This is a genomic window from Caulobacter sp. CCNWLW153, assembly GCF_036889365.1.
Lineage (GTDB): Bacteria > Pseudomonadota > Alphaproteobacteria > Caulobacterales > Caulobacteraceae > Caulobacter > Caulobacter radicis.
Map to the genome: position 1 here is coordinate 1 of NZ_JBAKFV010000026.1, position 41,177 is coordinate 41,177.

The 41,177-nt window shown below is 69.7% G+C and carries 35 protein-coding genes, 2 tRNA genes and 1 pseudogene; 21 read left to right on the plus strand and 17 right to left on the minus strand.

Annotation, left to right across the window (positions count from 1 at the left end):
* From V6S85_RS25675 to V6S85_RS25735, 13 genes are all read left to right on the plus strand, one after another.
* Positions 1 to 143, plus strand: a 143-nt coding sequence (locus tag V6S85_RS25675; RefSeq protein WP_334350723.1) for a hypothetical protein, incomplete at its 5' end; no start/stop codon positions are given.
* A 183-nt stretch (positions 144 to 326) separates the two neighbouring features.
* The gene (locus V6S85_RS25680; RefSeq protein ID WP_334350699.1) at positions 327 to 797 is read left to right on the plus strand and encodes a glucuronosyltransferase; all 471 of its coding nucleotides are present in this window, start codon (positions 327 to 329) and stop codon (positions 795 to 797) included.
* Positions 794 to 1,276, plus strand: coding sequence for a glycosyltransferase (locus tag V6S85_RS25685; protein ID WP_165828747.1), 483 nt, complete (start codon positions 794 to 796; stop codon positions 1,274 to 1,276). Before V6S85_RS25680 ends, V6S85_RS25685 begins: the two co-directional genes overlap by 4 nt.
* The gene (locus V6S85_RS25690; protein WP_334350700.1) at positions 1,273 to 2,442 is read left to right on the plus strand and encodes a glycosyltransferase; all 1,170 of its coding nucleotides are present in this window, start codon (positions 1,273 to 1,275) and stop codon (positions 2,440 to 2,442) included. The genes V6S85_RS25685 and V6S85_RS25690 overlap by 4 nt, the downstream gene beginning before the upstream one ends.
* On the plus strand, positions 2,439 to 2,966 hold the full coding sequence (locus V6S85_RS25695) for an acyltransferase (RefSeq protein WP_116565863.1): 528 nt from the start codon (positions 2,439 to 2,441) through the stop codon (positions 2,964 to 2,966). Before V6S85_RS25690 ends, V6S85_RS25695 begins: the two co-directional genes overlap by 4 nt.
* Complete coding sequence (locus V6S85_RS25700) at positions 2,963 to 3,877, plus strand: polysaccharide pyruvyl transferase family protein (protein ID WP_116565861.1); 915 nt, start codon at positions 2,963 to 2,965, stop codon at positions 3,875 to 3,877. The genes V6S85_RS25695 and V6S85_RS25700 overlap by 4 nt, the downstream gene beginning before the upstream one ends.
* A 10-nt stretch (positions 3,878 to 3,887) precedes the next feature.
* Positions 3,888 to 4,826 (plus strand): glycosyltransferase, encoded by a 939-nt coding sequence (locus V6S85_RS25705; RefSeq protein WP_334350701.1) that lies wholly within the window; start codon positions 3,888 to 3,890, stop codon positions 4,824 to 4,826.
* The gene (locus V6S85_RS25710; protein WP_116565857.1) at positions 4,823 to 6,373 is read left to right on the plus strand and encodes a lipopolysaccharide biosynthesis protein; all 1,551 of its coding nucleotides are present in this window, start codon (positions 4,823 to 4,825) and stop codon (positions 6,371 to 6,373) included. The genes V6S85_RS25705 and V6S85_RS25710 overlap by 4 nt, the downstream gene beginning before the upstream one ends.
* A 3-nt stretch (positions 6,374 to 6,376) precedes the next feature.
* Complete coding sequence (locus tag V6S85_RS25715; protein ID WP_334350702.1) at positions 6,377 to 7,303, plus strand: glycosyltransferase family 2 protein; 927 nt, start codon at positions 6,377 to 6,379, stop codon at positions 7,301 to 7,303.
* Between the two features lie 2 nt (positions 7,304 to 7,305).
* Positions 7,306 to 8,286, plus strand: a complete 981-nt coding sequence (locus V6S85_RS25720) for a glycosyltransferase family 2 protein (protein ID WP_334350703.1) — start codon at positions 7,306 to 7,308, stop codon at positions 8,284 to 8,286.
* 33 nt (positions 8,287 to 8,319) lie between these two features.
* The gene (locus V6S85_RS25725) at positions 8,320 to 9,669 is read left to right on the plus strand and encodes an O-antigen ligase family protein (RefSeq protein ID WP_334350704.1); all 1,350 of its coding nucleotides are present in this window, start codon (positions 8,320 to 8,322) and stop codon (positions 9,667 to 9,669) included.
* The gene (locus V6S85_RS25730; RefSeq protein WP_334350705.1) at positions 9,666 to 10,838 is read left to right on the plus strand and encodes an acyltransferase family protein; all 1,173 of its coding nucleotides are present in this window, start codon (positions 9,666 to 9,668) and stop codon (positions 10,836 to 10,838) included. The genes V6S85_RS25725 and V6S85_RS25730 overlap by 4 nt, the downstream gene beginning before the upstream one ends.
* A gap of 104 nt (positions 10,839 to 10,942) precedes the next feature.
* On the plus strand, positions 10,943 to 13,342 hold the full coding sequence (locus V6S85_RS25735; RefSeq protein ID WP_334350706.1) for a hypothetical protein: 2,400 nt from the start codon (positions 10,943 to 10,945) through the stop codon (positions 13,340 to 13,342).
* Between the two features lie 37 nt (positions 13,343 to 13,379).
* Here V6S85_RS25735 and V6S85_RS25740 read toward each other — a convergent pair.
* From V6S85_RS25740 to V6S85_RS25760, 5 genes and pseudogenes are all read right to left on the minus strand, one after another.
* Positions 13,380 to 13,453 (minus strand) — tRNA-Cys (locus V6S85_RS25740).
* 92 nt (positions 13,454 to 13,545) lie between these two features.
* Entirely contained in the window at positions 13,546 to 14,700 is a 1,155-nt protein-coding gene (locus tag V6S85_RS25745) for an MFS transporter (RefSeq protein ID WP_334350707.1), read from the minus strand.
* A complete protein-coding gene (locus tag V6S85_RS25750) occupies positions 14,697 to 16,964 on the minus strand; it encodes a TonB-dependent receptor (protein ID WP_334350708.1) in 2,268 nt (755 codons plus the stop codon). The genes V6S85_RS25745 and V6S85_RS25750 overlap by 4 nt, the downstream gene beginning before the upstream one ends.
* Before the next feature lie 83 nt (positions 16,965 to 17,047).
* Positions 17,048 to 17,716 (minus strand): phosphatase PAP2 family protein, encoded by a 669-nt coding sequence (locus V6S85_RS25755; RefSeq protein ID WP_334350724.1) that lies wholly within the window; start codon positions 17,714 to 17,716, stop codon positions 17,048 to 17,050.
* A 9-nt stretch (positions 17,717 to 17,725) separates the two neighbouring features.
* A pseudogene (locus V6S85_RS25760) lies at positions 17,726 to 18,787 on the minus strand (phosphatidylinositol-specific phospholipase C1-like protein); the annotation flags it as partial.
* 249 nt (positions 18,788 to 19,036) lie between these two features.
* Here V6S85_RS25760 and V6S85_RS25765 point away from each other — a divergent pair.
* The 3 genes from V6S85_RS25765 to V6S85_RS25775 all read left to right on the plus strand — a co-directional run bounded on the left by V6S85_RS25765 (position 19,037) and on the right by V6S85_RS25775 (position 23,552).
* Positions 19,037 to 21,790: a TonB-dependent receptor gene (locus V6S85_RS25765; RefSeq protein ID WP_334350709.1), complete on the plus strand. Its 2,754-nt coding sequence runs from the start codon at positions 19,037 to 19,039 to the stop codon at positions 21,788 to 21,790.
* A gap of 131 nt (positions 21,791 to 21,921) precedes the next feature.
* Entirely contained in the window at positions 21,922 to 22,509 is a 588-nt protein-coding gene (locus tag V6S85_RS25770) for a TetR/AcrR family transcriptional regulator (protein ID WP_334350710.1), read from the plus strand.
* Positions 22,510 to 22,535: 26 nt separating this feature from the next.
* Positions 22,536 to 23,552: an NAD-dependent epimerase/dehydratase family protein gene (locus V6S85_RS25775; RefSeq protein ID WP_334350711.1), complete on the plus strand. Its 1,017-nt coding sequence runs from the start codon at positions 22,536 to 22,538 to the stop codon at positions 23,550 to 23,552.
* A 133-nt stretch (positions 23,553 to 23,685) separates the two neighbouring features.
* On the opposite strand, the gene V6S85_RS25785 is transcribed toward V6S85_RS25775, so the two are convergent.
* The 10 genes from V6S85_RS25785 to V6S85_RS25830 all read right to left on the minus strand — a co-directional run bounded on the left by V6S85_RS25785 (position 23,686) and on the right by V6S85_RS25830 (position 34,550).
* Positions 23,686 to 25,044 (minus strand): DUF1501 domain-containing protein, encoded by a 1,359-nt coding sequence (locus V6S85_RS25785; protein WP_116565837.1) that lies wholly within the window; start codon positions 25,042 to 25,044, stop codon positions 23,686 to 23,688.
* A 3-nt stretch (positions 25,045 to 25,047) separates the two neighbouring features.
* A complete protein-coding gene (locus V6S85_RS25790) occupies positions 25,048 to 26,757 on the minus strand; it encodes a DUF1800 domain-containing protein (RefSeq protein ID WP_334350712.1) in 1,710 nt (569 codons plus the stop codon).
* A gap of 74 nt (positions 26,758 to 26,831) precedes the next feature.
* Entirely contained in the window at positions 26,832 to 27,812 is a 981-nt protein-coding gene (gene virB11, locus V6S85_RS25795; protein WP_334350713.1) for a P-type DNA transfer ATPase VirB11, read from the minus strand.
* Entirely contained in the window at positions 27,809 to 28,933 is a 1,125-nt protein-coding gene (locus V6S85_RS25800) for a TrbI/VirB10 family protein (protein WP_334350714.1), read from the minus strand. Before V6S85_RS25800 ends, virB11 begins: the two co-directional genes overlap by 4 nt.
* On the minus strand, positions 28,930 to 29,700 hold the full coding sequence (locus V6S85_RS25805) for a TrbG/VirB9 family P-type conjugative transfer protein (protein WP_334350715.1): 771 nt from the start codon (positions 29,698 to 29,700) through the stop codon (positions 28,930 to 28,932). Before V6S85_RS25805 ends, V6S85_RS25800 begins: the two co-directional genes overlap by 4 nt.
* A gap of 29 nt (positions 29,701 to 29,729) precedes the next feature.
* Positions 29,730 to 30,944 (minus strand): type IV secretion system protein, encoded by a 1,215-nt coding sequence (locus V6S85_RS25810; protein ID WP_334350716.1) that lies wholly within the window; start codon positions 30,942 to 30,944, stop codon positions 29,730 to 29,732.
* Entirely contained in the window at positions 30,941 to 33,292 is a 2,352-nt protein-coding gene (locus V6S85_RS25815) for a VirB4 family type IV secretion/conjugal transfer ATPase (RefSeq protein ID WP_243410498.1), read from the minus strand. Before V6S85_RS25815 ends, V6S85_RS25810 begins: the two co-directional genes overlap by 4 nt.
* On the minus strand, positions 33,289 to 33,576 hold the full coding sequence (locus V6S85_RS25820) for a type IV secretion system protein VirB3 (protein ID WP_058350403.1): 288 nt from the start codon (positions 33,574 to 33,576) through the stop codon (positions 33,289 to 33,291). The genes V6S85_RS25815 and V6S85_RS25820 overlap by 4 nt, the downstream gene beginning before the upstream one ends.
* Positions 33,577 to 33,582: 6 nt before the next feature.
* Complete coding sequence (locus V6S85_RS25825) at positions 33,583 to 33,900, minus strand: TrbC/VirB2 family protein (protein WP_116565824.1); 318 nt, start codon at positions 33,898 to 33,900, stop codon at positions 33,583 to 33,585.
* Complete coding sequence (locus V6S85_RS25830) at positions 33,900 to 34,550, minus strand: lytic transglycosylase domain-containing protein (protein ID WP_334350717.1); 651 nt, start codon at positions 34,548 to 34,550, stop codon at positions 33,900 to 33,902. Before V6S85_RS25830 ends, V6S85_RS25825 begins: the two co-directional genes overlap by 1 nt.
* Positions 34,551 to 34,846: 296 nt before the next feature.
* Between V6S85_RS25830 and V6S85_RS25835 the strand changes: the two genes are divergently transcribed.
* The gene (locus V6S85_RS25835) at positions 34,847 to 35,281 is read left to right on the plus strand and encodes a VOC family protein (RefSeq protein WP_334350718.1); all 435 of its coding nucleotides are present in this window, start codon (positions 34,847 to 34,849) and stop codon (positions 35,279 to 35,281) included.
* Positions 35,282 to 35,366: 85 nt separating this feature from the next.
* Here the strand turns inward: V6S85_RS25835 and V6S85_RS25840 are convergent.
* A tRNA-Thr gene (locus V6S85_RS25840) sits at positions 35,367 to 35,441 on the minus strand.
* A 352-nt stretch (positions 35,442 to 35,793) separates the two neighbouring features.
* Between V6S85_RS25840 and murA the strand changes: the two genes are divergently transcribed.
* The 4 genes from murA (at position 35,794) to V6S85_RS25860 (ending at position 40,760) form a co-directional block, all read left to right on the plus strand.
* Positions 35,794 to 37,083, plus strand: coding sequence for a UDP-N-acetylglucosamine 1-carboxyvinyltransferase (gene murA, locus V6S85_RS25845; RefSeq protein WP_101714849.1), 1,290 nt, complete (start codon positions 35,794 to 35,796; stop codon positions 37,081 to 37,083).
* 3 nt (positions 37,084 to 37,086) lie between these two features.
* Positions 37,087 to 37,527 (plus strand): DUF2948 family protein, encoded by a 441-nt coding sequence (locus tag V6S85_RS25850; RefSeq protein ID WP_334350719.1) that lies wholly within the window; start codon positions 37,087 to 37,089, stop codon positions 37,525 to 37,527.
* Positions 37,528 to 37,683: 156 nt separating this feature from the next.
* Positions 37,684 to 38,799 (plus strand): hypothetical protein, encoded by a 1,116-nt coding sequence (locus V6S85_RS25855; protein ID WP_334350720.1) that lies wholly within the window; start codon positions 37,684 to 37,686, stop codon positions 38,797 to 38,799.
* 50 nt (positions 38,800 to 38,849) lie between these two features.
* Positions 38,850 to 40,760 (plus strand): M1 family metallopeptidase, encoded by a 1,911-nt coding sequence (locus V6S85_RS25860; protein ID WP_334350721.1) that lies wholly within the window; start codon positions 38,850 to 38,852, stop codon positions 40,758 to 40,760.
* Between the two features lie 186 nt (positions 40,761 to 40,946).
* On the opposite strand, the gene V6S85_RS25865 is transcribed toward V6S85_RS25860, so the two are convergent.
* A partial coding sequence (locus tag V6S85_RS25865; protein WP_334350722.1) for a cation:dicarboxylate symporter family transporter occupies positions 40,947 to 41,177 on the minus strand: 231 nt, incomplete at its 5' end.

Below are 41,177 nucleotides of genomic sequence, written 5' to 3' on the forward strand. Positions count from 1 at the left end.
TCGACCTGCGCAACGTCTACAAGCCCCACGAAATGGTCCGCCACGGCTTCACCTACGCCTCGGTGGGGCGCGGGGCGCCGGCCGATGGCGGCGACGCGGGTCTCAAGACTGGCGAGCGCCAGATGGACGCCGTCCCGAACTAGGCGGGAAGGTCCGAGCGCCCCGCCGTCCAGCGACGGCGGGGCCGGGCCGGCGATCCAGAAAAAATCCCAGGGGGAAACGCATCCGGAGCGCGGCGATGGCGGTGAACGCCGCCGGTCGCGCGCGCCTGGGCTGTCTGCCTGGACGAAATGCGACGTCGCGAACTGCACAATGGATCTGAAGTCATGACGGCACAGCGTAGCGTCAAAAAGCCCAAGGTTCTGGCGGTCTGCTCCAGTGGCGGCCACTGGGAGCAGATGATGATGATCCGTGACGCCTTCAAAGGCGCCGATCCGGTCTTCGTCACGACTTTGCCCGGTTTGGCTGAGAAGTCGGGCGTCGAGAAAGCCTATGTCGTGCCGGACTGTAACCGGGACAATATTGGGGCCAACCTTCGCTGCATGAGGGATCTGCTTTCGATCATCAGGGCCGAACGGCCCAATGTGATCATCTCGACCGGCGCCGCGCCGGGCCTGCTGGCGATCGTCATCGGCCGTTTCTTCGGCGCCCGGGGCGTCTGGGTGGACAGCATCGCCAACTCCGAGCGGTTGTCGATGAGCGGCAAGATGGCCGGCTACGTCGCCAACCTCTGGATCACCCAGTGGAGCCAGCTGGCCAGCGCCAAGGGCCCGAAATACTACGGGAGCGTCCTGTGATCCTGCTGACCGTCGGCACCCAGCTGCCCTTCGACCGCCTCGTCGACATCGTCGACCGCGTCGCGCCCGACACCGGCGAGGAGGTGTTCGGCCAGATCGGCAAGAGCACGCTGTCGCCGCGCAACTTCACCTTCCAGGAAAACCTGCCGCCGCGCGACTTCGAGAGCAAGATCACCTCGGCGCGTGTACTGGTCTCGCACGCGGGCATCGGCTCGATCCTGACCGCCCGCAAGTACAACAAGCCGATCATCCTGTTCCCGCGCCTGGCCGCGCACAACGAGCACCGCAATGACCACCAGCTGGCCACCTGCGCACAGCTGAAGACCCAGGCCGGCATCTACGTGGCCACGGACGAAGGCGAGCTGCGGGCGCTGCTGCTGGACAAGGGCCTGGTCTCGGGCTCGGAGGATCCGGGCGCGGCGGTCAAGCGTCGGCAGCTGACCGACGCCATCGGCGCCTTCATCGGCGGCGGCGCGTGACGACCGCCCCCGACGATCGCCAGAAGGTGCTCTACTACGTGGAGCGCTACCTGCCGCCGTCGCAGGCCTTCGTGGCCCAGCAGGCGCGAGCCCTGGCGCGCTACCAGCCGGCGATCCTGGCCGGCAGCACCATGGCCAACCTGGATCGCGAGATCATCGGCTTTCCCGTGCACGACATCCGCGCCTCGCCGGCCATGCGGGCGGGCGAGTTGGCGCTCAAGACCGTGCGCCTGCCGGCGCCGGCGCTGTTCCCGGCCGTGCGACAGGCCGACCTCGTCCACGCCCATTTCGGCAAGAACGGCTACGTGATCGGCCCGCTGGCGGCCGGCAAGCCGCTGGTCACCACCTTCCACGGCTTCGACGCCACCTTCGCCGGCAAGGCGCAGGACGTCGACGGCTTCAACCAGGTGCGGTTCTTCGCCAAGGGCCGCGAGCAGATGGCCAGGGGCGGCGGCTGGCAGATCGCGGTGTCCGACTTCATCCAGGACCGCCTGCTGGCCCTGGGTTTTCCGCAGTCACGGATCTTCCGTCACTACATCGGCGTCGACACCAGCCTGTTCTCGGCCCCGACCCGGCCGCGCCGCAAGGGCCTGGTGGTCTCGGTCGCCCGCTTCGTGGAGTACAAGGGCCACAAGCTGATGATCGAGGCGCTGGAGCGGGTGGCCAAGGCCGGCACGCCCGTCGAGTTCATCATGATCGGCGAGGGCCCGCTGCGTGACGAGATCGAGGCCCTGGCCCGCCGTTCGCTGCCCAAGGTCGAGGTGCGCGAAAAGCAGACCCAGGCCCAGATCCGCGACCTGCTGTCGGAGGCCGAACTCTATCTTCACGGCGCGGTGACCCTGGCCAACGGCCACGCCGAGGCCTTCGGCATCGCCAACCTGGAAGCCCAGGCCATGGGCGCGCCGGTCGTCGCCTTCCGCTCGGGCGGGGTGGGCGAGGCGGTGGAGGAGGGGGCGACCGGGTTCCTGGCCGCCGAGCGCGACGTGGCGACCATGGCCGAGCACATCGGCCGTCTGCTGAACGACCAGCCGCTGTGGAACGCCTTCAGCGAACGCGCGCCGAAGATGGTGGCCGAGCGCTTCGACATCCGCCGCCAGACCGCGCTGCTGGAAGACTATTACGACAGCGTCCTCGACGCCCATAAGAAGGGGGAGGCGCGTCGATGACCCAGCCTGTGCCGCAGACCAAGCCCAAGGGCGTGAAGCCCAAGTGGAGCCTGAACGTGTTCCGGCCGCTGCGGGACGCGATCATCAATGTCCGGCGGGCCTACTACAACAAGGTCTGGGGGATGCACATCCACCCGACCGCGTCGTTCTCGCTGAGCGCCAAGTTCGACCGCACCAACCCCAAGGGCGTGCATGTGGGCGAAGAGACCTACGTGGCCTTCGACGCGGCGATCCTGACCCACGACCTGACCCGCGGCCTGTATCTGAACACCTATATCGGCCGCCGCTGCTTCATCGGCGCGCGCAGCATCATCCTGCCGGGCGTGACCATTGGCGACGAGTGCGTGATCGGCTCGGGCGCGGTCGTGACCAAGGACATCCCGCCGCGGTCGCTGGTGGCCGGCAACCCGGCCAAGATCATCCGCTCGGACATCAAGATCATCTCGCGCTATGGCCGCATGGCCCGCGAGGACGAAATCGAGGCGGCCAACGTCGCCGCCCTGGCCCTGGGAGCCGCCGAATGAAGATGTTCTTCTACCGCGGCAAGCACGAGAACTTCGGCGACGAGCTGAACCACTGGCTGTGGCCGCAGATCCTGCCGGAGTTCTTCGACGAGGACGAAAGCGACCTGTTCCTGGGCATCGGCTCGATCCTCTACGACAACTTCGATCCTGGCATCCGCAAGGTCGTCTTCGGTTCGGGCTGGGGCGGCTACACCAAGGCGCCGACGCTGGACGACAAGTGGACGGTCTATTTCGTGCGCGGCAAGAAGACGGCGCAGGAACTGGGCGTCGACGAGAGCCTGGGGATCGGCGACAGCGGCATCCTGATCCGCAGCCTGTGGGACGCCGGCAAGGTCGAGAAGCGCCATGCCGTCTCGTTCATTCCGCACTACGAAAGCGCCATGTACGGCGCCTGGGAGAAGGTCTGCGCCAAGGCCGGCATCCACTTCATCGATCCGCGCTGGTCGGTGGAGAAGGTGCTGCAGGAGATCAGCGCCTCGGAAAAGGTGATCTCCGAGGCCATGCACGGGGTGATCATCTCCGACGCCCTGCGCGTGCCGTGGCGGGCCATCGTGCCGCTGGATCCGGCCAACCGCGCCAAGTGGTACGACTGGGCCAGCGCGCTCGACGTGTCGATCGATTTCGACACCCTGGGCCCGTCCAATCCGGTGGAGGCGCTGGCCGCGCTGCGCAAGGACACGGCTTGGCGCAAGGCGATCACCTTCCGCCATCGGCGCATCCGCCAGCTGACCGGCGACATGGCCTTCGGCTCGGCCGGGGCGACCCTGCAAGCGGTCGCCGCCAAGCCGGGCCAGCTGAGCACCGACGCCGCCATCGAGGCCGCCCACGCCGCCATGCTGGCCCAGGTCGAGAAGCTGAAGGCCGATTTCGCGCCGGCGGCGGTTCGCGACGTCCAGCCCGTCGAGCAGTGAGGGCCGGCCGATGAGCAGCCTTTCCGTCACCGTCATCCTGTCGTCCTACAACGGCGAGAAGCGGCTGCCGAACACGCTGGACTCGTTCGTGCGCCAGGACCTGCCCAAGGACGGGTGGGAGATCATCGCCGTCGACAACAACAGCAGCGACGGCACGTTCGAGCTGCTGCGGTCCTATGCCGACCGCCTGCCGATCAAGCCCTTCCGGCACGTCACGCCCGGCAAGTCGAGCGCCCTGAACGAGGCCATCGCCCGCGCCCAGGGCGAGCTGCTGGTCTTCACCGACGACGACGTCGAGGCCGCGCCGCACTGGCTGTCGTCGATCGTCGAATGCGCCGCCGCCCACCCCGAGGTGTCGGTGATCGGCGGCCGCATCGTTCCCAACTGGGAGCGCCCGCCGGGCGATGATCCGCTCTACACCTGGCTGCCGCTGGGCTCGACCTTCGCCATCGTCGACGACCTGCCGACCGGGCCTTGCGATCCGTCGAAGATCTGGGGTCCCAACACCACGATCCGCGCCAGCGCCCTGGGCGGCGAACGCTATCGCGAGGACATTGGGCCATTGCCCGCCAAGCTCTACGCCATGGGCGAGGATTCCGAGATCGTCATGCGGCTGGCCGGGAAGGGCCACAAGGCCTACCACTGCGCTGAAGCCGAGGTGCGCCACTTCGTGCCGGCCTCGAACATGTCGGCCGACTGGGTGCAGAAGCGGGCCGAGCGCCTGGGCTTCGGCATCCCGGCCTTGCAGCCCGAGAAGATCCCCGGCGGCCCGCGCCTGGGCGGCGTGCCGGTCAGGACCTGGCTGGAGACCGCCAGCTGGGGCGCGCGCAGCCTGATGCTGTATCCGCTGCCAAGGTCGCGCCTGCGGTTCTGGGCGATCTGGAAGCTCTATTACATGCGCGGCCTGATCCAGGGCATCCGCCACTACATGCCGGCGGCCCGCGCATGAGCGATCCGATCGACACCCAGGGACCGGCGCAAGCGCCGGCTGGCGGCGCCAGCGGCATCGGCTCCAAGGCCGTGAAGGCCTCGGTCTGGGTGATGGGCGGGGTGGTGTTCACGCGCCTGGCCAACCTCCTGATGACGGTGGTGCTGGCGCGCATCCTGCTGCCGCAGGACTTCGGCCTGGTGGCGCTGGCCACCACCGTACTGCTGATGCTGCAGGCGATCACCGACCTGTCGCTGGGCAACGCCCTGATCCACAAGCAGGACGCCGACCGCGCCGACTACGACACCGCTTTCACGCTGGGCGTGCTGCGCGGCCTGCTGCTGATGGCGATCATGATCGGCGCCGGCGCGGTGATGGTGAAGGTCTACAACGACCCGCGCCTGTTCGCGATCATGGCCGCGATCAGCGTCCGGCCGCTGATGGCCGGCCTGATGAGCCCCTACTACATCACCCTGGCCAAGCACCTGAAATTCTCGGTGGTGATCGCCATCGAGAGCCTGGCGGCCGTGCTGCAACTGGTCGCCGCCGTGGCGGTGGCCTGGACCACCCACAGCTACTGGGGGATCGTCGCCGGGGTGATCGCCGCGGGGCTCGTGCCGCTGGTGGCCAGCTATCTCTACGCGCCGTACCGGCCGCGCTTCTCGCTGGCCTCGACCAAGCTGATCCTGGGCTTCTCGATCTGGGTGACGCTGAACCAGTTCATCACCGTCATCGGCAACCGCTTCGACAACCTGGTCATCGCCGGGGTGCTCGGCACCGCCACCTTCGGCGCGTACAACGTCGGCAACAACATCGCCACCATGCTGACCCAGCAGGCCATCCAGCCGCTGGAGCGGGTGTTCTTCCCCAGCTTCGTGCACATCGCCGCCGACCGCGACCGCCTGCGGGCCGCGTTCCAGCGCAGCCAGTCGTCGCTGTTCGCGGTGGGCCTGCCGCTGGGCGTGGGGCTGGCGCTGGTGGCCGAGCCGCTGGTGTCGCTGGCCCTGGGGCCCAAGTGGCACCTGGCGGCCGTCGTCATCCAGCTGATCGCGCCGGTGCTGGGCGTGCAGGTGGTGTTCGGCGCGGTCAACGCCGTGGCCTATGCGCAGGGCGCGACCAAGGATCTCTTCCAGCGCAGCCTGTGGCAGACGCTGGTCCGCGTGCCCGTGGTGCTGGCCGGCCTCTATTTCTGGGGCCTGACGGGCCTGCTGGTGGCGCGCATCCTGTCGGGCGGGCTGCTGCTGTCGGTGCTGAACCTGATGCTGGTGCAGAAGCTGACCGGCCTGACGCCGCTGGAGCAGGTGAAGGTGACCTGGCGCTCGCTGGTCAGCACGGCGGTGATGATCGCCGCGGCGCTGGCGGCGGGCTCGCTGTTCCCCAACGTGGAGCATCACGCCGACGCCCTCTACGCCACCGTGGCGATCTCGATCGCCGGCGGGCTGGCCTATGTGGTCACCCACGCGGCGGTCTGGTTCATGGCCGGACGCCCGGGCAACAGCATCGAGGCCGAACTCGCGCGACTGCTGTCGAAAACCACCGGGCGCTTCGCCCGCCTGCGGAATGCATAAGCCATGGCCAAGTCTCCGCTCTCCCCCGCGCCCAGGATCTCGGTCCTCGTCAACAACTACAACTACGCGGCCTATCTGCCGGCCTGCATCGACAGCGTGCTGTCGCAGGACTACCCGGACTTCGAGCTGATCGTCGTCGACGACGGCTCGACCGACGGTTCGCGGGCGATCATCGGCGAGTACGGCGACCGGCTGGTCGCGGTGCTGAAGGAGAATGGCGGCCAGGCCTCGTCCTTCAACGCCGGCTTCGCCGCGGCCACCGGCGAGATCCTGTGCCTGCTGGACGCCGACGACGCCTTCCTGCCGGGCAAGCTGTCGCGCCTGGCCGAGATCTACGCCGGCGACGGCGTCGACTGGTGCTTCGACCGGGTGACCACCGACGAGACGGCCGGGGCGCCGGGCGAACTGGTGACCAAGCCGGTGGACTATCGCCAGGGCCTGGGCCGGGGGCGCTTTCCTAGCATTCCGGTGCCGACCTCGGGCCTGACCTTCCGGCGCGGGCTGCTGTCGCAGATCCTGCCGATGCCGGTGGCCCAGGACGTGGTGCTCAGCGACAACTACCTGAAGTTCGCCGCCAGCTATCTGGGCGCAGGCGTGCTGGTCGACACGCCACTGACCTTCCAGCGCATCCACGCGACCAACCGCTACACCGGCGCCGTGCAGGCCAGCCCGCTGCGCTCGCGGATCATGATCGCCACCGGCCTGGAGCTGGCCCGCCGCTATCCGGGCCTGAAGAGCCTGGGCGCCAGCCTGGCGGCCGGCGGCTTCGCCCAGGGCGGGCTTTCGGGCCGGGCCCTGCGCGAGCAGCTGGCCGTGGCGACCAACGCCGCGCCCCACCCGCGCCTGGCGGCGCTGGACCTGTGGTGGCGGGTGACGATGAAACGGGCGCGCGCCTCGCTGGCGCCGCGCAAGGCGGCGAAGGCGGGCTGACCATGACCACGACCACGGCCACGCTCGATCCCGCCCAGGCCGCCCCGGCGCAGGCTTCCGACGTCGTACACGTCACGGTCGGCGTGCTGACCTTCAAGCGCCCCGACGGCATCGCCAAGCTGCTGGACTCGCTGGGCGGGCTGACCATGAGCGCCGAGCGGCCCTACCGGCTGTCGGTGGTGGTGGTCGACAACGATCCCAAGGGCAGCGGCCGCGCGGCGGTCGAGCCGTTCATGGCCTCCAGCGCCTTCCAGCTGATCTACGCCATCGAGCCCGAGCCCGGCATCCCGTTCGGCCGCAACCGCGCCATGGACGAGGCCCCGGCCGACAGCAAGTTCTTCTGCTTCGTCGACGACGACGAGTGGGTGGTTCCGGGCTGGTTGGACGCCCTGCTCGAGGTGCAGGCGCGCACCGGCGCCGACTGCGTCTATGGCCCCGTGGAGCCGGTCTATCCCGAGAACCCGCCCGCCTATTTCATCAAGAGCAAGGTTTTCGAGCGCAAGAAGAACGAGGACGGCGCGCGGATCGGCTATGCCGCCTCCAACAACGTGATGTTCGACCTGCCGCTGTTTCGCCAGATGGGCCTGCGCTTCGAGGAGCGGATGCGCCACACAGGCGGCACCGACTACCTGTTCTTCAACCAGGCGGTCCGCAAGGGCGCGAAGATCCATTGGAGCGACGCGGCCCTGGTCTACGACGTGGTGCCGGCCAACCGGATGACCTGGAAGTGGGTGATCCAGCGGCAGTACCGCCTGGGCAACACCTTCGCGGTCGCCGACCAGCTGCACGGCACGCCGGCCCGTCGGGCCTATCGCCTGGTCTACGGCGCGGCGCGGATGGCGCTGGGGGCTGTGATGTCGCCGGCCCTGCTGATCTCGCCCAGCCTCGGCATGCGGGCGATCATCCACGGCGTGCGCGGCGCCGGCGTCGTCAGCGGCATTCTTGGCCACAGCTATCAGGAATACGGAAAGGCCCAGGCCTAGCGCTCGCGCGCGGCTTGGCCCAGTGATCCACACATGACCCTCGTGAACGACAGTCCCTCGCATCGGCGCGCCGCCCAGGCCAAGGTCAGCGGCGCGGTGCGCCGTGAAAGCCAGCTGAAGGCGTTGCTGACCACCATCCTGATCCTGTGCCTGTGGCGCGCTTCGGGCATGTCGTACGGCTATCCGTCGCGCTTCGACGAGGGCGGCAGCGGCGACAACGTCTTCGTCATGAAGGCGCTGCTCTACAGCCTGATCCCGCTGATCCTGCTCTACGCCGCGCTCGAGGCGGGGCGGGTCAAGCAGATGATCCAGAAGACCCCGATCTCGGTGGTGATCATCTTCACCGCCTGCGTGGCGTCGGTGTTCTGGTCGATCAACATGGGCGCCTCGACGCGCGGCCTGACCGCGGTGTCGCTGATCACCATCGCGGCGCTGATGTACCGGCTGAGATACGGGGCGGCGGACACCTGGAACACGGTCTACACGTTCATGGTGGTGTCGGCGATCGCCAACGTGGCCTACACCATCGTCTTCCCCCAGTTCGCCATCATGGGCGGGGCCTACCAGGGCATGGTCAAGGGGATGTTCTACCACAAGAACCTGATGGGCCATTTCTTCTCCCTCGGGTTCTTCATCATCTTCCTGAATTCGCAGCACCGGTACGGCCCGACCTTCCACGGGGTGGTCAAGACCGTGGCCACCGCCTGCGCCCTGGGCCTGGTGGTGCTGGCCCGCTCGTCCACCGCCCTGATGATGATCGGCGTGGGCATGACCGTGATCGTCGGCCTCAACGCCACCCGGGCCCTGAAGAGCAAGCCGGCGCGGGTGGGCCTGATCCTGGGAACCACGGTGGTCATGGCGGCCCTGATCGTGGTCTCCTACAACATCGTCATCGCCACCATCGCCGAGGCGTTCGGCAAGGACGCCACGCTGTCGGGGCGCTCGAACATCTGGGACCAGCTGCTGCCGCTGGTCTATGACCGGCCGCTGTTCGGCTACGGCTTCGCGGTGTTCCGCCAGCCCGAGGTGTTCGACCAGTTCGTGCGCGCCTCCTGGAACGTCAGTTCGACGCACAGCACCTATCTGGAGCTCTGCCTGAACATCGGCGTTCCCGGCGCGGCGGCGCTGCTGTTCCTGATCCTGGTGCGCCTGTTCGCCAAGATCGCCCCGTCGCCGGCCAGCGTCCCGGTCCAGAGGCAGCAGCGGCTGGAGGTGATCATCATCCTGCTGGTGCTGGTGGCCTCGGGCCTCGACGCCGGCATGCTGCTGGCGCCGATCGTGCTTTGGCCGCTGATCGTCATCTCGCTGCCCGTCTCGTTCGAGGCGGCGCCGGCCCGGCGGCCCCTGCGCCGTCCGGCCTTCGTGTCGCGGGGCGCCGCATGAGGCTGCTGTCCGGCCTGGGGATGGGGGAGGCGGCGGCCCGGAGCCCGGCGTCCCTGCCCAAGAACCTGGCCCTGGTGCAGGCCCTGCGGGGCGTGGCCGCCATCGCGGTGGTCGCCCACCACACGATCCGGACCTTCACCGTCAAGGCCAGCGCCGGCATCGTCCCGCCGGCCCTGATCGGCGCGCCGGCCTTCTACGACGCCCTGGCCTTCGGCGTGGACCTGTTCTTCGTCATCAGCGGCTTCATCATGGTCTATGTGTCGGGGGCGTACATGACCGCCGACAAGCCGATCCTGGGCTTCCTGCTCAAGCGCGCGGCGCGGATCTACCCGATCTACATCATCGTCTCGCTGGTGCTGATCGGCCTGAAGGTGATGAACCACGTCACCGAGGGGGCGTCGAGCTTCGACCTCGAGCCCCTGCGGATCGCGACCTCGCTGTTGCTGATCCCGGCGTTCAACGAGGCGGGCGGCGTGCAGCCGATCCTCGGCGTCGGCTGGACCCTGTCCTACGAGCTCTATTTCTACCTGCTGTTCGCCGTCGCCGTGGTGGTGGCGCGCAAGGCGTTCTTCGCGCCGCTGGCGGCGTTCATCCTCCTGGCGATCACCGCGTTCAGCCTGCTGCCGGGCAAGGCCGCGATCGTCAGCTTCCTGGCCAATCCGATCGCCATCGAGTTCCTGTTCGGCTGCCTGGTCGCGCTGGCGATCAAGCGCGGGGCGCGGATGCCGCTGCCGTGGCCGGCCATCGCCGTGGCGACCGCGGCCCTGTTCGTCGCGCCGCTGTTCGTGCACGCCGAGGCCTGGCGTGTGCTGTGCTGGGGCCTGCCCAGCGCCGTCATCGTGTTCGCCGCCGTGTCGCTGGAGGCCGACGGCAAGGTCGCGCGGACGCCCAAGGTCTTCGGGCTGGTCGGCGACGCCTCCTACTCGATTTATCTGGTCCACATCCTGATCGTCGGCATCGTCGGCGCGCGCGTCGGCCGCATGGTCAGCGCGGCGATCGGCACGGGCTACGCCAGCGCGGCGGCGGTGGCGGCGATCGTCGTCCTGGCGACCCTGGTCGGCATCGCCATGTACTACGTCGTCGAGCGCCCGATCGCCGACTTCCTCGCCAAAAGGATTGGGGCCTACGAGCGGGCTCGCCTTGGCCGTGTATCCAAGGTTCTCGCGTAAGCAACTGGCGCCTATATTTGAAGCAAAATTAGGTATTGGGAGCGCGTGGCTCTTTGGTGCATTCTGTGTTTGCTGGGTGAGTAACAGTAAGCCAGAGCGTTGCCATGAAATCCGGGTTCGAGCGTCGCGAAATACTTAAGGTTGGCGCGGCCGCCTTGGGGCTTCCTGGGCTCGCCGCCCTGCCAGCCAGGGCGGGCGCCGCGCCTCGCGCGACCGAGCCGGCGCCGGTCGACGGCTACAGGCTCGACTTCCGCGCCGCCCGCCTGTTCCAGAACGGCCAGGACGCCGGCGCGCTGACGGCCATGCCGGGCCTCGTCATCCGCGCCGCCGGCGGCCTGGCCCTGGGGCCCACGGGCCGGCTCCTGCTCTTCGCCGACGGCCATCTGCGTCAGCACGCGCAGGCCGGCCTGCTGATCGAGCCGGCCTCGCGCAACCTGTGCGCCAGCTTCAACGCCGCCCCGACCACCAGCCTGGGCTGGTCGGCGGGCGCCACGGTCAGCCTCAAGGTCATGGACGCCCGCGACGAACTCTACGCCGCCCAGGATCCGGCCACCGGCGACTACCTGTTTCGCGACCTGCTGGACCAGGGCGTCATGAACGGCATGGTGCTGGAGGCCTACAATTCCGGATCGGCCTCGGCGGCCGTCACCGCCGCCGGCGTGGCCAGCGTCGGCGTCAAGCACACGCTGTCGGCCTGGACCCGCTGCGTGGCGGGCAGCGGCGACCTGCGCCTGACCGGCGGCGCGGCCGGCCCCGCCTACAGCCAGGCCTACTGGGCCCGCGTCGAGCGCGCCGGCCTGACGCCGACCAGCGCCAGCCAGGGGCTGACCATGGCCATCCACGCCAAGGCCCGCATCCGTTGGATCCTGCACCAGCTGGAGCCGGGCGCCGTCGCCACCAGTCCCATCGTCGTGGCCGGGGCCTCGGTGGGGCGGGCGGCCGACGAGCTGGCGATCGACAACGCCAGCCTGTTTGGTCAGCCGTTCACGATCGTCGCCGACACCCACATCCGCCGCGCCGGCGACATCGCCCGCCGCTGGATCACGGTCTCGGGCGGCGACGAGGAGATCGCCGTCACCCGCTCGGCCGACAACGCCCTGACCCTGACCGGCGCGGGAGCCGTTCACGATACGACCGTCGCGCCGCGCATTCCCCGCATCCATGGTCCGGGCGGCGCGCGCGTGGCCTTGCAGGTGCGGCCGCAGGGCAGGGTGCTGTCGGTCGGCGGCGCCAACGCCCACGACGCCTTCAACACCTTCCCCGCCAAGCTCTCGCGCCTGACGCTGGGCGCGCGCCCGGACGGGAGCGAGCCGCTGGCCGGCTGGTTCCGTAGCCTCGACATCCGGGGGCTGGTGGATCCGCGCGAACTGAAGCTGGCCAGCGCTCCGCCGGCCGACGCCATGGCCCACGACATCGTCCGCTATCTCGACCCCAAGGGCAGCGACACCGCCGACGGCCTGACCCCCGCCACCGCCTGGGCCACGCTTGGCAAGGCCGCCGCCCCGGCGACCGCGCTGCCGTCCGGCGTCCACCTGCTGCTGAGGCGGGGCGGGACGTGGCCCGAGATCCTGTCGCCGCCGTCCGACTGGTGCACGGTCAGCGCCTATGGGGAAGGCGCGCGGCCGATCGTCGGCGTGGGCCAGGACTACGGCTGCGACGAGAACAACAAGTCCGGCTTCCGGATCGAGGGGCTGCACTTGCGCGACTGGAAGCTCAAGGGCTTCAACAACTACGGCTTCAACAGCCACATGCTGTGGGACTGCGAGATCGGGCCGATCGCCGCCGGGCAGGCCGAGACCAACCGGGGCGGGGTGACCAGCCGCAACTTCAGGAACTTCTATATCGGCGCCTGCCATGTGCACGACGTCATCGGCGACGACGTCTTCCTGCAGACCACCAAGGGCGGCTGGGTGATCTCGGAGGGCAATCGCTACGACCCCGCCAACGGCGCCGAGGCCGACAACTTCCAGCTCAGCGACAACCAGGGCGCCCGGGTCCGTCTCAGCGGCGACCAGTACGACATGCGCGGCGCCAGCAGCGGCAAGGGTTGCGTCGTGGTCACCGGCAATGCGGGCACGGTGATCGAGGACTTCGTCGCCTACGGCCTGAACTTCTGCATCGGGCTGAACGGCGACAACATGGTCGTGCGGCGGGGCAGGATGAGCAGCGCGCGCCTCAACGCCTACAGCTGGGGCGTGGGCGTCGGCGAGTCGACGAGCGTGCGCCAGCATCTCTACGAGGACCTGGTGATCAGCGACTGCAATCGCGGGGTGTCGATCAGCGGCATCGGCGGCGGGGTGGACACGGGTCCCGACCGGGCCGACATCACCGTGCGGCGCGTCACCGTCCAGAACTGTCAGACCGGCCTTTGGATCGATCGTCCGACCAGCGGCGACCTGTCGGGCGTGTCCTTCGTCGACTGCGCCGTCAATGTCGACAACCGCACCACGGCGATGCCCGCCGACAGCCAGGCCGAAAGCCTGACCCTGCCGCAGAGCTACTAGCGGCGGCGGTACAGGTTGCTATCGAAAGGAAAGAGGGTGGAGGCCCGGCCCGGAATCGAACCGGGGTAAACGGATTTGCAGTCCGGCGCGTAACCACTCCGCCACCGGGCCACCGGGTCGACACGCTTGCGTCGGCGAAGAGGGGGTCTGGCTATCAGAGGTCGGGCAGGCTCGCAATGGCGAAACTGGCTTATCCCCACGCTTTACCGATGGCGGGTCAGGTGAAGACCGCAAATCAAGGCCAGGGTGGCGATCGCGAGGCCTCCGGCCAGCCAGACGGCCGGCCGCACGTCGTGTTCGCCGACGATCAGGGCGGCCAGCAGCGGACCGGTCGCGCAGCCCAGCAGGCTGGCGCCGGGGCCCAGCAGGGCCGCGCGGCGGCTGGGGTCGGCCTCGATGGCCAGCGGCGTCAGGAACGGCGAGGCGAAGAGCCAGGCGAAGCCGAACAGGCCCGAGGCGGCCAGGAAGGCCGGCGCCGGCGGCAGCATCGCAAAGACCACGAGGCAGGCGGCGGCCGCGATCACCCCCAGGGTCAGCGACACGAACCACGACATCCGTCCGGCCAGGGCCGTGGCCGCCGATCCGCCCGCGACCTGGGCGGCCAGCGAGATCGAGAAGGCCAGGCCCGCCGTGGTCGCCGGATGGCCGGCCTGGCGAGACAGCGGCTCGGCGTAGATCCACAGCGCCAGGATGAAGGCCTGGAAGCAGAACACCGCCAGCAGGGCGACCCAGCCGCGAGGGCTGGGCAATCCCTTGGGCGCGTCGTCCGTCTGGGGCAGGGCGGCCCAGCCGCGGGGGATCAGCGCGCCGGCCAGGGCGGCGGAGGCGGCCAGCGCCGCCAACGCGATGAAGCCGCCGTTGGGGCCGAAGCGGCCGATGACGAAGACGGTCAGGGCCGACACCACGACCAGCTGGGCCAGGGTCTGGACGGTGAGGTAGATCCCCGACCAGCGATCGGGGCGGGGCGAGCGGACGATCATGCCGGTGACGATCCAGATCAGCGCTCCGGCCGGCAGGCCGGCGGCGGCTCGGGTCAGCACCAGCAGGCCGTCATGGGCGAAGGTCGAGGCCAGGTTCAGCGCCGCCAGGAAGCAGCCGCAGGCCACCGCCGCCGGCCGCAGCCGCTTCGCGCCGAAGGCCGGGCCGAGCAACGCCGCGCCGATCCCCATCGCCGCCAGTTCGGCCATGCCAGCCAGTCCGATCTCTGTCGCCGTCAGCCGTCCGGCCGCCTCCAGCCCGCCCAGCAGCAGCGGTCCGACGCCGGGAAAGAGAACGCCGACGATCCCGATCCACAGCACCGCCAGCCGCTCGGAGAGGCTGGGCGAGGGCCCTATCCACGACCCGTCCTGGGCGCTCAATAGCGGGCCCGCAGGTAGAGGCCGTAGGTGCGCGGCGGGCCCATGCTGAAGACGTCGAAGCCCAGGCCCTCGATGGCGGTGATGTCGAGGATGTTGGTCGTATCGAAGAGGTTCTTGCCCCAGACGCCCAGCTCGTAGCGGCCGCCGTCGAGCTTCCAGCCCAGCTGGCCGTTGACGTAGGCGCGGCCCTTGTCGCTGAGGCGTTCGGTGTTGGCGGTGTCGAAGAACACCTTCGAGCGATAGGTGAAGTCCAGCTGGCCGGCGAAGTCGCCGACCGGCAGCGGGTGCTCGTAGCGGACCACGCCGTTGACGCTGGCCTTCGGCGCCGAGGGCAGGCGGTTGCCCGAATAGTCCTGCCCGACCGAGACGAAGTCCTTGTACTCGGCGTTCAGCAGGGCCGCGCCCAGGGTCAGCGACAGGCCCCGCACCGGCCGCGCCTCGATCTCGGCTTCGGCGCCATAGACCCGGGCGGCCGCGGCGTTGGTGAAGTACTGCACCGACAGGGCCCCGCGCTGGATCACGGTGTAAACCTGCAGGTCCTGGTAGTCGTAATAGAAGGCGGCCGCGTTCAGGCGCAGGCGGCGGTCGAGGAACTCGCTCTTGGCGCCCACCTCGAAGGCGTCGACGGTCTCGTCGTCATAGGGGCCCAGGTCCTCCGGCGCGGTGGTCTGGCCGGTGAAGAAGCCGCCGCTCTTGTAGCCGCGATTGTAGGTCGCATAGAGGTTGGCGTCGTCGGTCAGCGCGTAGCGCAGGCCAAGCCGTCCCGACAGCGACTTGAAGGTCTTGTCGCCGTCGTAGGTGAACAGGGTCAGCAGACCGTAGTCGACGTCGCTGACATAGTGGAAGCTCTTGTCGTCGACCGAGTAGCGCAGGCCGGCCGTGAAGGTCAGGCGCGAGGTCAGGTCGCGGTCGACCTGGCCGAAGACGGCCCAGCTGCGGGTCTTCTGGGTCAGCGGCCAGCCGAACACGCCGATGCTGGCGGCCGGATCCATGCCGGTCGGGTTGTCGGGCGTGGGGCTGCGCAGGTCGCCCAGAACGTCGTAGCGGCTGTCGTTGGAAAGGTCGTCCTTGGCCCAGTAGAGGCCGGTCACCCAACGGGTGGGGCCCGCGCCGTTCGATTGCAGGCGGAACTCCTGGCTGGCCGTCTCCTGCAGGGCGATGTAGCGGGCGCTGATCACCTGCAAGGGGTTGGCGTCGGTGTCCTCCCAGTCGTCGCGGGCCGCGCGCTGGTAGCCGGTGATCGAATAGAGCGTCATGTCGCCCAGGTCGTAGGAAACGCTGGCCGTCGCCCCGAACAGCTTGACGATGTCCTTGCCCTCGAAGCGGTAGTCGCCCTCGTAGAGGTTGGAGCTGGTGTTGGCGTAGCCCAGCACGTTCGTGCACTGGCCCGAGGTGTAGTAGGCCGGCTTGCAGACGGCGTAGCCCAGGCTGGGATCGAAGTCGCCGGCCGCCTCGGGCGTCTGGGCCACCAGCGAGCGGTTGTAGGTCCAGATCGAGCCGCCGCGCGACTGGTTGAGGCTCAGCGACAGGTCGGCGGTCAGCTTGTCGTCGGGCTTGTAGCGCAGGGCCAGGCGCGTGGCCCAGCGGTTGGCGTCGTTGCCCTTGGCGCCGGTCAGGCGGTTGGTCGTGTAGCCGTCGTTCTTGTCGTAGAGGCCGCTGATCCGGAACGACAGGGCGTCGCCGGCGATCGGTCCGCCGAAGCCGCCTTGGGCGTTGACGGCGTTGAAGCGGCCGTACTCGACGGCGATGTCGCCGCCCGGCGTGCTCGACGGCTTCCTGGTGACGACGTTGATCGCCCCGCCGGTGGTGTTGCGGCCGTAGAGCGTGCCCTGCGGCCCGCGCAGCACCTCCACCTGCTCCAGGTCGTAGAAGCCGGCCAGCTGGGCCAGGGGCGAGGCGACATAGACCCCGTCCACATAGACGCCGACGGCGCTGGCCGTGCCGGGGTTGAAGTCGTTGACGCCGATGCCGCGGATGAACATGCGCGGGTTGGCGGCGTTGTCGTCGGTCTTGATCTGCAGGCCGGGCGCCAGGCCCGACAGCGCCAGCACGTCGCCGACCCGCTGGTTCTGCAGCTGGGCGCCTGTCATGGCGGTGACCGAGACGGGCACCTCCTGCAGGTTCTCCGCCCGTCTCTGGGCGGTGACGACGATCTCGTCCAACGCGACGGGCGCGGCCTGGTCGGCCGTCTGAGCCCAGGATGAGGTCGCCGACGCCATCAAGGCGACGGCGGCGACCCCGGCGAACACTTGCAGCTTGCGCACTACAACCCCCCGCATGTCCGTACGAGGAGGATGCTAGCTATAACTATCGTTTTGGCAAGCGGCGTTCGGCGAGTTGCGTTTGCCTATTTCGGGTTTGCCCTGGCCAGGGCGGCGGCGACCTCGGCGCGGGCCATTTCCAGGTCGAGGCGGAAGGCGGCCGAGCGGTGCTCGGCGGCGTAGATCACCGCGCCGGCCTGAAGGCCCGCCTCGGTGGCGCTGACCGTGTGCGAGCCGCAGATCCAGCGGCTTTCGGCGTATTCGCGGCCGCGGGCGTAGAGGGCGTCGGCGCGCGAGGGCGCGACCTCGGCCAGGATCATCGCCACGTGCTCGCCATGGGCCGAGTGGCCGGACGGATAGTCGGGATTGCCGGTCAGGTGGGCGGTCTTGGCCTCGCAGGTGGGCGCGCTGTCCTTGCCGACATAGGGACGCTGGGTCCCCCAGAAGGTCTTGGCGACGCCCACCACCGAGCGGTCGTCGCCGGCGCGCTCGAGCAGGGCGGTGAGGACCGGGGCCTCCTGCGGCGTCAGGCGAACGCCGAGGGCGGCGGCGAAGTGGTCGTACATGGGTCCGGAGACGTCCGAGGTCGCCAGCGCCCAGCGCGGTGTGTCCTTCAGGGCGCGGCTGGCGTCGAAGATCGCCGCGTCGGCCAGGGCGCGGGGCGAGCCTGGCCGCGGCGGGGCGGCCAGCACCTTGGTCAGGTCGGGACGCTGGGCCGGGTCGAGATAGCCCTTGGCGGGCGCGCCGGGCGTCATCTCGATCGCGCCGTCGCAGGCCTTGGGCGCACGTACCGGATTGCAGGCGGCCGCGACGCCGCCGGGCAGGCGCACCGTGTAGCCCCCCGGCAGGCGCGGGTCGGCCCACATGTAGTCGGTCGAGACGTACTGGGCGCCGCTGGACAGGGCGGCGCTACGCTGGGCGACGTCGGCGTCGCGTGCGGCCCAGGTGTCGGCGTCGGCGCGGGTGCGGACGATGAAGCCGGCCTTCACGGCGGCGGCGATGCGGTCCTTCTGGGCGATCGGGTCGTTGAGGGTCAGGTAGGCGGCGGCCGGCGAGGCCTCGTCGGTGTTGACGAACATCGCCCGACCTTCGAGCGAGGCGCGCTTGCCGCGATAGATCGCCACCTTGGCCGGACCCTCGTCGAGGGCGAAGAACACCTTGCCGCGCGCGGCTTCCAGCGTCGGCCAGCCGCCGGCCAGCACCGCCTCGCGCAGGGTCGGCTTGTTGCCCTGGACGAGGTCGGGCGTGATCAGGCGGTCGGGGCCGAACACGCTGCGGATCTCGGCGTCCAACGCGTCGAAGGCTGGCTCGTCGAAGGGCAGGGGCGTGACGCCGCCCGGCAGGCTGGCCTGGCCCTCCTTGGCGTTGAGCATGATCAGGATCGGGGCGTGGCCGCGATGCTGGTCCGACCAGGCGCGGATCTGGGAAAGGCACTCCACGAAGGTCACGCACGAGGAGCGGAAGTCGACGTCGGGCATGTGCAGGGTCTTGAAGCCGGGCCTGGCCAGGGCCTGGGCGGCGGCCGGCGGCAGCACCGTTCCGCCGCCCAGAGCCGTCAGCGGCCTGGCGTAGCGGTTCCCCTGCGGGTCGGCGACGACGTCGATCTCCAGCTGGCGGGCGCCGGCGTCCAGTTGCTCGGCGAGCGGGCGGTGGGCGTAGTCTAGCCCCAGCACCGGCCGGCCGCGCGCGGCGACCATGGCGGCCAGTTCCTCGGCGGGGATCGCCTGCTTGTAGGAATTGTGGGTGCCAACGGCCAGCAGGTCGTTCATCCGCAGCGGCGCCTCGGGAGCCGCCGCCATCGTCATCGCCGCCACCAGACCCAGCATCGCGCGCCCTCCACCTTGGGAAAGCGGCCTCTCTAGCGGCGACGCATGACGGTTCGACGTCAGGCGCCGGTGACCGCCCTGCGGCGCGTCGGCAACAAATAAGGGGAAAGTCCGGCCCTCGCTGTCGGGCTTCATCTGGTCGTTATCAAACTCGTAACACGCGGTCACAATTTCGCCCTAACCGCCCCGCCATCGCGCCGGCGGCCCGCTCTGTTCGAGGCTCCCGGCGATCCAGTTGCAGGGGGTCTCATGTCCACCACGAAGAAAGCGCTGTCGCTCAGCGCCGCGTCGGCCGTCCTGGCCTTCGCCATGCTCGCCGCCCAGGCCCAGGCCGCCGACCTGTCGGCCGACGCGCCGATCGCCACCGCCGCCAATCCCGACGAGGCCGAGGTCGAGGCCATCGTCGTCCAGGGCTTCCGCAAGTCGCTGGGCGTCGCCCGCGAGATGAAGCGCGACAGCAGCATCGTCGCCGACGTCATCGTCGCCGAGGACATGGCCAAGTTCCCCGACCTCAACCTCGCCGAGTCGCTGCAGCGCCTGCCGGGCGTGGCCATCAACCGCGAGGCCGGCGAAGGCCGCCGCGTGTCCCTGCGCGGCCTGGGCCCCGACTTCACCCGCGTGCAGCTGAACGGCATGGAAGTGCTGGGCAACGTCGACTCGCCGATGGACAGCCGCGGCCAGACCTCGCGCGACAGGGCCTTCGACTTCAACATCTTCGCCTCGGAGCTGTTCTCGAAGATCGACGTGCGCAAGTCGTTCTCGGCCGAGCAGGACGAAGGCGGCATGGCCGGCACCGTCGGCCTCTACACCGCCAAGCCGTTCGAATATTCGGGCCGCAAGGCCGCGCTGTCGCTGCAAGGCGGCACCAACAGCGCCACCAAGGACTTCCAGCCGCGCGTGGCCGGCATGATCAGCCAGAACTGGGACGACAAGTTCGGCGTCCTGGTCTCGGTGGCCTATTCCAAGCGCCAGGTCGAGGAGCAGGGCTACAACACCTACGGCGCGGGCGTTCAGAAGGCCGTCGCGGCCAACGTGGTCAACCTCAGCCCGGCCGACCGCACCAAGGCCCTGAACGGCGAGCTGATCTTCCAGCGCGGCAACCGCCTGTCGGTGTGGGGCGCCGACAACGAGCGTCTGGGCGTCACCACCGCCGTGCAATGGCGTCCGGTCGAGAACCTGACCCTCACGCTGGACGGCCTGTACGGCAAGTTCTCCAACGACCGCAGCGAGAACCACCTGGCCACCCGCGCCAGCGTCGGCTCGACCATCCTGGGCGCGGCCACGCCGCACTCGGGCGTCACGGCCCCGGCCCCGGTGCTGCGCTCGATCCAGTACGACAAGTACAACACCATCATCTACGCCGACGTCGCCAACACGGTGTTCGCCACCGAGACCCGTCGCCAGGAGACCGAGAACACCTTCAAGCAACTGGTGCTGAGCGGCGAGTGGGAGCTGTCCGACAAGCTGAAGTTCGACGGCCATATCGGCCAGGAGACCTCGGACTACGACATCCCGATCTCGGACAAGTTCTACACCGAGGCGTTCGGCGACCTGATCACCGACTATCGCGGCAAGACCGGCAAGAACACCTACGGCTGGGACACCACCGACCCTAACAACTACCGCGCCCACGAGATCGACTTCTCGGCCACCTACCAGACGACCAAGCTGAAGAACGCCGAGTTCAACGGCTCCTACGCCTTCGACGACGCCCTGACCCTGAAGGGCGGCGTGTCGTTCCGCGGCTTCGAGAACTCGGGCTACACGCAGACCAACGACGACGTGAACAAGACGCCGTGGGAACGGGGCACGCTCGATGACCGGGTCAACGACTACTACAAGATCTTCCGCGAGCACGACGACCAGGCCTGGCTGATCGTCGACTGGGACAAGGCGCTGGCCAAGTACAACGTCACCCGCACGCTCGGCGCGCCCAAGTCGATCTACGAGGTGCAGGAAGACACCACGGCCGGCTACCTGCAGCTGGACTGGAAGACCGAGCTAGCCGGCATGCGCCTGCGCGGCAACGTCGGCGCCCGCGCCTACGACACCGAGCTGACCTCGTCGGGCGTCTTGGCCGTGCGCGGCGTCAACACCGCCACCACCGTCAAGAAGACCTATTCGGGCGTGCTGCCGGCCTTCAACGCGGTGCTGGAGGTGAACGACCAGTTCCAGATCCGCGCCGCGGCCGCCCAGAACATCAACCGTCCGTCCCTGGCCTCCTACGCCATGAACGGCTCGATCAGCGTCGACGGCACGACGGTGACGGTGTCGAGCGGCAACCCGAACCTGGAGCCCTACACCTCCGACGAGTTCGACCTGGCCGCCGAGTGGTACTTCGGCAGCGTCGGCATGCTGACCGCCGGCGTCTTCCACAAGAAGATCGACAACCTGGTCGCCAGCACCACGAACGCGGCGGTCTATTCCGACACGGGCCTGGCCGAAGGCCTGGTGGCCGGCGTCACCGGCTCGACCCCGGTGATCTGGACCCGCTCGATCAACAACGCCGGCGCCACCCTGACCGGTCTGGAACTGAGCGCCCAGAGCGACTTCTTCTTCCTGCCGGGTCCGCTGAAGAACCTGGGCATGGTCGCCAACCTGACGCTGATCGACTCCGAGACGACCAACAAGTTCAGCGGCAAGGACGTGAAGGGCCAGATGTACGGCCTGTCGGACGTCAACGCCAACGTCACGCTCTACTACGAGGCCGCCAAGTGGGGCGCGCGGGTGTCGTCGAACTACCGCTCGGACTACACGATCGACAGCGGCGGCTTCGAGGCCACCACCTATGTCGACGCCTCGGCCTTCTACCAGATCTCGCCGCGCATCCGCCTGACCCTGGACGGCGTCAACCTGACCGACGAGCGTGAAGCCCAGTACAACAGCTTCTACATCTACGACGCGGTCAACAAGGTCGACGTCACCCTGCCGGGCGCTCACCGCCTGTGGAACCACACCAAGAGCGGCCGGACGGTCTTCTTCGGCGCCAACATCCAGTTCTAAGGCGCATCTCTCCGCGTAGTGGCGCGCCCCGGGGCCGAAAGGCTCCGGGGCGTCGTCGTTTGGGGTCCGTGGTTGACCCGGCGGCGTGATTTCATTTATATCCGACCAGTCGGTTATAAATGGAGTTGGCCATGGGCCGTAAACGCATCGTCGATCGTGACGCGGTGCTCGACGCCGCCGAGGCGGTGGTCGCCCGCGACGGGGCCGCGCGCCTGACGCTGGACGCGGTGGCCGAGCAGGCCGGCATCGGCAAGGCCACGGTGCTGTACGACTTCAAGACCAAGGCGGCGCTGATCGACGCCGTGGTCGAGCGGGCCGTGGCGCGCGACAACGCCTTCAACACCGCCATGACGCAGAGCCTGGACGGGCAGGGCGACGCGGTGATCCGCGGGCGGATCCTGGCGGCGGCGACGCCCTTGCCGGACGACTTCCGCGCCGTGGCTCTGAACCTCTGCGCGGCTCTGGCCCAGGACGCCGGCCTTCGCGGCCATATCCAGGAAAATCAGAAGACGGTCATCGGCGCCCTGACCGCCGACGCGGCCAGCCCGCGCGGGGCGCAGCTGGCCTATCTGGCGCTGGAGGGGCTGAAGCTGCTGGAGGCGCTGGACTACCACGCCTGGCCGGCTGACGAGCGCGCCCGGATCCTGCGCGAGATCAACTGGCTGGTGACCGCCAAGCCCAACGGCGACGCGCCCCTGCCGTCGCCGAAGACGACCTGAAGACCCCCACCCAAGGACTTGAGACCATGAGCTTCAACGAACCCGCCGTCGGCGGGCGCGCGCCCGCGCGCCTGTTCCTCACCGGAGGCAGCGGCTATGTCGGCCGCAACCTGATCCGCCGCCTTGTCGCCGACGGCGTGCGGGTCGTGGCGCTGGCGCGCAGCGCGGCCGCCATCGAGACCGTCCGCGACCTGGGCGCGCAGCCCGTCGAGGGCGACCTCTTCAGCCCCGACCTGGCGCAGGCCATGACCGGCTGCGACGCCCTGGTCCACGCCGCCGCCGACACCGACCACGGAGCCGGCGTCGAGGCGCGACTTGCGCGGATCAATGTCGAGGGAACCCGGGCGGTGCTGGCCGCGGCGAGGGCGGCCGGCGTGTCGCGCACGGTGCTGATCAGCACGGAGTCGGTGCTGCTGGACGGCGCGCCGCTGGTCGGGGCGACCGAGGACCATGCCTATCCGCGCCGCCCGGCCGGGGCCTATTCGAAGAGCAAGGCGCAGGCCGAGCGCCTGGCGCTGGCGATGAGCGAGCCGGGGTTCGAGGTCATGGCCGTGCGGCCGCGCTTCGTCTGGGGGCGCGACGACACCACGGCCCTGCCGCAACTGGCCGACGCCGTGCGCTCGGGCGCCTTCGCCTGGATCGACGGCGGCCGCTATCGCACCTCGACCACCCATGTGGCCAACCTTTGCGAGGGCGTGGTCCTGGCGCTGAAGAACGGCGCCGGCGGCGAGGCCTATTTCATCACCGACGGCGAGCCGGTGGAGTTCCGCGCCTTCGCCACGCGGCTCTTGGCCACGCAGGGGCTGACCGCGCCGGACAAGGCCGTGCCGCGCGGCCTGCTGAAGACCATCGCCAGCGTCGGCGACGCCCTGGCGGCGATCAGCGGCGGGCGCGTGAAGGGCCCGCTCAGCCGACAGGTCTACGCCACCTCGGCCGTCGAGGTGACCGTCAGCATCGCCAAGGCCCGCGCGGCGCTGGGCTATGCGCCGATGGTGTCGCGCGAGCAGGGGCTGGCGGAACTGGCCTCTGCACCTCCCCCGTAAAACGGGGGAGGTGGCGCGCTGCGGATACGCAGCGTGACGGAGGGGGCGAGTGACAGACCGCCGGGCCCAGTCTAGCCCCCTCCACCACTTCGTGGTCCCCCTCCCCCGCAGGCGGGGGAGGAGCAGGCGCCTCCTACCCGAACAACGGCGCCGGCCCTCGTCCGCCGCCGTTCCACGTCGCCCAGTTGGGGAAGACGTACGGCATGTCGGCGGGCGAGACGCCGTACCACTGGGCGATGGCGCCGACATACTCCTCGACGGCGATGCTGGGGATCCAGCGGCCGTCGTTGTAGGCGTCCTCTGCCCCGCCGTAGGTGGTGTCGGGGTAGCGGCCGTGGACCTTGCCCTTGGCCAGGGCCGCGCCCAGCACCAGGTGGTTGGAGCCCCAGGCGTGGTCGGTGCCGGCGTTGGCGTTGGGTTTGTAGACCCGGCCGAAGTCCGACATCGTGAAGGCGGTGACGTTGTTGGCCACGCCCAGCGCCTTCATGGCGTTGTAGAAGGCCGCCAGGGCCATGGCGAGGTCGGCGTACAGGCTGTTGTGCGAGGCGACCTGGCCGTTATGGGTGTCGTAGCCGCCCTGGCTGACGAAGAAGGTCTGCTTGGCGTGGCCCAGGGTGTTGCGGGCCTCGATCATCCGCGCCGCCCGCAAGAGCTGGCGCGAGATCTCGCTGGTCAGGGTCGCGCCCGTGGTCGGGTTCTTGAAGTACTGGTCCACCGTCGAGGTCGTCGAGGTGATGATGGCGTTCGCCGTCGCCGCCTGGGCGTAGGCCGACGACATGCCCCGGCCCGTGAAGTCGGTCACCGCCCCGAAGGCCGAGGCGTCCGAGAAGGTGTTCAGCGCCTGCTGGCGGGCGATCGTCGCCGCGTCGGTGCTGGCGGCGTTGTAGCCGTTGCGCGAGACGCCGCCGCTGGAGGGCAGGATCAGCGGCGACTTGCGGCTGCCCAGCAGGGCCAGCTGCGAGCCGGCGATCGAGACCAGCGGCGGGATCTCGGCGGCTTCCGCGCGGTCGAGGATGCGGCCCATGAACCCGTCGAGGTTCTTCTCGCGCATGCGCATGCCCTGCCACTCGTTCTGCTGGTCCTCGTGGGACATCAGGTTCAGCGGGCGCAGGTCCGGGCGGCTCTGGTAGATGGTCTTGGTCAGCGGCTGGAACAGCGTGCCGGTGTTGAGAACGACGCTGAGCGCTCCCTCGTCCCAGGCGCTCTTCAGCGGGGCCATGGCCGGATGCAGGCCGAACGCCGTGCCGGTGAGCGGCATCAGGGCGTCCTGCTTGACGGCGATGGCCGAGCGCTTGGCGGCGTAGTCGGCGTAACGCTCGTCGTTGGGGATCACCATGTTCCAGGCGTCGTTGCCGCCGAACAGGAAGACCCCGACCATCGCGCGATAGCTCGAGGTGTCGGCGATGGCGGCCGAAACCCCGATCTGGGCGAGGGCGGCGGTGGCGGAGGCGCCGGCGAGCAGCCGGCCGAAATCACGGCGGGAAAGGGTCATGGCTCAGCGATCGACCTGGAAGTGGGGCGAGGAGGCGACGATGTAGAGGGCGACCTGCGCCCGCTTGCGCGCCTGGATGGCGGGGTCGGTGTTCTTGACGGCGGCCATGGCCGACGACAGCGCGCCGCGCTGGGCCGAGGTCATGGTCCCGTTGAGGAAGACGAGATCGATGCGCTCGAGCATCTTGGCCTCGTCGGCGGCCAGGGCCTCCCATTGCGCCCAGGGCAGTTCGACCGGAACCGAGCCGGGAATGGTGGGCTGGGTCTTGAACTCGGTGCGGGTGGCCTCGCCGCCCATGGTCCAGTCCCAGGCCAGGTTGTGGCGGGCGACCATGGTCGAGGTGGTCATCAGCTTGCTGGCCGGGCTCATCTCGCCCGAGCCCAGCGGCAGCGGGAAGTCGTACGGATAGAAGTTGAACACCGACGGGGCGCGGAAGGGCATCTGACCCAGGCCGTTGTCGCGGTAGTAGAAGGCGTAGCCGTCCGACTTCAGGCCCATGCCGCGGGCGAGACCCGTGAGGAACAGCACCGGCTCCTTGACCTTGCCGGGCGTGGCGGCCGAGCCGCGGGCTTCCGCGTCGGTGAGGATCGCCTTGATCACCGCCTTCATGTCGCCGCGCACGCCCGCGCCATTGTCGGCGAACACGGCCGCGACCCGGCCCACATAGGCGGGCGAGGGATTGGCCAGGGTCAGTTGCTGGATCAGCCGCCTGGAGATGAAGGGCGGGGTGTTGGGGTGGTTGAAGACGGTGTCGACCACCGTGTCGACGTTCTGCTGCTGGGTCGCGCCGGCCGGGATCGTCACGTTCAGGAACGTCTTGGCGCCGGTGTCGAACCGGGCGGCGTTGACGATCATCGGCTTGGTGTAGTCGACCTTGACGTAGTCGCTGATCGCCGCCCCATCGAGACGGGCGTAGGTCCAGCCGGTCAGCGCCCGGGCCACTTCCTTGACCTCGGCGTTGGAATAGGTGGCGATCACCGCGCCGTCGGCGCCGGTCTTGGGCGTGCCGTCCATGTTCAGCATCACCGTGCCGACCGAGAACAGCTGCATCAGCTCGCGGGCGTAGTTCTCGTTGGGGGCCGACTTGTTGCTGTCGACCATGTCGAGGAAGTTGCCCATGAACGGGTTCAGGGTGACCTCGCGCAGGATGTCCTTGTAGTTGCCGAAGGCGTTGCCCAGCAGGACCTGGTTGAAGGTCGCCAGGCCCGCGGTGGTGTGCACCTCGAGGTCGGAGGCGACCACGATCTGCGACAGGGCGAAGGCCGTGCGCTGGCGCAGCTGGTCGTCCTTGCCCATGGCGTTGGAATAGAACCGCATGGCCATCGGCAGGGTGCCGAAGTTGTCGCGGTTGCAGTTGCTCAGATCCGTGCCGGTCAGGTTCTGGGCCGAGCAGAAGTTGGTCGCCACCGGCCTGGCGGCGATGTCGGCATAGGTGCTGGAGCTCAGCGCCAGCTGCTGGTCGATCCAGGCGCCGGCGCTCTTGGCGGCGACGATCTGGTCGATCAGTTCGGGCGTGGGGCCGAAGCTCGCCTGCTTGGCCAGGCGCGAGGCCTCGGCCGCCGAGATCACCACCGGCGCGGGCGGGGACGCGGGCGTCGTCCCTCCGCCGCCCTGGGGCGTGGAGGATCCGCCGCCGCCTCCACCGCCGCCGCAGGCCGTGAGAAGAAGGGCCAGGCCGATCCCGGTCCCCGAAGCTAGAAGTCTGGCACGCATGAACAATAGGTCCCCGATCACGCCCGCGGTGCGGGCGCGCTGAACGCGAAAAACAAGGTGGGTGAAGGCCGTCGCTAGCGGTCTATGAACACGATCTCCCGGACGGCGCGGACGCCGTCCTGGCGGTGAAGCTGGACGAAGACGTCGACGACGCGCTCGACGTGGTCGACCACGTCCTGGCGTCGAAGATTGGCGCCGGCCTGCAGGGCCATCAGGGCCAGCTGCTCGACGGCGCCGCGCGGGTCGTCGGCGTGGACCGTGGTCATCGAGCCCGGGTGGCCGCTGGAGACGGCCCGCAGGAAGCTGAAGGCCTCGGCCCCGCGCAGCTCGCCCAGGATGATGCGGTCGGGCCGAAGGCGCAGAGAGGCCTGCAGCAGGTCTTCGGTCCCGATCCGGGCCTCGCCCTGCTCGCCGCGCGCGGCCACCAGGCCCACGGCGTTGGGGTGGACGAGGCGGATCTCGGGCGCATCCTCGATCAGCACCAGGCGCTGGTCGAGAGGGACCTCCTTCAGCAGGGCGTTGAGGAAGGTGGTCTTGCCGGTAGAGGTGCCGCCGCTGACGACGATGTTCTTGCCCGCCCGCACGGCGGCCGACAGGAAGCCGCGCACGTCGCCGGCGTCCAGCAGCGTCCGCAGCGCCGCGTCGGGGCGAACCAGGGGCGCTGTCGCGCGATCGAAGGCGCCGGCGCGGGCGTAGTCGTCGAGCGACAGGTCCGAGACCACGTGCTTGCGGATGGCCATGACGATCCCGCCGCGCGTGGCGGGCGGGGCGACGACCTGCACGCGCGCGCCGTCGGGCAGCACGGCCGACAGCAGGGGGTGCTCGCGGCTTACGCCCTGATGGGCGAGGGCGGCGACCTGGCGGGCCAGGCGCCAGAGGTTGGTCTCGTCGAGGTCGGGCGCGGCCACGGGGACGACGGCGCCGCCCATCCGCTCGACCCAGAGCTCGCCAGGCCGGTTGACGTAGAGGTCGGTCACCGCCGGATCGGCCAGCCACGGCGCCAGCGGCGCCAGGTAGGCCTCCAGATAGACCCCCATCGGGGCGTGATGGGTCATTTCAGGCCCCGCACGCCGGAGAAGTCGAGGTCGCGGGCGACGAAGATCGTCACCGGCGCGCCCTGGGGCGTCCTGATGGTCGGCGAGGTGTTGGTCCCCTTGGCGGCGTTGGCCATGTTGGCCGCTTCCGACATCGAGCCGATGTAGATCTGCGAATTGGCCCGGCTGTTGCTGACCGCCGCGACGCCGGCGCTGAGCACCGAGGTCAGGATCGAGCCGCCGAAGCGGGTGAAGAAGTGGCGGTCGACCTTGCCCTCCAGCCCGCCGCGGCCCAGCGGGTCGGCGGCCGGCGAGCCGATCTGCACCGACACGCCGTCGGGGCGGATCACCCGGGTCCAGATCACGAAGACGCGGCTGGCGCCGAGCGCCAGGCCCGACTTGTACTGGCCGATCACCCGGCTGCCGCGCGGGATCAGCACGGTGGAGCCGTCGAAGCTCTTGACGTCGCGGGTGACCATGGCGCGGGCCAGGCCGGGCAGGTCGGAATTGATCGCCGTCTCCATCACCGCCGGGATCACCGCGCCCTGCGGGACGATGGCGTCGAGGTCACGCATGGCCGTGGCCCTGGCGGGCGCGGCGTCGTCCAGGCCGACGCGGTCGGAGACGCGTTCTTCGGGGTTGAGGGCGACGGCGCGTCCGCCCTCGCCGCCGGCGGTCGGGGCGCCGTCGCGGTCGCTGAGGTCGACCACGAGAGTCGGCGCCCGGCGACGCCCGGCATCGTCCGGTACGGAGATGAGCGGAGCCGGCGGCGGCGGGATCTGGCTCGGATCCGGCAGCGGCGGCCGATCCAGGTCTGGCGCGCTGTTGTCGACCGTGAACTGCGGCGCGGGCACGGTGTAGAGCGGGCCCTGCACCTGGGCGACCTTGGCCACGGGCGGCGGCGGCGGAGGGGCGGGCGGCGTCGGCTGGGCTGCGGGGATCGCGGGCGTCTGCGGGCGAGCGTCGGCGCGATGGGTCGACAGCCAGGCGAACACGGCCAGGCCGAACACGCCGAAGGCGACCATGATGGCGAGGTTCGAGACGCCGCCGGCCTTGCCCACCGAGGGGCGGGCCTGGGCGTCGGCGGCGGCCAGGTCGTCCTGGACCTGGGGCGTCAGGCGCGGATCGATGTCCTGGGTCATCCGGCCTTCTCCGGGGCTTGGATCTTGCGCCAGGCGCGGTTGACGACCGTGGCTCGGGCCTTGTCGCTGCGCAGCACGAAGCGGGGAGCCACCTGGTCGACGACCAGATGCCCGTCCTTGACCACGGCGTTGGCCAGGCCTTCGGAGCCGTCGGCGCCGATGACGAAGATGGCCGGCAGTTCGGTTTGTCCGGTCCAGGCGAAATAGGTGGCGCGGCCGTCGTCGAAGACGCCCGAAGGCGTCACCGCCCGCGATCCCCTTACCGAGTACGCGGTGTTGCGCGCGGGAGGGGGAGCCGCCGGTTCGGCGGTTGGGACGGGGGCCACGACGGTGGCGGGCGGGTAGCGGAAGCGCAGCACGTAGGATGCGTCGGCGGGGCCGCCGCCCGGCGACACCGACAGTTCGAAGACGTAGCGACGGCGGTCGGTGACGACGGTCATGTTGGTGGCCGGCGCACGGTCCATCGGCTTGAGGAACAGCAGGTTGGCGCGCTTGTTCGGCGTCACCTGCCAGCCCACGGCGTCGCCGATCGAGACGTTCTCGATCCGCTCGTCGGGGGCGAACTCCAGCATGGTCTGGAAGCCCATGACGCCGCTCAGGCGGTAAACCTGGTCGGGATCGTAGGGCAGGGTGCGGATGCGCGGGTCGGGCGCGGACGCCGGGGCGGCGGCCGGCTGGGCCGGGCTGGTCTGGGCAAGGCTGGTCTGGGCCAGGACAGGCGTGGCCAGCAGACAGGCGAGCGACAGGGCCAGAAGCGGGCGCTTCACGGGCGAAACTCCGGAACGGATAAGCGGGGTCACTGGTCTCTCCGGGTTCCGGAGGCGGCGAGGCGGGGCGAGGCCGGACGGCGATAGCTGGCGCCCAGCGGGACGGCGGCGGCGGTCGGGGCGGTGGTCGAGCCGGAGGCCGGCGCGGTCTCCGTGCGGTCGGACACCACCACCAGGCGGCGCGGGCCGACGGTCGAGGACGCGGCGGCGGCGCTGGCGGCGGCCTGCTCCTCGCGCCGGGCCAGATTGACGGCGGCGGCGGCCACGTGGGCGGCGCGCGAGGGCGGCTCCAGCGGCGAGGCGGTCGAGGCGTCGGGCATGGATACGGGCGGGACTTCCCGGTCGACCGACCGCTCTCGCGGCAGGCGCAGACCGGCGGCGATCACGCATACCGCTATGGCGGCGGCGACCAGCACGGCGGCGAACACGAGGCTAAGCACCAGCACCGTGATCGCCGGCCCCATGTCGAGCTCGGCGAACTGCTGGGCGTCCTTCAGGGCCTTCAGGGCCTTCAGGGCCGGGGCCATCATCGCCAGTTCCAGCGACAGGGCCAGGGTGGCGATCATCGGCAGGACGGCCAGGGCGATCATCGCCTTCAGCCAGCCCTCGACGAGGCCGCGCGTGGTCTCGAACAGCAGCAGGCCCGCGACGATGGGGGCCAGCGCCAGCAGCACCGACAGCACGACCTTGCAGGCCAGGACGACGCCCAGGCTGGTCAGCAGCATGACCAGCCCGCCGACATTGGCGGCGAAGGCCGCGAAGCCGGGGCCGCCCTGCAGGGCCGCGTCACGGGCGCCGGCCCGGGTCGCGAAATGCTTGGCGGCGTCCTGCAGCGTGTCGAAGGCGGCCTGCAGGCGCACGAAGGGATCGAGCCTGCCGGCGCCGCCGCCGTCCAACTGGGCCAGCAACAGGCTTCCGACCTCGGTCGGGGCCTTGAACAGCAGGTCGTAGGCCAGGGTCTCCAGCAGCGCCCAGTTGGTGGCCAGCGCCACGACCAGCGCCAGCTTCACGGCCGCGATGGTGGCGTCGCCGATCCGCAGGGTTCCGCGCCCCAGCACCAGCCGGTAGCCCATGAAGCCCACATAGAGGGTCATCAGCACGGTCAGCAGGGTCGAGACCGGCGAGCCGGGCGCCGACAGGGCCGCATAGCCGGCCTGGGCCAGGCCATGCACCTGGCAGTCGACCGAGCCGATCAGGCCCTGCACCAGCGGGGCGTCGGCGGCGGGGCAGGAGACAGGGGTCATGCGGCCTCCTTCAGGAGCCTGGCCATCCAGGCTTCGGGGGCGTCGCCCAGGTGTTCGCGCAGGGCGTCGAGTCGGCGCACCGTGCTCTCGCGGCCCGACAGCACCGTCAGCAGTTCGGGCGAGCCGGCCAGGTTCAGGCGGGCCACGACGCTGTCGCTCCCGTGCTTGATCAGGAAGCAGCGGGCGGTGTCGGGCAGGCTGCGGACCAGCTCGAACTCGTGCTCGGTCAGGCCGAAGCCCCCGCAGTAGTCGCGGGCCTGGGCCTTCGGGTTGGCCATGAAGATCTGGGTGGCGGCCTGCTCGACGATGGCGCTGGCGATGCGGCTCTCCAGGGCGTCCTGGGCCGACTGGGTGGCGAAGCCGACCAGGCCGTTGCGCTTGCGCAGGGTCTTTTCCCAGTCCTTGATCCGGGCGACGAAGACGTCGTCGTCCAGCGCCTTCCAGCCCTCGTCGACGACGATCAGGGTCGGATGGCCGTCCAGGCGCTGCTCCACGCGGTGGAACAGGTACATCATGGCCGGCGTGCGCAGGGCCGGGTCGTCCAGCAGCTGGGTCATGTCGAAGCCCAGGGTGGCGGCCGAAAGGTCCAGGCCGTCCTCGGCGTTGTCGAACAGCCAGGCGTGCTCGCCCGCGCCGTGCCACGGCGCCAGCCGGGCGAAGAGGTCGGCGGCGTCGGGGCGGCGCGCGCCCTTGAACAGCTCGGCGAAGAACCGCAGGCGACGAAGCTTCGGCGCCTGGTCGTAGTTGGCGTCGACGGCGTCCTTGATGCGGGCCAGGTCGTCGGGCGTCAGGCTCTCGCCGGGCTGGCTGACCAGCCGCGCGATCCAGTCGGCGACGAAGCGGCGGTTGGCCGGCGCATCCTCCAGGGCCAGCGGGTTGAAGCCCGTGGCCCGGCCGGGGCGCAGCACCTCGTAGCGGCCGCCGATGGCGCGCAGGAAGATCTCGGCCCCGCGGTCCTTGTCGAAGAAGACCGTGCGCGGCTTGTACTTCTGGGCCTGGGCCAGCAGGAAGTTCAGCACCACGGTCTTGCCCGAGCCCGACGGCCCGATGATCGTGAAGTTGCCCAGATCGCCCTTGTGGAAGTTGAAGTGGTAGGGGCCGGCCGAGGTGGTCTCCAGCAGCGTCACCGCCGGGCCCCAGTGGTTGCCCAGGGCCTTGCCGACCGGGAAGTTGTGGCCGCTGGCGAAGCCGGCGAAATTGGCGGTCGAGATCAGCGCGCGGCGGGCGACGTCCTTGAAGTTGCCCGGGAACTGCGCCCAGAAGGCCGGTTCCAGATTGACGTCCTCGCGCACGGCGATGGCGCCCATCTCGGTGAAGGCGCTCATCACCTCGGCGGTCGACTGGTCGAGGCCTTCGATGCTTTCGCCGCGCACCAGAACCGACAGATGATGCTCGCCGAAGGCGGCGCGGCCGCTGACCACGTCGTCCTTGGCGCGGATCAGGTCGGCCTTGACGCTGATGGCGTCGTCGTCGGCCGCGCGCATCCGGCGCAAGGCAAGGTTCATGCGGTCCAGCGTCGGCTGGCGGTCGACGAAGCCGAAGCTCTGCGTCACCACCATCTCGCACGGCAGGCGCAGCAGGTCGTCGAGCATCCCCGGCGTGGTCTGGGCGGGATAGTCCTTGACCGAGACGATCGAGGAAAAGCTCCGCGCCAGGGCGCCGGCGCGCGACAGTTCCAGGGTCTCGTGGCCGAAGCTGACCCGGCGATAGGGCAGGTACTCGCCGGCGTCGCCCTCCGGAGCCAGCACCGGGCGCATCTCGCCGTTGTAGAGGCAGGACAGGAATTCCAGCGGCTCGGAGCAGGTCCCGCTCGCGCCCTCGTACTGGGAAAGCACCCGCGCGCCGTAGGGCGCCAGGGCCGAGACCAGGCTGTCGCGCGCGGCGTCGAGTTCGCGGCGGTCCTGGGCCTTCTGGCCGGAACCTTGCGCCGAGCCCTTGGCCAGGCGCAGGGCCTTGTCGATCAGTCCGCCCTGGCCCTGCAAGGGCCTGCGCACGATCGTCAGGAAGAGGTCGTTGACGTAGAGTCTGCGGCCCGCGAGGCGCGCGCTCCACTCGGCGTCCAGCCGGGCGCTGAAGCTGTCGGCGAACGCGCCTTCCGTTCCGACCTTGGCCTCGCGGCGGATGACGTGGTGGTAGACGGCGAAGCGCGAGGAGGCCAGGCCGCGCAGCATCACGTCGCGCACGGCCTTGCGGTAGTTCAGCGTCTCGCTGTCGGCGGTCTCGAACGGCAGGCCGGCCAGGTGGATGACCTGCATCAGCAGGCCGTCGCGCGTCTCGATGGTGCGCTCGTCCAGCAGGCGGGCGTAGGGCAGGCGCTTGCCGGCCGACGCTTCCTTTTTCCGGTTCATGGTTGGTAGCTGTTGCATCGCCAGGCCCGGAAATTGGGAACGCGGGGGCAGCGGCTGACCTTGGTCAGCCACAGGTCGAAGATGCGCGGTTCGCGCAGGCAGGCCGCGTAGCCGATCGCGTGGATCACGAGCGCCGCCAGCAGCGCCCAGAACGACTTGGTGATCAGGAACAGCTCGGTCGTGACCACGCCGTTGACGACGAAGTAGCTGTAGGTCACGCCGGCGAACATCTGGGGCCGGGTCAGGGCTCCGAACACCACGTCGCGATCGAGGGGAGCGGCCATCGGGCTCTACGCGCCCGCCGCCGTGCGAATGCCGCTGACGATGGTCGTCGCGCCGAACAGGATGAAGCAGCCCAGGATGACCGTCGCGCCGTAGCGCCAGTTCATGCGGCCGGTCAGCATCATGAAGCCGACGGCGGCCACGGCCATCACCGCCACGGCGGTGGCGACGTTGCCCAGCAGCGTGCCCTGCAGCCACATTACGCCGGACAGCACGGCCGACGAGCCTTGCGGGTCGGCCTGGGCGACCTGGGCGTGGGCCTGGCCGGCGGCGGCCATGAGAGCGGTCGCCAGCGCGGCGGCGCGGGCGTTCAGAAACTTGCGCATCAGTTGGAGACTCCAAAGGCGGGAACGGCGAAGGCGGCGCCCGACACGGCCATGCGGCCGAGGATCGAGGTGACGTAGGCTTGGGTTTCGGCGTAGGGCGGCACGCCGCCGTGCTTGAGGACGGCCCCGGGGCCGGCGTTGTAGGCGGCCAGCGCCAGCTTCACGTCGCCGCCGAAGCGGGTGAGCATCTGGCGCAGGTACATCGCCCCGCCGCGGACGTTCTGGGCCATGTCCGACGGATCGACGCCGAGGTCGCGGGCGGTGGCCGGCATCAGTTGCATGACGCCCATGGCGCCCTTGCGCGAACGGGCGGTCGGCTTGAAGCGGCTTTCGCGCCAGGCGACCGCCTCGATCAGCTTGGGATCCAGGGAGTAGGCGGCGGCGGCCACGGCGATCTCGCGGCGCACGTCCTCGTGGCCCTCTTCGACGAGCGTCGCGGCCGGAACCGTCGCCGGAGGCGCCGGCAGCGTGATGGCCTCGACGCTCGCGCCGGTATGCACGGCGGGACCGTCGAAGCGCGTGACCTCGCCCTCGTCGCCGATTTCCAGAACCTGGGCGGCGGCCAGGCCGGGGGCGGCGAGGGCGGCGAGCAGGCAGCAGGTCGCTATGGCCGCCAAGCCCGTGGCCTGGCGTGCGAAGTCGAACGTCATCGACGCTCCCCCGATCAGCTGTGGTTAATCGATATGCTTAATCGATGTGTATAGGGCCCGCCTGACTCGCGTAATGCGTCAGGACAGCGCATCGGTAGCCCGTTATCTGCGTCGGGAAGTCTACGTTTGGCGGCATTCAAGCTTCAGCTTGGTGAAGTATAGGGCGCTTGAAAACTTGAGCTTCGGGCGCGACGTTCGCTGTGCGAGCGGACCGCATGGGCGAGTGGCGCTCCGTCCTCGACCCGCGACAATGCGCGATCGCATGGCGATCTCCATGCGCGCGGCGGGGACTATCGATGAGCGGCTTCCGGTACGGCTTCCATCATGGGGGAATCAGCGTCCCCGACCTCGACGCGGCGGTGGAATGGTACGGACGGGTGCTCGGCTTTTGCCTGGAACGCCGTTTCGAGATCCCGACCATCCCCGCGCGGGTGGCGATGATCTCCAATGGCGACCTGCGGATCGAGCTGTTCGAGGTTCCGGGCGCCGCGCCTCTGCCGGACGAGCGCCGGATCCCGGATCGCGACGTCCACACCCACGGCGTCAAGCACGTGGCCTTCGTCGCGCCGGACGTGCCCGCCCTGGTCGAGGAACTGAAGGGAAGGGGCGCCGACATCGTCTGGCTGAAGATCATGCCGCACGGCACGGCCTGCTTCATCCGCGACCTGGCCGGAAACCTGATCGAGTTCGTGCAGGGGGCGGTCCCGGCCGGCGAGGCGGGAAGCCTGTAGGGCGCGCCGAAGCGTCGCCTAAGCGTTTGGATCTCGCCGCATTTTTGGAGTGTGGTGGGGACCCAGACTTCCATCTGGGTCCCCGTGGTGCCGCCGGGCAGGATTGAACTGCCGACCTCAGCCTTACCAAGGATGCGCTCTACCACTGAGCTACGGCGGCGGCGAGGAGGGGCGTATAGCCAACGATTTCCGGGATTGCAAAGCCCAAATCGTATAGACCGAGGCTCGCACGTAATTCACCTGTGGACACATGAGCCGGTCACCGACGTCAAACCCCAGTCAGGACAAGGAAAAAGCCGATCGCGAGGCGCGGCTGGCCCAGGCCCTGCGAACCAACCTTCGCCGTCGAAAGGCGTCCGCCAGCGCCGCGGCCAAGCCTGAATCGTCCCCGCAAGGCGACGAATAGGGGAATCGGCGCGGCCTCTTGCATGACCTCTTGCAAGCGTTAGAACCGCGACCTCACATGTGACCCGCGCGAAGGACGTCTTTTTCGCGCGTTCGAGGGATTTTCATTGGATCGCATCGCCATCACCGGCGGCGCGCAGCTGAACGGGGTCATCCCCGTCAGCGGCGCCAAGAACTCGGCCATCAAGCTGATGGCCGCCAGCCTGCTCACCGACGAGCCGCTGCGCCTGACCAACATGCCGCGCCTGGCCGACACGCGATTCCTCGGCAAGCTGCTGACGCGCCTGGGCGTCAGCGTCACCGAAAGCGACGGTCCGGACGGCCAGCAGACCATCCTGCACGCGCCGGAGATCACCAGCGGCTTTGCGCCCTATGATCTCGTCCGCCAGATGCGCGCCTCGTTCAACGTGCTGGGCCCGCTGGTCGCCCGCTCGGGCCAGGCCAAGGTCAGCTTGCCCGGCGGCTGCACCATCGGCGCGCGTCCCGTGGACCTGCACCTGCAGGCCCTGGAGGCCCTGGGCGCCAAGATCGACCTGCACGAAGGCTACGTCTACGCCCAGGCCCCGCGCGGCCTGAAGGGCGCCGAGATCAGCTTCCCGATCGTCTCGGTCGGCGCCACCGAGCACGCCATGCTGGCCGCCGTGCTGGCCGACGGCGTGACGGTGATCAAGAACGCCGCCTGCGAGCCGGAACTGGTCGACCTGCAGGAATGCCTGAACGCCATGGGCGCCAAGGTCGAGGGCGCGGGCACCCCCACGGTCACCATCACCGGCGTCGCCCGCCTGAAGGGCGCGACCCACGCGGTGATCCCCGACCGCATCGAGATGGGCACCTACGCCGTCGCCGCCGCCATGGCCGGCGGTGAAGTGCGCCTGACCAACGCTCGTCCGGAACTGATCGAGAGCCTGTCGGTCAAGCTCGAGGAGGCCGGCGCCACGGTCGTGCGCACCGAAGACGGCGTCATCGTCAAGCGCAACGGCTCGCGCCTCAACGCGGTCGACATCGAGACCGCGCCGTTCCCCGGCTTCGCCACCGACCTGCAGGCCCAGTTCATGGCCCTGATGACCACGGCGAACGGCGAGAGCCACATCCGCGAGACCATCTTCGAGAACCGCTTCATGCACGCCCCCGAGCTGATGCGCCTGGGCGCCGACATCTCGGTGCACGGCGGCGAGGCCCGCGTGCGCGGCGTCGCCCAGCTGGAAGGCGCCGAGGTGATGGCCACCGACCTGCGGGCGTCGGTCAGCCTGGTGATCGCGGGCCTGGTGGCGCGCGGCGAGACTGTCGTGTCGCGCATCTATCACCTGGATCGCGGCTTCGAACGGCTGGAAGAGAAGCTGGGCGCCTGCGGGGCCCAGGTGCGTCGCATCAAGGGCGACGGCGAACCGGAGCTGTAAGCCATGACCGCAGCCCCCCTTCGCCTGCTGGCCCAGGAGCCCGCCGACCTCGAGGTGGTCTCGGCCGCCCTGCAGGACGCCGTGGCCAAGATCGGCGACATCCGCTGGGACGCCGGGGCCCGCACCCTGACGCTCGCCTGCAACCGCTTCCGCTGGGAAGCGGGCGCCAAGCGGGGCAAGGGCGGCGAGCGCGTGCGCTCGGCCCTGCAGCTGGGCGACGTCACCGGCGTCCAGGCCCGCAACCTGCGCCGCGACGCCAAGCAGGCGGTCGTCGAACTGCTGTCGATCGGCTTCGAGCCGGGGCAGGAGGCGCCGGGCGGCACGGTGCTGCTGACCTTCGCCGGCGGCGGTGACCTGAAGGTGGCCGTCGACTGCATCGAGGTGGTGCTGGCCGACGTGTCCGACCCCTGGGCGACACCGCGCAAGCCGGGTCACGAGGGGTAGGACCTCTCCAACTTCCCGTCATTCCCGCCACAAGGGCGGGAATGACGGGATGGAAGGGGGAGGGCTGTTAACCAACCAACCTTCTGATTTCCAAACATTTCAAATCGCATCGAGCCTGATACAACTCGCCGAAGTTGAATCGAGCTCGAGTGCGTGATGACCAGGATCGGGTCGCAGGGCTACGCCGCCGCCTATGCCTATGCGGGCGCGACGAACACCCAGACGGGAACCGCCGCCCAGCAGCAGGCCAAGGCCGCCGAGGCCGCCAGGACGGGCGCATCGAGCGTCAGCGTCACCCTGTCGGCGGAAGCCCAGGCGGCGCTGGCCGGCAAGGCCGACGGCCGCGACCTCGCGACCGTGGTGTCCGACGCCCGCAAGAGCCTCGACGCCCTGCTGTCGGCCGCCAAGGCGACCAGCGCTCTCAAGGACGGCAAGGCGACGATCGACGTCTCGGGCCTGGACCGCCGGGCCCTCTACGCCATCGCCTCCAACCAGGGCGGAAAGTTCCCGATCGAGGAGCAGGTGGTCGCCAGCCTGCAACTGAAGGCCGGCCAGGACGCCGCGCTGGCCGGGCCCGCGGCTGACGCCCGGGTCACCGGTGACTATGCCGGCCTCTACAAGGCCGCCCTGACCCGCCACGAGGCCGCGGGGACCGAGGAGAAGGCCACGCTGAAGTGGCAGAACGAGAAGGCCGCCCTGGTCGAGGGCCTGCGCCAGTCGACGGCCAAGCCCGGAACCGCGCCCACCGGCATCGCCGACGATCCGGTCGCCGCCTACGTCAAGGCCAATGGCGGCGTCGTCTCCAACCCCCGCTCGCGCGACATCGACGACGTGGTCGCCGACGTTCGCGTCGCGCTGGACCGGCAGTATTCGCTGGCGACCGGGGAGGGGATGGCCACGGGCCCCGACGCCGGCAAGATCGATTTCACCCGCTTCGACGACCGCTCGCTGTCGGCCATCGCCCTCAACAAGGGCGGCCATTTTTCCGAGCACGAGGCCAAGGAAGCCGCCGGCGAGATCCGCAGCCGCAACCGCGAGGGCGTGTCGTCCTACTGGAAGGCGGCCCAGCAGTCGGGCGACGGCTCGACCTTCGGCCGCACCCTGGTCTCGCAGTACGTCTCGATGAGCGCCGAGGAGCGCGAGGCGGTCGGCTGGACCCCGGCGCTGTACGAGAAGATGGTCGCGACGCAGAACCTGTCGGCGAAACTTTCGTCGATGTTCGGCCCCGACGGGTCGATCAAGACCGGGATGAGCCTGCTCGACTATCTGTAGGCGGCGGTATCTGGAATAAGGGGGCAAAGTTCCGCTTCCACGGATTGCTCATGTCCCTGATCTCGAACACCCCGCGCGCCGTCCTCATGGCGGCGCTGCTCGGCGCCGCCGCCGTTCCCGCCCTGGCCCAGGCCGCGCCGGCCAAGCCGATGGTCGCCCCACTGTCGACCGCCTCGGACGCGACGGACATCCACTCCTACGCCAAGCCGAAGATCGCCCGGGTCACCCATGTCGACCTCGACCTGACCGCCGACTTCACCGGCAAGAAGATGGTCGGCACGGCCGCCCTCGACCTGTTGTTGGCGCCGGGGGCCAAGGACGTGGTGCTCGACACCAAGGGCCTGGTCGTCAAGTCGATCACCAACGCCAAGGGCCAGGCGCTGAAGTGGACCCTGGGCGCGGCCGACCCGCACCTGGGCGCGCCGCTGACCGTGACCCTGAACGGCGCCAAGCGCATCGTCATCGCCTATGAGAGCGCCCCGGACGGCGCGGCCCTGCAATGGCTGTCGCCCTCGCAGACGGCGGGCAAGGCCAAGCCCTATCTGTTCAGCCAGGGCGAGGCGATCCTCAACCGCACCTGGATCCCCACCCAGGACAGCCCGGGGATCCGCCAGACCTGGACCGCCCGGATCGTCGCGCCCGAAGGCCTGAAGGCGGTGATGAGCGCCGAACAGCTGACCCCGGACGGCGAGCCCGTCGCCGGCGGCCGCGCCTACCGCTTCAGGATGGACAAGCCGGTCGCGCCCTACCTGATCGCCATCGCGATCGGCGACCTGGCGTTCCAGCCGCTGGGCCAGCGCACCGGCGTCTACACCGAGCCGTCGGTGATGAAGGCGACCGCCTGGGAACTGGCCGACGTCGAGAAGATGGTCGAGGCCGCCGAGAAGCTCTACGGGCCCTATCGCTGGGGCCGCTACGACCTCCTGGTCCTGCCGCCGTCGTTCCCGTTCGGCGGCATGGAGAACCCGCGCCTGACCTTCGCCACGCCCACCATCATCGCCGGCGACCGCTCGCTGGTCAGCCTGGTGGCGCACGAGCTGGCGCACTCGTGGTCGGGCAACCTGGTGACCAACGCCACCTGGGCCGACTTCTGGCTCAACGAGGGCTTCACGGTCTATTTCGAGAACCGGATCATGGAGTCCCTGTACGGCAAGGACACGGCCGCCATGCTGGCCGACCTGGGCTGGACCGACCTGCACCGGGCGATCGAGGAGGCCGGCGGTCCGACCGGCCCCGACACCCGCCTGCACATCGACCTCACCGGCCGCGATCCCGACGACGGCATGACCGACATCCCCTACGAGAAGGGCGCGGCCTTCCTGCGCACCATCGAGAAGGAGGTCGGCCGCGAGCGCTGGGACGCCTATCTGCGCGGCTATTTCGACCGCCACGCCTTCCAGCCGCAGACCGCCGAGGGCTTCATCGCCGACCTGCGCACGCACCTGTTCAAGGGCGACAAGGCCCTGGAGGCGAAGATCGACGTCCAGCGCTGGGTCTACCAGCCGGGCCTGCCGGAGAACGCCGTCCACGTGCAGTCCAAGGCCTTCGAGGCCGTCGACGCCCAGGCCAAGGCCTTCGCCGCCGGCGGCCCCGCGCCGCTCGAGGCCTGGAAGGCCTGGAGCACGTCCGAGCGCGTGCGCTTCGTCGGCAGCCTGCCGCGCCAGCTGTCGCCTGAGCGCCTGGCCGCCGTCGACACGGCCTTCGGCCTGTCGGCCCAGGGCAACAGCGAGATCCGCTTCGCCTGGCTGCAACTGGCCGTGGCCAACCGCTACGAGCCGGCCGTGCCGTCGCTGGAGCAGTTCCTGACCGGCCAGGGCCGCCGCAAGTTCGTCGCCCCGCTGTTCGTGTCGCTGTGGGGCCAGGGCGACTGGGGCCAGTCGATCGCCAAGCGGATCTATGCGCAAAGCCGGCCGCTCTATCACGCGGTGACCCGCGAGACGGTGGACAAGACGGTGAAGTAGGGGGCTGCGGCGAGCGCCGAGAAAAAGAAAAGGGCGGGACCGCGAGGCCCCGCCCTTTTCCATTTCCAGACCCCAAGAACCGTAAAACCCCCGCGAAAGCGGGGGCCTAGGCTTTTTCTGAAGCGCGGGGGCCCTCGACGATAAAACGCCTGGGTCCCCGCTTTCGCGGGGATTTTACGGAGAAAGTCAGGCCTTGGCGGGCTCGGCCTCCGGCATGTCCTCCAGCTCGCCCTCCCACTTGGCGACGACGGCGGCGGCGACGGAGTTGCCGACGACGTTGGTGGCCGAGCGGCCCATGTCGAGCAGGTGGTCGACGCCGAGCACCAGGGCGATCCAGGCCTCGGGCAGGCCGAAATAGGTCAGGGTGGCCATGATGACGACGAGCGAGGCGCGCGGCACGCCGGCGATGCCCTTGGA

Coding starts and splice junctions, on each gene's coding strand:
- V6S85_RS25680 (WP_334350699.1), top strand. CDS start 327: ATGACGGCACAGCGTAGCGTCAAAAAGCCCAAGGTTCTGGCGGTCTGC.
- V6S85_RS25695 (WP_116565863.1), top strand. CDS start 2,439: ATGACCCAGCCTGTGCCGCAGACCAAGCCCAAGGGCGTGAAGCCCAAG.
- V6S85_RS25700 (WP_116565861.1), top strand. CDS start 2,963: ATGAAGATGTTCTTCTACCGCGGCAAGCACGAGAACTTCGGCGACGAG.
- V6S85_RS25705 (WP_334350701.1), top strand. CDS start 3,888: ATGAGCAGCCTTTCCGTCACCGTCATCCTGTCGTCCTACAACGGCGAG.
- V6S85_RS25710 (WP_116565857.1), top strand. CDS start 4,823: ATGAGCGATCCGATCGACACCCAGGGACCGGCGCAAGCGCCGGCTGGC.
- V6S85_RS25715 (WP_334350702.1), top strand. CDS start 6,377: ATGGCCAAGTCTCCGCTCTCCCCCGCGCCCAGGATCTCGGTCCTCGTC.
- V6S85_RS25720 (WP_334350703.1), top strand. CDS start 7,306: ATGACCACGACCACGGCCACGCTCGATCCCGCCCAGGCCGCCCCGGCG.
- V6S85_RS25725 (WP_334350704.1), top strand. CDS start 8,320: ATGACCCTCGTGAACGACAGTCCCTCGCATCGGCGCGCCGCCCAGGCC.
- V6S85_RS25730 (WP_334350705.1), top strand. CDS start 9,666: ATGAGGCTGCTGTCCGGCCTGGGGATGGGGGAGGCGGCGGCCCGGAGC.
- V6S85_RS25735 (WP_334350706.1), top strand. CDS start 10,943: ATGAAATCCGGGTTCGAGCGTCGCGAAATACTTAAGGTTGGCGCGGCC.
- V6S85_RS25755 (WP_334350724.1), bottom strand. CDS start 17,716: ATGACGCCCGGCGCGCCCGCCAAGGGCTATCTCGACCCGGCCCAGCGT.
- V6S85_RS25765 (WP_334350709.1), top strand. CDS start 19,037: ATGTCCACCACGAAGAAAGCGCTGTCGCTCAGCGCCGCGTCGGCCGTC.
- V6S85_RS25770 (WP_334350710.1), top strand. CDS start 21,922: ATGGGCCGTAAACGCATCGTCGATCGTGACGCGGTGCTCGACGCCGCC.
- V6S85_RS25775 (WP_334350711.1), top strand. CDS start 22,536: ATGAGCTTCAACGAACCCGCCGTCGGCGGGCGCGCGCCCGCGCGCCTG.
- V6S85_RS25785 (WP_116565837.1), bottom strand. CDS start 25,044: ATGACCCTTTCCCGCCGTGATTTCGGCCGGCTGCTCGCCGGCGCCTCC.
- V6S85_RS25790 (WP_334350712.1), bottom strand. CDS start 26,757: ATGCGTGCCAGACTTCTAGCTTCGGGGACCGGGATCGGCCTGGCCCTT.
- virB11 (WP_334350713.1), bottom strand. CDS start 27,812: ATGACCCATCACGCCCCGATGGGGGTCTATCTGGAGGCCTACCTGGCG.
- V6S85_RS25800 (WP_334350714.1), bottom strand. CDS start 28,933: ATGACCCAGGACATCGATCCGCGCCTGACGCCCCAGGTCCAGGACGAC.
- V6S85_RS25810 (WP_334350716.1), bottom strand. CDS start 30,944: ATGACCCCTGTCTCCTGCCCCGCCGCCGACGCCCCGCTGGTGCAGGGC.
- V6S85_RS25815 (WP_243410498.1), bottom strand. CDS start 33,292: ATGAACCGGAAAAAGGAAGCGTCGGCCGGCAAGCGCCTGCCCTACGCC.
- V6S85_RS25820 (WP_058350403.1), bottom strand. CDS start 33,576: ATGGCCGCTCCCCTCGATCGCGACGTGGTGTTCGGAGCCCTGACCCGG.
- V6S85_RS25825 (WP_116565824.1), bottom strand. CDS start 33,900: ATGCGCAAGTTTCTGAACGCCCGCGCCGCCGCGCTGGCGACCGCTCTC.
- V6S85_RS25830 (WP_334350717.1), bottom strand. CDS start 34,550: ATGACGTTCGACTTCGCACGCCAGGCCACGGGCTTGGCGGCCATAGCG.
- V6S85_RS25835 (WP_334350718.1), top strand. CDS start 34,847: ATGAGCGGCTTCCGGTACGGCTTCCATCATGGGGGAATCAGCGTCCCC.
- V6S85_RS25850 (WP_334350719.1), top strand. CDS start 37,087: ATGACCGCAGCCCCCCTTCGCCTGCTGGCCCAGGAGCCCGCCGACCTC.
- V6S85_RS25855 (WP_334350720.1), top strand. CDS start 37,684: ATGACCAGGATCGGGTCGCAGGGCTACGCCGCCGCCTATGCCTATGCG.
- V6S85_RS25860 (WP_334350721.1), top strand. CDS start 38,850: ATGTCCCTGATCTCGAACACCCCGCGCGCCGTCCTCATGGCGGCGCTG.